Below are 56,731 nucleotides of genomic sequence, written 5' to 3'. Positions count from 1 at the left end.
ATCGAACCCGAGAACATGACTGTTGAGATCACACCCACCAAGCCAGCCGAGAGCTGAGCACCAACCAACACGAAGCCTGAGGAGGCCCAAGATGGAAACCCAACTACTCGACGCAGTCCCAGCGTGGAACCACGGAACGCAAGAGGGAGGCGCTGACCCGGGCGCAGCCTGGGAAGCGGTCGCAAAGATCCAAGACGCAGTGCAACGCATCGAAGCGGACAGCGAAGCGGATACCGGCCAATACACCTACCGCTACCTGTCGTTCGAGGCGCTCCAAACAGCGCTCCGGCCGCACTTCGAGGCGGCTGACGTGATGGTGGTGCAGTCGTCGCAGCCGTGCCCCTACCCCGGCGACATTGACGTGCGCACGAGGTTTCGCCACAAGTCGGGAGGGTGGGTTGAGTTTGGGCTCATCATGCCCCGAGGTGTTGACGGCCAGAAAGCCGGCGGGATCTTCACTTACGCCAAGCGCTACGCCCTCGGAGCGGCGCTGAACATCGCAATCGGGAAGGACGACGACGCACGAGCAGCGTCCCCTCCCCCAGCTGCAGCCCAAGACGTGCAAGCAGTCGGGAAGCGGTTCAAGGCGCTCACAGACGAGGACCTGCGCAAGAAGGCGACCGCGGCGTTTGACACGCACCAATGGCCGCCAATCACACGAGCAGGGTTCCAAGACTGGAACGCTGACCAGCTCGCTGAGGCTCAGAAGCTGGCGACGAGGTTGGAGAAGATTCAGGCGCAGCGCGACCATCTCGCAGCTGAGGAGGAAGCACCACCGCAGCAAGCGCAGATGATCGACGAGGCTAACGCTCATCTGGAGGGCAGCGAAACACGAGCGCAGCGACTCGCTCGGGAGTCCAAGGAACAGGCGGACGCCCATGCTGAGCGAGCACGCCGAGAAGCTGAGGCTGACGCTCTCTCGCAGCATGCCAACCAGGGAAACGGGGGTCGCTGAGATGGATGACCAACTCACTGCAGCGCTCGCAGAGCGAGGATGGACCGAGCCCGACAGGGGCAGCAACGGAACCAACTGGGCTTCACCGTGTGGGAGCTACTGGGCACGAAGCGATGCCTGGTCTTCTAGCGTCCGTTGGTACTTGCGGGAGGACATGTCGATCGAGGCACGCACGACCACGCTCAGCGAAGCACTTACACAGCTCGACCTGCTCACGCCAGCAGCCCCCGAGCAGCTCCCCCGAGACGGCAGCACCAAAGACCGGTACACCGCGCCGGCCCCCGGTGAGATGCAATACCGGGCCAACAAGCTGCTCGGGGAACTCATCGAGAAGATGCGGCGCCCCCCGAGGCTGAAGATGCGCCCCGCTCTGGTTGGGCATGACTTGAGCGAGCTGATCGAGTGGCTCGACTACACGATGGGCACCAACGTCTCCGACCCCGAGCCGGCCAGGCTGCTGCAGGAGTCCACGCTGCAGCCGCTCGACGAGGAGTCCGACCCGGTGCGCATCTACGACGTAGCGCGGACAGCGCTGCAGCTGCGCTACGGGGAAGGCCTCTCGTGGGCCCGAGCTATTTTCTCGGCGCTCGAGGTGGGCGGGGCTCCCGAGTTGTGCGACTCGATCGAGCCGACCGGCCGCAACGCAGCAGACGTGTGGCAGGTTGTCCAACACCTTGAGCACGGAGGCAGATCCCCCAGCACTGTCCCGCTGAGCACGTCCCCCGCTCGTGTTTTCTGCTGTGCTGCACAGTTGCAGCGGGGAACACGAGAGCGGCGCTGTAGGGCAGCTCAGAGCGGACAGCAGCGCCAACCCAACGCCCGAGGGTTACGCTCGGGCAGCAACGCAACCCAGAAGCCTGAGGAGGCCAACGAGATGAGCAGCAGACATACGCTCACCACCCGATCCACATTCCGAATCGTTCCCGACTCGCTCGTGTTCGACCCAGCGCTGAGCGCAGCAGCCAAAGAAATGTACGCCGTGTTACTCAGCTTCGCCGGCGACACGTCGCAAGCATGGCCAGGAATCCCCGGTATCAGGGAGCGGCTCATTACTCGAGGTGTCCAGTACGGGCACGGCACCCGCGACGAGGTCGAGGCGCTCATCCCAGCTGAGCGCACCATCTCCACACACCTCGGGGAGCTGGTTGACCGCGGCTGGGTGTACCGGCGCCGGCGGATGAACACGAGCAGCAAGACGCACATCTGCCAGCAGCGCGGCGAAGTCCCACCGTGGGGGTCGCTGCAGCAGTCGCTCCCCGTTCCTGCAGAATCCTGCAGCAACGATCATGCAGAAAGCTGCAGCACTGTTGCTGCCGAATCTGGCAGGAGTGTTCCTGCCGGAACCTGCATGCAAAAAGAGACCCAGTAAGAAAGAGACCCAGGGGAAAGAGAAACACATACCCTCGGCTGACGCCTCGGCGCACGATCCCAGCAGCAACGACCCGTTCGAAGCAGTTCTGGGCGGTGTACCCCAGACGCAAGGAACCCAAGGCTGCAGCCAAGGCGCTCACCAAGGCGCTCAATGACGGGGCCCAGCTCGAGGAGATTCTTGCCGGCGCTCAGCGGTACGCCAAAGAGGTCGACCAGCTCAGCACTGCAGCGCAGTTCGTTAAGTACCCAGCGACGTGGCTTAACAAAGGGTGTTGGGCTGATGAGCCCGAAAGTGTCACTGCGGTGCGCAACAATGGGGGGCCGCGGCAACTGCCGCAACGCAGCGGGCCAGGAGGGCTGATCGAGCTATGAGAACTGACTCCGACCCCATCGCAGAGCGAGCAGCTGGCACCTCTGCCCCGCTTAGGGCGCGCATCGCGGAGTTCGAGGAGCGGTTGAAGCAGCGTCGCAGCTCGAACGCTGAGCCCGAGGCTGAGCCCCTCGACGCTGGCACACTGCTCCGCCGCCGCATGCTCGACCTTGTCGAGCGGCAGCTCCCAGCTGTGTTCAAGACCGCCAAGCTGAGCGACCTGCCAAGCGAGGGACACCCGGACGCTGCTGCAGCACAGGAAGCGCGAGCGTGGGCCGACGCACCAGCGGGGCGTTCGCTCGTGCACATCGGCGGAGTAGGTGCCGGCAAGACCTACGCTGCTGCTGCTCAGATGCGCAGGATCGCCGGACGGGACGGGACGCACGTTCGCTGGCTCACAGCAGCCGACTTGTTTGATGGGTTGCGCCCCGACGGTGCTCTGCACCGGCCGTCCCTGGTGAGCGCTGGGGTGCTCGTGATCGACGACATAGCTGCGAAGCAGCTCACCAGCTGGGAACACGACACGCTTGGGTCTCTCGTGGATGCCCGGTGGTCAGCCGGCCGGCCGATCGTAACGACGAGCAACCTCAGCCCCGAGCAGCTGCGCAGCGTCTTGGACGAGATGATCTGGTCTCGGCTCATGTTGGGGCGTGAGGGGGCGCGCACAGCAGTGATCGAGTGGGTGGGCCCGGACCGCCGCCGCGGTGCCTAGCATGAGAATGCTCACCCACTTGCGCAGCGCTAACGCGTGAGTTACACTCTGTGCAGCGCAACACAGCGCCGAGCCTGAGGAGGCCCCAACATGACCGCAGCACTAGCCGGATACCTGGCGATCACCCAACTCGCACAACACCTCGACCTCACACTCCCCACCAGCATTGCTGACGGGGAACACGTCACCCTCGGTGTCCGATCGGTTCGCCCCGACGGGCGCTCTCACCATGACCGGTCGTTCCGGTGGCCGTGGCCCGGCAACTGGACCCCCCGCATTGACGCCGACGCGTCCGCCGCCGAGTGCTCTCACGGGCTCCACATCGCTTTGGGGTGGCGGGGTCTGTCCGCCACAAACCCGGTGCATGTTTGCCAGATCGTCGCTTACCGCGAGGTTGATGTGGTCCACCGTGGCTACACGAAGTTGCGGGTGTCGCAGGTGGCGGTTCTCGACGTAGTGGACGTTCACTGGCTTGCACGCGACGCCAACCTGCGCGGCGCCAACCTGCACGGCGCCAACCTGCGCGACGCCGACCTGCGCGGCGCCGACCTGCGCGGCACCGACCTGTGCAGCGCCGACCTGTACGGCGCCAACCTGTACGGCGCCGACCTGCGCGGCGCCGACCTGCGCGGCGCCAACCTGCGCGGCGCCGAACCTGTACGGCGCCAACCTGCGCGGCGCCAACCTGTCGCGCCACCTGCGCCCCTGCCGCCCCTGCGCCGACCTGCGCGGCGCCGACCTGCGCCGCGCCAACCTGCCGCGCCGACCTGCGCTCCGCCGACCTGTCCCGCGCCGACCTGCGCTCCGCCACCTGTACGACGCCGACCTGCGCGACGCCAACCTGAGCGGCGCCAACCATGACAACTGGACAACATGGCCAAGCGGGTTTACTCCACCACCCCAGTAATACACCCGCTGAGCAGCCTGAGGAGGCCCAAAATGAGCAAGAATCAGTCATGCGTGAGCTCGCAAGCATCCCGGCCAGTGAGAACGCCTACCTCGACTTTGTGGCCATGTTCCTGCCGACCCCGCTGAGCGCGGCGAGCAGGTCTCGGACAGGGTGCGCGAGAACATCAGCAGGGCCCGCGGAGTGCTCGACCGCATCTACAACGGCCCGACGTGCGACGGGAACAGGGGCAGCGCCCTCGGGCTCGTGCACGCCAGCGTCGAGTACCTCGACCACATGAGGGGCTACCGCTCGCAGACGAAGTACCTCAAGCGGACAGTCCTGCAGCCCGAGGAGTTGAAGGCCCGTGCTGTGCGACAGGCCAGAGAGGCATGCTTGGCGCTCGCGTAGCTCCCCCAAAGTCCCCCCAACAAGTGCCCCAGCTGCCTCAGCTGGGGCACTTGCTCGTTTTGGGGCGCCCCGCTTGCACTCCGCTAACGCGTGAGTTACACTCTCACCAGAGGGCGAGCGCAACGCACGTCCCCGAGCCTGAGGAGGCCCCAACATGACCGCAGCACTAGCCGGATACCTGGCGATCACCCAACTCGCACAACACCTCGACCTCACACTCCCCACCAGCATTGCTGACGGGGAACACGTCACTCTGGGAGTTCGATCAGTTCGACCCGACGGCCGGTCCAACCATGACCCGTCGTTTCGGTGGCCGTGGCCAGGCAACTGGACCCCCCGCATTGACGCAGACGCGTCCGCCGCCGAGTGCTCCCACGGGCTCCACATCGCTTTGGGGTGGCGGGGTCTGTCCGCGACTGGCCCGGTGCATGTCTGCCAGATCGTGGGCTACCGGGCGGCTGATGTGGCTCACGTCGCCGCCACCAAGCTACGGGTGTCCCAGGCTGCGGTCCTCGACGTGTGGGACGTCCATCGGATGGCCGCGACGCCAACCTGCGCGGCGCCAACCTGCGCGGCGCCAACCTGCGCGACGCGCCAACCTGTACGGCGCCGACCTGCGCGGCGCCGACCTGCGCGGCGCCAACCTGCGCGGCGCCGACCTGCGCGGCGCCGACCTGCGCGGCGCCGACCTGCGCGGCGCCAACCTGCGCGGCGCCGACCTGCGCTACGCCGACCTGCGCGGCGCCAACCTGCGCGGCGCCGACCTGAGCTACGCCAACCTGCGCGGCGCTGACCCACTGATGCGGCGCCGACCTGCGCACGCCGACCTGCGCTACGCCAACCTGCGCGGCGCCAACCTGAGCGGCGCCAACCATGACAACTGGACAACATGGCCAAGCGGGTTTACTCCACCCCAGTAACACACCCGCTGAGCAGCCTGAGGAGGCCCAAAATGAGCAAGAATCAGTCATGCGTGAACACTTGTGAGCACTATGAGGAGCGCAGCCGCCACGGTGCACGAGCGCACCACCGCGAAGGGTCCGACGTGTGCAAGCAGTGCGCAGCTGCAGCAGCCGCCGCAGGTCGCATCAGCCGGCACGGGTTCGACCCGTGGGTAGAAGCTACCGGCGCCCCCACATGGCCAGTCGAGCCGCTGCGTGAGTACGTCGCCTCTCTCCACGACTTCAACTGGCAGCTGATGCCCGAGTGGCTGGAGCGCCGTTTGTACCGCGACGAGAACATGACCGACCGCGTTGCTGACCAGTGCGCCACTTGGTTTGGTGTGCCGCCTCAGTCGGTGTGGCTCGACTGGAACGAACCAGTCAACACGAGCGACCCGACGCTCGACAGCGTTCTCGCCTCGATCGACCCTGCACTGTTCGAAGCTGCAGCCGCAGCCTGACCCCAGCCCACCAAACAGAGAGAGCATCAAGTGTCCACTTCAACCCTGTCCATTCCACAAAAGCAGCTCAAGCAGCTTCTGACCATTCCACGCTCATCCCGTAACGCTGTGCACCCGAACCCCGTGATCCGCCTCTCGGACAGCGGGATCTCGTGCTCGCACTACACCTCAGACGGGGCCACGTTCGTGACTCGCAGCTGGGGCAACCCTGTCTCTCGCAGCAAACAAGCAGTCAGCGTCACTGAGGCTGACTTGCGCGCTGTGCGCTCCCGGCTGCAGGGAGCCGAGCCCGAAGTGTGGGTCGACGGGAACGAGCTGTGCATTGAAACCATCGTCGCCAAGTGGTCGATCCGGCTGCTACCCAACGAGGAGATCCCTGCCGACTCGCCGCGGGTGCGCCAATCACATACGCACGTCTTTACAGCGACTGAATGCCAGTTGCTGAGCGGCGTGGTCGATAACGATCCGAACCGGCCGGCGCTGCAGTGGGCAGTGGCAGACCAGGAGCATGGAGTGTGGTGGACCACCGATTCGTACACCGCAGTTACGGTCACCACAGAACACCAGACGCATGTTCCGGTCAAAGTGGATGGGATGGCTGTTCCTCGCCACCACTTGCGGTACCACACCAAGCGTGGGTGCTCAGTGTCGTTCGAGTACAGCCCGACCACTAACCCCGAGTCCAACCGCCAGCAGACTGGCGTAGAGACTCGCTCACTCGACAACGAGAATCAGGTCATCACCACAGTCGCAGAGTGCAAGCGAAAGGCCTCGTCGCTGCTTCCCACCTTCCCCACCATCTTCAACATCGCTGAGGTTGGCCGGCCAGCAAAGAACGCTGAGGGTGGCGCTGCAGCGGTCAAGCGAGCCGACCTGCTCGCTGCAGCGCTCGGATGCCCAGCCGAACAGATCGGAGTGACCCCGCAGCCTCACCCCTCGCAGCCTCACCGCATCACGTTGAGTGGCATCCAGCAGATTGCTAGCACCCCGCTTTACTCAGCCGAGGTCGAGTGCGCTCCGCCGCCGACGTACTCGCTCGGGCTCTCACGCGATCGGTTCCTCGCTCTGCTGCGCCACGCTCACACCGACGAGGTTCTTCTTGGCTGGGGAGCGTCCGAATCCAAAGGACTCATCTTTGAGTCCGGGCAGCTGGTCGCTGTTCTCATGCCCATTCGGATTGCGCAATGAGACGCTCACCGATGCCACCCAGGAGAGCCCCGCTCCGAGCCCGTGCCGACCGCAAACAGTCTGCGCTGAGCAGCACAGCACCTACCGGGCAGCTACAGCGACGGACCGCTCTGCGAGCGGTGTCGCCCAAGCAGTCCGAGCACCGCAAGGCTGTCGTCGCAGCACAAGATATAGCGCTCGCCCGGGATCGCTACACCTGCCAGCTTCCCGTAATCGCCAGAGAGCTGCGCAGACACGGGCCACCAAGCGACGACGTGCTCGAGGCGCTCAGCTCAGCGCTCGCTGTCAAGTGCACGATCGGAGTTGACCCCCAGCACAAGGCCACCCAGGGGTCCCGCCGAGATCTCTCCACCGACCCCGAGAACATCATCGCTCTGTGCCGAGCCCACCACGTTTGGACTGGACACCACCCGACGTTCGGTCGGCTGCTCGGCACGTACGGCACCACCATTAAACACCCTGAGGAGAACCCACCAACATGACCACCACCTTTACCCCAACCCCCACGAACGGGGCCTACCTTTTCCCGCTGGGTGCGCTCGTGGTGATCGAACGCACCGGGAAAGTCGTTGACGGTCACGCCCGAGCTGTTGAAAGGGTGAACTGAGATGAGCGCAGCAGACGTAATGGCAGCTCAACAGTGGCGCACCAATGGCCACTTGATCGCGGAGGGAGTCGTCCCGTTCTACTTGGACCGCTCGATGCGCATCCTCGACCTCACGAATGGGAGAGGGACCTTCTGGAAGGAGTGGCAGCCAGACGAGCTAGTCAGAATGTTCAACACTGTGGGCGACCCTCGCGCACGAGGCGACGTGGCCGGAGACTTCACAGCAGCCCCGTTCCCTGACAGCTCATTCGACGTAGTGGTGTTCGATCCGCCCTACATGCCAAAGGGAACCCCGGCGGGGTGGACGATGGACGAACGCTACGGAACCGGATCACAACGGCCGGCCGCGATTGTTGAGCTGGGCATGGCCGGCATAAACGAGGCGGTGCGCATCGTCAAGCCGGGTGGGCTCGTGCTGCACAAGACGGGCAGGGGCATCGACGGCGCCAAGCTGTTTACCGGCGACGACACGGTCACAGCGTGGGCTCAGCGCCGGCACAACCTGCGAGTTGTTAACCAGTGGCGTTACCTCTCGCGCCCAAGGCCGCAGAGCCACCGGGGGCCTCAGCAAACACCACGCCAGAACTACTCGACGCTAACCCTGTTCGCAGCGCCCAAAGTTAAGCGGAGCGACGAGTTTATTTACTCGGTCGACGAGGAGCTGCCCGAGCTGCTCCGAGCGCTGCACACCTGCTACCACGTTGTCCCCGGGGAGCTGAGCATCGAACCTGATCGAGATAGCGGCAGTGGCGGATGGTTCGTCACAGCGCTCGTTGACGGGGAGCGCTAATGGCAGCCGGCGACGGGCACATTCACTTCACAGCGTTCGGTGAGGCTCGCCCCCAGGGATCAAAGGCCCCGTTCGGGAAGGGACGCGTCGAGTCAGAGTCGCTAGGAAAGCGAGGCACCCACAAGGCGTGGCGCGCAATGGTCGCAACTGAGGCGCAGCTGTGGGCCACCAAGAACGGGCTCACTCAGCCAATCGACGGTCCTGTTGAGGTGACGCTCGTGTTCTGGAAGAAGAAACCCAAGTCGTACCCGCGGTGGCGTTGGCTGTGGTGGACCACCCCCGACGCTGACAAGTTGACCCGCTCAGTGCTCGATTCAATGTCCAAGATCATTATGAGCGACGACGCTCTGGTGTCCGTGCTCCACGTCTTCAAGTACCTCAGCACCACTGGAGCTGAGGGCGTTGAAGTCACAGTCCGTCCCCTCTCTCGCATCGAGAAGGGCCTCGGGGAATGGTGGGCTGCCGGCAACCTGCCCCCCGGCAAGATCCCAGACGTTGACGATCCGCTCCCACCCAACCCCGACCGCTGAGCCACTGGGTGTGCTACTCGTGCGTTACACTCATCCACGCGTTACTTCACGAAAGGTTTGATATGAGCAGCTGGAGAGCCTCGATCATTATGAACCCCACCCCCGATCAGTGCAACTGGTCAGATCCTGACGACCCCGCCGAGGAGGACACCCAACGTGACGAGTTCCAGGTGGCGCTCAAGCATGCTGGTTGGCACGACAACGGCGTCCCCGGGTGGGTCTCTCCGGACAACAAACGTCGAGTCGATCTCAGCCCGGCGGGTGGCAAGTTCGCTGCTCTGTGGTGGGAGAAACGAAACCGGCGTCCCACCTGTCTCACAGTCGGAGTCGTCGACTCCGTGTTTTTCCTTGACGTGCTCAGCCGATCCCCCAACCACCAACCCTGAGGAGTTCCCAGAATGACCACCGACATCGCCCCAACCCCAGCAGCGAAGCCCACAGATGAGCAGATGCTCCAGGCTCACGCGCTGTACCTCGCAAAGATTGAAGCTGCAGCAGTCGCCTACGAGGAGGCGGTAGCAGCCGAGAAAGCTGCGATCGCTCTGCGAACCCAGCTGATCGGGGACGCTGTGCACGAAATGGGCATCCCGAACCGGATCATCTTGCAAGCGTGTAGCTCGCTCACCCCAATGAAGGTCACCCGCGACCTGCGCCGGTACGAGAAACAGTGTGACACCAGCGGGTGATACCTTGGCGCGCATGGCGCGCAGCATCATTACAGTCACTGGCCACTCAGCTGGACGTCCGGCTCGAGGCCGCGCGTCCGGCCGTTTGTCTGATTGGTTTACCGGCGAGGACGCCGAATCGCGGTGCCGCGAAGCGATCCAACAGGCCGAAAACCTCGGGCTGCTGTTCCGAGGGCTCAAGCTGGCCCGTGCTCGTGAGCTATGGGAAGAAGGGATCAGTCAGGGCTACGAACCGGGCCCCGACTTCTTGGCCAAGGCGTCCGATCTCGGGCTCTGCGCTGACAAGGATGGCACGATCGGTTTGCGCCGCGGCCTGTCAGAGCTGACGACGACTGTGGAGCGTCGTCGGGTGAGCGCCACCACAGGACGAGGGGTGGACCCCGCTGCTCGCGGTCTTCCCACAGTCCCAGTCAACTGGGACGAGTTAGCCGACTTTGTGGAGGCCGGCAACCCCAAAGGAGCGAGCGTCGCTGCAGGGTTCCGAGAGCGAGCCGCTGAGCAGCGGGCTGCCCCGCAGCAGCAGGGCACGTCGAGCACTGCTGGTACAGGGAGCCCGGGCGGCTCTGCTGGGCCGGCTGCGGGCGGCGACAGCGGGGGCGGGGAGTGAGCGCCCCAGCTGATCGAGCAGAAGCACGAGCGCACGGCAGCGAGGCGCTGTCTTCGCTCGTTGAGAGCCTCAACATGACCCTCCACGCTGCCGCTGAAATCCGCGGCGAGCGGGACCGCTTGATGAGGCGCCTCAACCGCTCGGGGACGTTCACTCACGCCGAACTAGCTGGGCGAACGGGGCTCTCTGGCGCAGGTGTGCGAGCTGCGATCAGCCGCGCCCCGGACGACCCGTTCTAGCTGTCCCGCACTCATCAGAGTGCTAGTGGGCTATCAGGTGTCACTGCACTAGCACTAGGGTGCTCACCATGAGCCTACGGAACTACTTCAAGCACCCACTGTTCGACGCTGTCACCCTGGTCAACACCGAAGCGGTAGACCAGCGACGCCGGGACGCACTGGCTGCAGTCGACGCGTTCAAAGCCGCGCATGCCAACCTGCTCGAGGCTGCACAGCGCGTGGCAGACGACCTTGTGTTCGGCTACCACACCTCGGACGCGACCCGCGAGGAGCTGAACGAGCAGTTCAAGGTTCCCAGTGCGATGGTCACCCGAGCAACCACTCCCGGCCGTGTCCCGACCGTGCTGCACACTGACGACGTGTTGAGTGTTTACAAGCTCGTTGCTGCGCAGAGCCTCGCCAGCACCGAAAGCGAGTGACATGAAACGCGCCGGCCAGTTCATGGTCGAGTGGGCAGCGATCACAGCAGCCCCGATCGCAGTGCTCAGGTTTACAGCCAACGGGCCCGCTGTGGCTGCGCTTGCTGGACTGTGGCTGGCGTTCTACACCGTTTGGCTGCTGCGCTTCCTTGCGATGAGACCACGCCGTGCAGCGCGCCGGTTGAGTAACACTCTCCACGGACGGTCAAGCAGCTCACGAGGTCCGATCACAGCAGAGGACCGAGAGAAGGTGATGACCAACAGGTTCGGGTCGCCTCGCCGGTGCCGTATGTGCTGGACGAAAGTAAGTGAGCACCTGCACCACGTATGGGCGTGGTCGTGGGGAGGGCCAAACAAACGCTGGAACTACCGGGCACTCTGCGCCTCGTGCAATATCAGCCTGTCAGATCGAGTCACGCGCCGAGGCCAAGCAGTCCTATTTATCCCCGGCCCCGCCGACTGGCCAGTGTGGGCGCTCTGGCCCGCTGGTGTCGCGGTAGCTGTCGTCTACGGAGGGTTCACGATCACATGAGCATTCGATCACGCCGCCGCCGGCCCCTGAGCCGCCGCATAATGCCCGCTCGCCCTGGCAAGCTGCTGCTGGCTGCGCTCGTGCGCTCCGCTTGGCTCTGGGCCACTCTCGCACTCACAGTCGCCATCGCGTACATCACACCCGAGGGGTCAGCTGTTGCAACAACAGCCGGGGTGTTCATCCTGTTTGGGGACGGCCGCTGGTGGACTCCCATTCGTGACCCCCGACTCGCGGTACCTGTCGCAGCAGCCGGGGCAGGTCTGATCTACGGGGCTGAGCCAAGCAAGCTGGGGGTGTCTGTGATTGTTGCAGCGTTCCTGGCTGTGTCAACAAAGATGCTGGGCAGCTGGGAGCGTTGGGCGTGGTGGCAGTCAAGGCTGGCGATCCGCAAGGCGTGGCCAGAAATCAACGAGCATGCTGGGTGGCCGTCAACCAAGCTGATGCAGATCCGCAAGCTGTTCTTCCCCGAGAGCAACGAGGCGCGTGGCGTGTCTCTCGCAGTGCGTTGGCCGCGTGGCGCAGTGCCACCGTTCGACGAGATCGGCATGAAGCTGTCGTCTGTGCTTGGGCGTCCACTCAACAACATCAACGTCAGGGGTGGGAAGCACGCCGGCGAGGTTGTCGTGGAGGTTGAGTCGCCCCGCGACTTCCTGAGCAAACCGATCCCTTACCCAGGGGTGCCCGAACGCCAGTCGTCAAAGCCGACGCGTATCCCGCTCGGACTCACCGACAAAGGATCAGTCTTGTACCTCGACTGGCAGCACACCCTGTTCGGTGGCATGTCAGGGTCGGGCAAGTCGTCCGGTGTCCAAGCAGTGCTAGCCCACGCTGCACCATGGATCGCCTCTGGCGATATCGAACTGTGGATCGCTGACCCCAAAGAAGGCGTCGAGCTGGGTATGTGGGCCAACGCAGCAACCGTGTTCGCTGAGCCTCCAGACATCGACGACGAGGACGAAGCAGCCGAGGCAACCGCGGAGCTGTGGGTGGAGTTCATGCGCCAAGTTCACGGTGTGATGCGTGACAGGCTGCGCCAGATTGGAAACGGGCAACGTCAGTGGACGCGTGCTGACGGTCCGATGGTGCTGGTTGTTATCGACGAAGCGCGTGACGTGTTCGCAGACCCAGCCTCAATCACGCGAGCAATCAAGGTGGCTGAGAAAGCCCGCGCCGCTGGTGTGGTGATGATGGTTGCAACACAGCACCCAGAGAAGGCGGCTGTTCCAACACAGTTGGGAAACAACATTCCGCAGAAGGTGGGCTACAAAGCAGAGAACCCAGTCCACGCGCACGTCATTACTGGTGGGTGCAGCGCTGAGGCACCGCTGCACAAACTGCCACCCGCTAAGCCTGCTACGGCGGGTCATGTGCACGCGAGAGGGTCCACTGGTTCTTGGACGCGGGCTCGCACCTACTGGCTCGACAACAAGACCGTGAACGCTGCTGCTGAACTAGCACGAGGTAACCGCCAGCCTGGTGCCAGGTTGGTGCCACCCAGCCGCCACGACGACACCTCCGAACCGCCAGAGGACCGCCACGAAGGCGCTTCTGAGCCCACCTCCTATGGGCCCCCTAGAGACGGGACCGCGCGTGGACGCATCCCGCCCGCTCGCCCCGCCCGTCTCATCAGGCCAACTAACCAACTCGCAGCTCTGGTGCAGAGCGGCGTGACTCGGGCCGGCAACGTCTGGGACGCGGTCGCAGCAGCCGGGCCCGAGGGTTTGCGACCGATGCACGGCCGGAAACATCTGGGCAACATGAGCGAGTCGCACTGGACATCAAACGTCGCAGCGCTCGAGAAGGCTGGGTTGGTGCGGCGCGGGCTGAATGGCCGACGCGTTTACGCGACACACGAGCGCGAGCACGAGCACAACGACGAGGAGCTGAGCGCGTGAACCCACTTGCACCGCACCGAGTCCGGCTGCTGTTGGGCATCCTCCTTGGCTACGTCGTCTTGGTGCTCGTGGTGAGTGGTGCTGACGTCTACGTCACTGCTCAGCGTGAGCGGCCCCGCCCCACGACTCAGGCCGACTTGGCGCTGCCCGTCAAGCTGGGGCACCCGTTGTTCCCGCAGTCGGACGTCGAGCGGCCAGGGGCTCTCTGCTTCGAGGTGCTGTGGGAGTGGACCCCAGTGCTGCAGGACGAGCCGACAGGGTGGCGTCGTGTCTTCTATGACCCCGAGCGGTACGACCCTGAGATTCCCGCTGCCGAGTTGCCGAACCCGAGCACGGCGGGGGTTCCTCTCCCTGAGCGGCTCGACGCTCCGACGAGGCCGTGCCCCCTCGGAATCTGAGCCCCCCCCTTGCGCAGCGCTAACGCGTGGGTTACACTTACTTTAGAGGGAGCGCAGCAAGCGCCCCGAGCCTGAGGAGGCCCAGAATGAGCAAGACAGCAGCCGAGGCGTTCACCAGCCAAGACGTCCGGAACCGAGTCGAACTACTCACAGACGACGAGGCACGCACCTGGCACAATGAGCTGGTCGGTCTGGTGCTGACGGTCGCCAAGCGCCGCCGAGTGGACCCCACCGCTGACGGGGTTGCTGCAGAGCTGGCGCAGGAGGTGCTAGCCGAGTTCGGGCAGTCAACCGACAAGATTGGCCACCGGGTGTTCTTGAACACGAGCGCAGCGCTGGTCCGCCTCGGGCTGGTGACGCTAACCGAGCAGGTGTCCGCTGGTTGAGCTGCCGCAACAGAGAGGAGGCCCACTCGGGCGGGGGCACCAAGTGCCCCCGCCCTTTGGGCTGCAAACCACTACCCGCTACCTGAGGAGACACACCATGCCCATCCACTCAATGAACCCCGAAGAGGCGCTCGCTCAGCTCCGCCTCGTCACAGGAGCGCTGCCCGAGCGTCTCTCTGACCTGCAAGCGTCCGCAGCGTTCATGTCCCGACTCGACGATACTGCTCGCTGGACAGTCGGGGGGCTGCACACCTTGGCGCAGCTCGCGATCTCTCCCGAGGTTGAGGCCGCTCAGCGTGAGAGTGCTCGCATCGAATACCAGAACGCCATCTTGGCCAGAGTGAGCACGAGCATGACTGGCAACCTCTCCACGGGGGAGCGAGTGCTGTGGCAGCTGGCCGTTGGCGCCCTGTTTGGCTACGGCCGAGAGCCTGGTGTGGTCACCCTCGATCTGATCTGGGAACTCGACACGTCCAACCGCGAGTTCGTGTTCTCGATCCTGGAGCGCATGAAGTGAGCGCCGACAACAACACCCAACAGCAGTTCACGACAGAGGACAGGAAAGCGTGAGCCTCTGGTCTGAGTGGACTCCGCTGCTGCTGGCAGGACCGCCGGTGCTCTGCTGGCTAGTGGGGCAGCTCGGAGGCTGGGACTGGTGCAAGCGCACCTTCCCAGCCTCTGCAGGCCACTACGCCTACACCGGGGAGCTGTTCGTCCGGTTTGCTCTGCTGCCCGACGCCAACCTCGGGAAGCCAGCAGACGGGGAACGCATCATCCGAGTTCCTCTGCGCCACCCGAGGCGAGAGCTGCGGCTCAGCACCGCTAAGCGCGGCCCGAGCGGCGCCCCAGTGCTCAGACAAGCAGCCCGCTGGCGTCGAGCGGGGACATCTCCGATCGCTGCCGAGTTCGGGCAGCGCTCCCGCCCGGTGGAGGCCTACCTGTTCGACGCCGGCCAAAGCGATGCGTCCTACGTGTTCCCCGACTCTCACTTCCCTTCTCAGGCTGCTGTGCTGCGCGACAGGTTCGGACGCCGCGTCGTGCTCAACATCCACCCATCAGGCCGGGAGCGTCGCTCGTGGACGCTCACAGCCACCGCTAGATAGATAGGAAACTCCGCCATGCTGAACCACGATCTGGCTGCCCGAGTCTCTCGGGAAACCACTCTCGCCCCAGACGAAGCTGTCCGGCTCGTTGACACTGCTCTCGCCCAGGGGCTCACAAACCAGGACGCCTACATCGTTGTGATGGCTGCATACACCCGTGCTGCAGCGTGCGGCTACCACCCAAGCGTCAACACTGTGAGGGGTATCGCCGATCTTGTTGCCAGCAAAGAGAACAACCTGCTGGACTACTTTGCGCAGCGCCCTGACCTCAACCAGCACGAGCGCAGCGTGATCGTTGGGGCGCTGGTCGACATCGTCAAGCCAGCCATCGAACGATTCGTTGATGCTTTCTACGAAGTGCAGCAGCAGATCATCGACGCGTTCGCAGCAGTAGCTGAGCAAGTCCGTCGGTTCGATGAGCAGTTCGCTGAGATGGTCAACCCTGACCACAATGAGGAAGACGAGGTGCCCGAATGATTGACCCGACCCGAGACGACATTGGCCGTCGTGTGGTGTACCGGCCGTTCCCTGGGGCTGTTTGCGAGGAGGGAACGATTACGGACATGAATACTGATTACGTGTTTGTTCGGTACGGGAACGACACGCACAGCGAAGCCACCAGGCTCGCCCATCTGGAGTGGGTGAGCCCGTGAGCGACTCGCTGTTTGACCCCGCTGAGTACCCCGCAGCTGCTGGGGTTGCTCAGCCAGGCGAGTGGCAGAACCTCTCTGCCGGCGCCAAGCGCACCGCTCGCAACAAGGCGGCGCTCGAGGCGGGCATCCACCCAGCTACGCGCTGCCCTGTTCGGCCTGAACTGGGAACGTGCAGCACCTGCGCCAACCACATCGTGCTGGCGGCGAACCGCACTTGGCACAAGTGCAAGCGAGCCGGGATCACGCACGGCCCGGGCACAGACATTCGAGTGTCCTGGCCGGCCTGCTCCCTCTACGTGGAGCGCTCGAAGTGAGCGCCGAGCCGGTTCGGCTGTGGTGGAACGACTACAGCCTCGCTGACTGCGCCGCGTGTGGCGACCCGTGCGTCCGTGAGAGCCCTGCAGTGCTCGTCCGCGGCGAGTGGGCACACCGTTGCTGCGCCAAGCTGCTGGACGACCCTGAGGCGGAGCAGGACGGCCTGTTGCGCTGCCCGAGCTGCGAGGTGTCGAAAGGGTTCTGGCGAGCGCAAGCGCGCCGGCAACAGGACGGCGTTCTTTCCTGAGCACACCCGAACTCCGACGCTGCGCTGAGGCAGCAGCCCCGAGCTAATGCGCGCTGGGGTAGCATCTCAGCCAATGGCCACTCAAGAACCCCCGGCAGCGTGGGAAGACCGAATCCTTGGGTATGAGCCTGATGTCGATCCGACTCAGCTCCTCGCCCACGAACTCAACGCCCGTCGCCATCCCGGCGCTCAACGCGACGCTTTGCGGGAATCGTTGGGTCGGGTCGGCTGGGTTGATGTGGTGAAGGTGAACCAGCGGACCGGGAAAGTCGTGGATGGTCACGCCCGGGTGGAGGAAGCAATCACCGCGGGGGTGTCGGTCCCTGTGCTGTACGTCGATCTGGACGAGGAGGAGGAACGGTTCGTGCTCGCAACGCTCGACCCGATCAGTGCCCTCGCGACCTACGACGCAGATGTTGTTGCCGACCTGACCGATGGGCTCAACCTCGAATCCGAAGCGGTCAAGGATCTGCTCGCATCGGCTCCCCCGGCTGTTGACCTGGGCGATGACTGGGACGGCCTGGGCGGGCTCGGCGGGCTGGGTGAGCCCGCTACGCACGTCTGCTCTGAGTGCGGGCACACGTTCGGGTGTGACCGTTGAACCTTCTTTGGGTGTGCACCCTCATCCTTGCAAGCGGTTAACGCGCTGGTTACACTCGGAGCAGCGGGGTGCAGCAAGCGCCCCCGAGCCTGAGGAGGCCCCCAGATGGACAAGCTGAGCGAACAGCGCCCGGTCGACTACTACACGACGAGCGAGCTGGAGACCCTTGCGGCTGCCACAGCCGGGCACGTAGCGAAGCTGCAGCAGATCCAGCAGGCTGCGCAGGGGCGCCTCGACGAGGTTGCAGCAGCGAGGCAGCGGGACATGGCTGACGCTCGCAGCAGTGAGCAACTGGACCAGGCGCAGGAGACATACGAGGTCGAGTGTCGGAAGGCCTCGCTCGTTGCCACACGTTGCGCGCCATCGAGCACGACAGGTTCGCCAACACCCGAGCTGCAGCGCTGCTCGACGCAACCCACGAGGAGGAAGCGTGAGCACCCCCTACAACTGGGAGCCCGAACCAGAACCCGACGACCTCGGCCCCGAAACGCTATGGGACGAGTTCTACGCAAACCTCGACGCAGCCCGAGACGAGGCTGTGCCCGACCCCGAGGACGACGCCCCAGTCCCGTACTGGCCCGCTCTGCAGCCGCTCACAACCGAGCAGCTCACTGCTCGCCTTGCTCGGCTCGCTGAGCAGCGCCAGAGCACGAGCGCCACAGCTCCGGTCTGCAGCCAGTTCGTGCCCGCCTCGGGGGGTGCGCATCACTGGTGCGAGGTGTGCGGCTGGCGTGCTGCGGTCCACTCGGAGCTCACACTGCTTGCGTTCTGCTAACGCATGCGTTACACTCAACCTTAGAGGGGGCGCAGCAAGCGCCCGAGCCTGAGGAGGCACCATGCCAACCATGTTCACCAAAGCCGAGTTCGCACAGCTAGAGGAGATCGCCGCTGAGGCGGTCCGCACCAGCCAGCCGATCCCGTCGAGCCCCGACTATGACGCCACCGCCGCACGGCTGCTGGCGGTCGCTGAGCAGATCGAAGACGACCCCGACAGTTTCAACATGGACGCTTGGGCAACCGACGAGCAAGGCGACGACACGTACGACGAGCCCCAGGAAATCTCGGGGGTCGCGTCCAACTTCTGTGGCACGTCGTGTTGCATCGCCGGGTGGCTCGTCTGCTTCACCCCAGCAGGTGAGGTCACCGAAACGTGGTGGGAAGAAGCAGGACGCATGGCGGCAGGGTTCCTCGACCAGTGGAGTGATCCTCTCGGCCGCGAAGTGTTCAAGCAGTTCGAGACGACCCCGGTGCAAGCTGTCCGGCGTCTCCGTGCGCTCGCCACGATCCCAGCGCCCCGCACCCTCCACGACGCCCGACAGCTCGACGGGTTCCGGCTCTGCAGCAGCAGCGACACAGAGTTCGAGCGGCGAGCAGCTCAGGCCGACAGGGACGCCGACAGGGACGCTGGGGAAGCGCTGTGAGCAACCACCGCATCTCACCAGCAGCACACCCGCCCAACTGTCGAGGCTCCGGCCAACCAGCCGCCCCCGGCGACCACGCCCAGATGACCCGCTGCCTGTACTGCTCAGCCTTCTGGGTCTACTGGGAGAACCCCAGCATGACCCCAGCTCACCCACCCCGACTCACCCAAGAGAGGATCCCAGCATGACCGAATGCTCCAACCCCGAGGACAGGCCACTCAGTGTCGTCTTCTTCGATTACACCAGGCTCGCCGGCCGGATCGTCGAGGTCGCCTGGAAACGGTTCACCCTCCATGACCTGTTTGTTGAGACCGAAACCGACACCTACGGAAAACCGCTGGTCAACCTGGAGGGGGACGGCCCGGCCATCGAGCATGCATGGCTGTTTCCCGGGTACTGGTTCGAGAGGGCCCCGTCGGCTGCCGACCTGGACACCATGCGCCAGTCGGGGGTACTCGACCGGTACCACACGGCCGTCACCGCTACCGCTGCAGAGCCGGACCCCAACCAGACAGCTGCCCCCGTCTTCCACTCGTCCGACGGGTTCGTTCGTTTGATCGGTGATCTGGTTGCCGGCTCGATGCTCGTGTCGCCGCATCCACGCCGAATGCTCAGCCACCTCAGCCAACTACCGACCTTGGAGTCCGGTCCGCAACCCCAGGACCCTGAACCCGATGCGGTCCTGGACTTGTTGTCCCTCACCCAGGCGTCCTGGTGGAGTGAACCCGCCGGCCTTGATCCGCTCGACTCGGAACAGATGATGGACCGGGCTGTCGGGTTCAGGTTTTTCAGCGACAAACAGGATGCCGACACGCCGACCGGCCGTGTCGACGAGGCCTACAGGGCCGCCTGCGGGGCGTTCACCGGGCCGGGCAGTTTCCACCAGTGGGCGCATGCTGTCATGTGCAACGCCGACCACACCCAGACCGACACGGAAGAAGCATGACCCGGCCAGCCTGTCTTCGCCCACCGTCCCACCCGCTCACCGCTCCACTGCCGAACCAGCCCACATGGCGGACGATCTTCGATCGGATAGCCGCCTATCGTGACCCACTCTCCACCCTGAAATGGACCGGCAGATGCGCCACTTCGGGTATGGGCATGCATGGCCCGAGGCTGGCCGGCACAACTACCAGCTGACCAGCTCAGCGGTAGACGTCGAGTCCAGTACTGGCCCGACTTTGACGTCGATCTGGGTGCTGTTCGGCGTGCGCCTGGCTGGCGTCGGGGCCCCTGGGAAACTCCGGCGATAGCTGCGCAAGTAGCCGAGGCCCGGTGGATGGCCGCCTGGGCTGTATCCCCGCACGCCCTCAACGACTTCCGCCAGCTTGACTACGAACAGAACGGAGTCGGTGCCAAACCTCCAGCGGAGACTTCGAAGCGCTCTGAGAGCGCCTCGAACACTCTCGCCACACTGGAGAGCCGCATCCTCGACTACATGGCCAGCCACAAGCGACCGCTCTCTGCTGGTGAGATCAGAGACGGGCTCGGCGCCAACTTCGGGGTAGTGGGAACTCAGCTCATCCAGATGGCCAACGCTGGGACGGTCGCTGTAACCAGCGAGGGCCACGGGAACGAGTACAGCCTCCCCGAGCCAGCCAACAACAGCAACACCCAGTAGCCCGCCCTGCTCTCCTCACGAGCACACGAAAGGAGGTGACACCAACCACGTCACAGGGAGCCCCCCGCAACACAGCGGGGGGCTCCCCCGCGCACACCAAGAAACTGAACAGATAACCTGAACCCCTATGGGCGCTGAACACCCCCCCGACAACCCCGCAGAGGGCGACGAGAGCGCCGAGGAGCTGAGCCAGGAACTCAGTCGCACCGCTAAGCGGGCAGCGATAGAGGACCGCCAGGCGAAGGTTGCTGAGCTGCTGCTAGCTGAGCAGCCCTACCGCACGATCGCCAGGGTGTGCGACGTGTCGCTGGGGACAGTCGCCTCCGATGTTGCAGCGATCAGGGAGCAGTGGCGCGACTCAAAAATGCCCGACCTCGAGGCCCACCGTGATCATGTGCGGTCGCAGCTAACCCGTCTGATGCGGGCGCTCAGCACTCGGGCGTTCGGCACGAAAGCGCAGGGGCCCGACGTTGAGGCAATCAGAGAGATGCGTCAGCTGTTGGCTGATGTGCGGAAGCTGGACGGGCTCGACCGGCCTGAGCAGATTCACGTCTCTGGCCGGCTATCGAACGTGGAGCCTGGGAGCCTCGACGCCATGCTGGAGATAGCTGGGCGTCATGCTGCCGGGATGGTTGCTGCTGGCCGGCGTGTGATCGACGCTGAGCTGGTCGAGTGAGCACAGCTCTGAGCGCAGAGAAAGCCGAGCGGGTTGCTGCGCTCGACAACGGGCATTGGTCGGTGTGGCTCGCTGCTTGCTTCCCTCAGGTGTTCACCAAACCTATGGCGTGGTTCCAGATTGAGGCGTGGGATCTGATCTGGCAGTGCACAGCTGGGGCTGCACCGTCGCCGCCGTCGCTCATAATGTCTGCGTTCCGCGGTAGCTCGAAGTCGGGGACAGCTGAGGCTGCGGTGGTTGCGCTGCTGGCCACTCAGCGCCGCAAGTATTGCGTCTACGTTAGTGGCACTCAGGATTCTGCCAACGACCGGGTCGGGTCGATCTCTGATCTGGCGATCGGGTCTGAGATGCTGGGGGCGTGGCACCCCGAGATGGCCTCAGCGTTCTTGGAGGACAAGGCGAGGCAGTCACGCTGGAACAGCAAGCGAATCGAGTTTGGTAACGGGACAGTGGTCGACGCTGCCGGCTTGGACACCAAAGCCCGGGGAAAGAAGTCAGGCGAGCAGCGCCCCGACCTCATCATCCTCGACGACATTGACGAGCCCTCCGACTCTGCCAGGGTGCGCAACAGAAAGCTGATGCGACTGCGCGGCATCCTCGGGGGTGGCGCCCCTGGTGGTGGAACGCTCGTGCTGTTCGTTCAGAACCGCATCTACGACGACTCGATCCAATCACAAGTCATCAACCGGCGCATCGGCATGCTGGCCGACCGGCTGGTGATTGGCCCGGTCCCCATGGTCAAGAACGCCACGTACCGGCCAGACCCAACCACTCCCGGCCGCACGCTGATTAGCGGCACCCCGTCATGGCCCGAGGTGTGGCCGCTCGAAGCGTGCCAAGCAGAGATGGACCGGCTCGACGTGATGCCATTCCGACGAGAGAACCAAGACGACCTCCACCTCGACGTGCCAGGAGCGCTCCTCAAGAGCGAGCACATCATTCACGAGCCGGTGACGCTCGCTCTGCTGTCCAAGACGATCGTGGCAGTTGACCCAGCAACCACGAGCAAACCCGGTTCCGACGAGACTGGGATCGTTGGTGTTGGCCGGCACGTTGACGGCCGGTGGGTGGTGCTGGAGGACCGCACCAAGCAGTGGCCGGTGTCTGAGTGGCCAACAGAGGTGGACGCCCTAGCTGTCGAGCTGCGCGCATCCGAGGTGATCCTGGAGGGGAACAACGGCGGCGAGTTGAACGTCGCAGCTGTCGAGGCTGCACAGCGTGAGCGGCTGCGTCCGCTCACAGACCGGCTGAAGCTCGTGCTCAGCCTCATCGGGGAAGCTGGGCTGAGCAGCGACCTCGCAGCCGAGCGGGACCGGCTGCAGGCTGAGCTGGCCGCGGCGCACCGCTACCGGGTGCGGCTCGTGCACGCGTCCGAGCCCAAGGCGGTCCGTGCCGGCCGGCCAGCAGCCCGGTATCAGACGCACGAGGTGATCCACGCCAAGCCGCTTCCCAAGCTGGAGGCCCGCTGGACTGGGTGGGTGCCGGGGGTGTCGAGGGACTCGCCCGGGGACCTGGACGCATGCGTGCACGGGCTGATCGACTTGGGTTGCATTCCGAGGGCGCCGGCCGCAACAGCGTTCTCGACGGTGGGCGCGGACCGCACGTTCTGAGCTGCCAGTCGGGTTGCGGCTCTGCGGGGAGCTGCCACTTGCACCCCGCTAACGCGTGGGTTACACTCAACACATGAGGGCGCAGCAAGCGCCCGAGCCTGAGGAGGACATCATGAGCACCGACCACACCGCACTGGCCACCGAAGCCCTCACCCACGAGGGTGCCGACGCCTACCACGGCGCTAACGTCGACCAGCTGGCCACGTTCCTGCGGAACAACCCCATGCTGTGGACCTGCGACGAGGACGGCTGGACCACTCAGCCGGAGTTCGACGCCGCCCTGCGCTCATGGCTGGTGCTGTGATGGGCGCTGAGGAATGGGACGGCGACTGCGGACGCACCTGGCGCAACGTTGAGACGCTCGACGGGAAACCGATCAGCTGCAGCGAGGCAGTCGAGCTGCTCGGGGGCGTCGAAGTGATCGAGCAGGCTAAGCCGTGGGTGGGCTGGCGTCCTGAGTTCGACTACCAGCTGGCCGGCGGGTACCGGTCGGTTAAGCAGCGTGCCCGGGATGGGCTCGTGCTCACCGAGGAATGGGACGACAAAGCTGAGACGTGCGGGCACTGGGTGCGCCCCGGGCCGTACGTGCGCCGAGCAGAGCCACCGACCGCAGCTGAGGCCCGAGCAGCAGGAGTGGAGCTGTGACGGCGCTGCACGTCGACGTCGACACGACGACCGTCGAGATCACCGACAGTATCGAGAGGTTCACGCGAGCGACGCGCCGGAACCGGTCGAGCCCCGGGCCCGGTGGGGGGGGGCTTGGGCTGGCCTGCGCCCCCGCCCCACCGGTCGCGCCGCGGGGGGGCACCCCCCCCCCCCCCCGAGGCGCTCATCCGAGGCCAGCGGCGTCCGGGTGTCCCGTCGCTGGTGCTGCCCGGTGACCCTGACGGGTGCGGTTGGTTCGCTATCGGTGGGGGCGAGTATGTGCCGTTCCCGTCGCCACCCACCGGACACCCAGCGCGGGAGCGGCGCACCGTCCGCTACGTGGGCCGCCCGACCCGCTGGGGCAACCCCTACCGGGTGGTCAAAGGACGGTCCGGTCTGCTCGGTGTCATCACCCCGGACGAGCAGGTGGTGAACCTCCGCACCGACTGCACTGGCTCCGAGGCGGCACGGGTTGCGGTGCGAGGCTTTCAGCACCACCTCGACCATCTCGACAGGTCGAAGCCTCCCGCTGTTCTCGCCCGCCATCTCGCCCCTCTGGTGACCGCTGACGTGCTCTCCTGCTGGTGCCCGCTCGATGCCCCGTGCCACGCCGACACGCTGTGTGATCTGGTGGGCCGCCTCCGGTCCGGTGACCTGGTGCCCGGTCTGGTGGCCACGCCGGGCGCCTGCGGCGGTGCGCTACGCATCGACGGCACAGAGTGGGCTGTCGCAGAGATCGCGAGCAACGTGAGCAGCTGGCTGGACGCTGGCATGTGTCGCAACGACATGGTGCTCCAGACGGCTGCCACCTACAGCCTCGACCCTGATCTGGTGCGTCTCGCAGCACAGGTCGGAGGTGCGCTGTGAGCGGCGACGAGTGCACGATCTGCGAGGGCGGCGGCGGGTGGTGGCAACTTGAGCCCGACGCCGACACGTGGCGGCTAGTGGAGTGCGAGCATTGCGACCGTACCGGCATCGAGCCGGACCCGGGGCCGATCGAGGACGCCGCCGAGGGAGGTGCATGATGTTCCGGACGTGGGATTACGCGTTCGTCGTCGCACGCAAGGATCACCGTTGCGACGGCTGCGGCGCCAAGATTGACCGGGGCGCCCGCCACGAGACGTGGCGGTGCTCGACGGACCACGCGCCGGTGACGATGCGCATGCACTATCTGTGCTGGCGCTATTCGATCGGTTATGCGGAGTGCAGTATCCACGACGACATCGACCCGCACCGCGGCGCCGACCGGCTCCGCGAGTACAGCCCGGCGTTGGGCGCCGCGGCACCCGGCCTGTACGACTGGGTGCGCAGCTTGCCCCCGATCGAGTGGCAGCCGTGAGGGGCGACGACGTGGTAGCTCGTGCTGCTGCTGCGCTCCTCGCTCATCTGAGCGACAGCGTTGAGGAGGAGCAGGCGGAGCGAGTGGCTCTCGCACAGCGAAAGCGTAACCTCCAGGCTCGTGCTCGTGCTCGGGCTCGCAGTGCAGTCCCACAAGTCGAGCACTGCCCTGATCTCGTTGTGCTCAACGACATCGACGAGCCCTCCGACCCTGAGACGCCCGAGCGTCCCGGCTTGGCTGCCCTGCTGCGTCGAGCTGTGCAGAGTGCTGCAGCTGTGGCCGGCATTTCGAGCAGCTCGGAGACGGGCGCTGAGCGGACTGCTGGGGTGTGCGAGTTGTGCAGGGGCCGGGTGGTCGGCTTGGCCTACTGCCCCCAGTGCAGAGGTTCGGGCTCCGCACCGCTTGCACCCCGCTAACGCGTGGGTTACACTCAACCCAAGAGGGCGAGCACAAAGCGAGCCCCGAAGCCTGAGGAGGCACAGAATGCCCAACTACAACTCCAACCGCATTAAGGCTATGGCTGTGCAGAACGAGGGCGATGAGTTGACCGCAGCGTTCTGGTTCTCCGGCGAGAACGAGGGTTGGCTGCGGTTCTCGACCACCAGCACTGAGGTGGACGCCTACTCGATCGACAACCTGCGGCAGGTGCTCGTGATGGCGTCCAGAGGCTGCAGCTTCTACGCAGACGCTCAGCTAAAGCTGCTCCCCGCTGAGATTGAGCGCAGCATCGAAGATGCTGTGGACGCTGGGACACTCCAGTTCAGCAACGAGATCCCCGAGATGCTGGGCGCAGCTAGCGCCCCAGAAGCCTGAGGAGGCACAACATGAGCAACAACAAGACCGCTACCGTTCCGGTCACGAGCCGAGCGACTGGTATCACTCGGACTCTCTCGGTCGTGTGGGACCCAGAGGGATGGGAGCACTGCAGCACTCAGCGCCTCTCCGACTGGGACGACGCCCCTGTTTGGGAGTCCGATTCGTATGGGGGGTGGGACATCGTGACGCACCAGTGCGGTGGCTGCGGGCAGAACGCTGCCCCTCGGTACGTGCGAGTGGTTGATGGCGGAACGACCTCGTACTACGGGCAGAGCAAGTGAGCGTCGAGGAGCGACGCCGACAGGTAGCTGAGGCTGAGGCTGACCTCGCTGCAGCCACCACCAAAGCTGAGGCAGCAACCAAACGGGCCCGAGGTGTGCTCGGGGACGACCCTGCGGTCGTGTCTGGCATTACTCGAGGCAGCAGCTCTCGGATGGACGCTCGCCGCGACAACGCCTACCGGGCTGAGCACGAGCAGATCGCTGCTCGCCAAACAGCTGAGCGCCGGCTGGCTGTAGCCCAGCGCCACCTCGCTCAAGCGGAGGCCGACAGTGCAGCAGCAGCCAACTTTGAGACGCTCGCCCCTGGGGATCTTGTGCGCCAGGCTGGGTCGTCATCGTGGCACGTTGTGCTCCGAGTGAACGCCAAGACCGTCTCGGTCACTTCGGGCTACTCGTGGGCGGTCAGAGTGCCACGTGACCGGATAGCTGAGACCCGCAAGCAGCAACCGACCGCCGAGTTGGCTGCACAGGTCAGAGGTGCACTGTGAGCGACGTCATCCCAACACCTGAGGAAGCGGCCTACCTTGTGGAGTATGTGGACCGCCTCGACCGCGACGATCCGATCCCGAACCCCGAGCAGAGGAGCAACCATGACCGCTGAACTTGTCACACCAGAAGAACTAGCTCAGATTTACCGGCTTGACGTAGGTGACTGGGTTATTTTTCCCACGGCAGCGGGCCGGATTCGTTGGGTGCTCAGCGCTGACGGATACCAGGCAGCCGGACTGCCATTGCTGCTACGCATCGAACCATTCTTGGGTCTCTGTTGGAACTACGAACGCGACGGTGATTGTATATCCGGTCGAGCGTCGGCTGCCCTGGTTGCGGCGGTTCTTGCGAGTACCTCGCTCAGTAGCTGAGCGGTAGTTCTATGCTGTGAGGGATGCCAGCACCGATCCTTCTCTACTCCGGTCCCGCCATAGCCCCGCAGCTGGCACGCGTGTCGCTCTGGGGCACCACACCACACCACAACCTCGTGCTCTACGACGAGAACGCTGGCATGGTGCTCGGAGCTGTGCCAACCGACCTGCTCGCTGTGCACCAAGACGGGACTCTCACCGTAGGGGAGTGGCAGCTGGGCCCCGAAGTTGTGATCGACGATCTTGCTTCGCAACCATTCAAACCGTTTGGGCAGAGCGAACTGTCGAGCAACCTCGGGACCAAGGTGCGGGTGCTCCGAACAACCACCAGGCTCGTGCTCATCCCCCGAGCCCCCGGCAACCCGGCAGACGCCGTGACGCTTCCCCTCGGCCGGCTCCGAGCTATCGGCCAGGAACGCATCGTGCTGACGTGGTGGGGTGAGCGGTTCGGGTTTGTTGGCGGCTCAGGGTGCGGGCCGTGCGAACGGGCAGCAGCCAAACTGGCAGGGGTGGGACTGTGAGCCCTATCGCAGCACTGTGGCAGCGGGCATGGCTCGATGTGAGCCTCCTGGCCAACAAGCAGCTCGGCCAAGAGATGCGCCGCCGGTGGGCTGGCAGAGCCATCGGAGCCGGGTTGGCTGCTCTGCTAGTGGCGCTCGTGTGGGTTGCGGCGGCACGGGGTGACCCTGCAGCGGTGCCCGTGGTTGTGTGGGTGCTGCTCGTCCCTGCCTACGCCCGAGGGGTGCAGCTCGTCGCAGCGGACAAACTGCTCGACTCGGTGCGCACCCGCTTCGCTCACTGGGCCGGGTTCACCGAAGACGAGGAGCTGACAGCGTTGGCGTATCTCGCCGGGTGCCCGTGGTGCTTGTCGGTCTGGGTTGCTGCTGTGCTGAGCTGTGTCGTGCTCGCTGCCCCGTCTGGGCTGGCTGTGATGCTCGTGCTCACTCTGGCCGGCTCCGAGCTGGCTGTGATCTTTGACCGGCTCGTGGACCGAGTGACGCCCGACCCGCCCGAGGAGTACACCCCGCCGGCTCCTTCGGGTGTGGTCAGCGCTCTGTACTCCATGACAGATGAGGACCAGATCTGATGGCAGGACGAGGAACCACCTTTGCTCTCCAGGCCTCGGTCGTTAGGCCGGTAAAGGCCCCGCAGCTTGGCGACCCTGCACCCCCGGCCGGCGCTGCTCAGCGTGAGATGAGCGAAGCAATCGAGGAAGCGTGGCGGTACTCGCGCTACGGGGAAATCCATCAGGCCGTCAAGGGCAAGGCGTCAGTCGTGTCGTCGGCTGCGTTCGGGCCCGGGTACATCGACCAGCGCTCTAACAAGATCCTGCCCGTCTTTGACCCTGACGGGAAGATCACCGAAGGCGCCACGGTTGCTCTGGGATCGGACCTGGTGCTGGCGTTCGCTGACGTGCTCTCGCAGTTGGCTGCCGGCCCGGGCGGGTTCGCTCGGCTCATCTTCGAACTGTCAGTCTGCTACGACGTGGAGGGCGGAGCGGTCCTGGTTGGCGGGTGGGTAGACGAGATGCACCGGCCAATCCCCGCACCAGCTGAGGGCTCCAGCGCACCTGAGGGCGCCCGAGAGATGTGGCGGTTTGTTGGCACCCAGCGGATCAGCTACAAGGCTGACCTCAAGACCGGCGAGAACAGGCCAGCGCTCGACGGGCTAGTTCTGCCAGAGGACGCCATCGTTCAGCGGTGCATGGTTCCTTGGCCCGACTCGGCTGAGCACGGGGTGGCGTGGGTGCTCGCGGCGCTTGAACCTATCCGAGACCTGCTCGTGTTCACTGCTGCTCAGCGCAGCATCGGCCGTTCGAACGTGCCGGCCGACTTGACGTTGGTGCCAGACGAGGCCAACCCGAACCCGATGGACACCCCTTCTCAGTGGGCTGATCACGTGTCCACAGCGATCGGTGAGGCAGCAACGAAAGCGCTCGGCCGGTCAAACGCTGGCGGTCAAGTGGTCGGGCCAGTCCTATCGGTCAAGGCTGACTACGTCGAGAAGTTCAAGCGAATGAACCTCTCGAAGCCTGTGACGGTGGTGTTCAAGGAGCTGATCGACCAGGCCCGACAGCGGATCAACGAGATCGCAGACGAGGCAGTCGAGAACGTGGCTGGCCTCGGAGCCACGAACAGGTGGAACGCTGAGAAGATCTCGGACCAGTCGTGGCGCAGGTGGTATGGGCCGATGGTCCGCGAGATCGCATCTACGTTGATGCAATCTGCTGCGGCGCCTCTGCTCGAGGCGGATGGGTTCACTCGGGCTGACATGGAGCTGTGCGCGATCTGGGTTGATCCGTCAGCGATCGTTGGGAAGCCCGACCAGGCTGGTGCTGCTGACAACGGGCTCCGGTTTGGTGCGATCGGCCATTCGGCGTGGCGTGATGCGCGTGGGTTCGAACCAGAGGACGCACCCACTCCCGAGGAGTTGGAGCTGATCGAGCGGCTCACGCGCAAGCAGACAGAGAAGAACGACACTGGCGGGGACAGCGAAGTGAACGACCTCGCAGGCGCAGCGCTCGTGCTGCCCGCTGAGCGACCCGCTCCTGCGTCTCCCAGCGTGCAGGCTGCAGCTGCCGCGCCCACCAACCAGATCGACGTGGGACGGGCTGTAGCGGACGCAGAGCGCCGGTTCATGGACCGCGTGATGAGCGCAGCGGCACCAGCCGCTCTCGCCGGGTGGGAACGGCTGCAGGGCAGAGCACGGAACGAAGCCCGGTCCCTCGGTGTCGAGGTGAAGGGGCCGCACGTATTCGCAGCGCTCGCGGCTGAGAGCGGCTCGACGCTTACTCAGGTGGTCAGCTCGCACACCCTCCAAGCAGCTGATGCCCCGGGCGCAGCAGTGCAAGGGCTCGACGAGGAAACCGAGGACGCCTCGCAGGAATGGTGGCTCGCCTTGCTCGCTCTGCCTCTCATCGCCGGCGGGACACGCCCAACACGAGGACAGGTGGATGAGTGGTCAGCGAACGCAGGGGCTGTGGCAGCCGACCGGCTGCGCTCGTGGCTGCTCGGTCAAGCCGCAGCAGGAGCAGAGACACCAGGGGCGCTCGACGACACTCCTGGGGTCGTGCCTACCGCTATCGCTCGACGTGCTGAGTCTGCAGCTGTGGGATTGCCGGCGCCGGAGGGACTCGACTTTGATCCGGCCTCGGCGGCTGGTCCGGCTGTGGCCGACCCGCTCGTGGCCATGTTCGGGCTCCCAGTGGCATGCGTTTGGCGTTACGGTCCCGACCGGCGCACCCACCCGTTCCGCTACCACGTCGACCAGGACGGCAAACCGATCCCCATCGACGGCCGCATTGTTGACACCGCCTCGCCCTGGGGGTTCTGGTCGCCAGGCGACCACAAGGGGTGCAAGTGCCAGTCTGTGCCCGAGTACGACTACCTGCAGATCTAAGGAGCAGCACCATGAGAATCATTACCCGTATGTGCCAGGACGGCATGACCTTGCCGGCACCGGACCGGCGAGAGTTCGGCACGTTCTCAACGCGTCCGCTGCCGTTCGCTCTGTCGTCAATCAACCACGCCCGCCAGCCCGACGTGGTTGCTCGCATCGACGAGGTGGCCAAGGACGCCGACGGCGTCTACTGGGGGCGCGGAGAAACTGCTTCGACCGCTGAGGGCACCAAGGCAGCGACTCTGATCCGAGAGGACATGGTGACCACCGTTTCGGTTGATGCTGGCGCGTTCGAGATGGTCGAGAAGTTTGTTGACCCAGACAACGGAGAGTCGATCGTTATCGACGACGCCGAGAGCTGGGAAGCGATCGACGAATGGCTGAATGCTCATCCCGACTCGGTGTACGTCGTTGCTTTCCCGACGTATGAGATCGGAGAGCTGTCCCTCACCACCATCTCAGGGTGGCCCGAGGCGCGCATCTGGGACGCAGACGCCCCCGACGCTCCTGCATGGCCGGAAGGCGACCTCCAAGCATCAGCGGCAGCGCCACGCGTCCGCGAGTTCGACCCTGCCTGGTTTGAGCAGCAGGACTACGCAGCACCAACGCCGCTCACGATCGACAGGGACGGCCGAGTAACGGGCCACGTCTGTCTCTGGGACACCTGCCACCGCGGGTTCGCTGAGCTGGGAAAGTGCATCACCCCACCCCGGGAGGCGTCACTCGCAGACTTCCACGGGGGAGTCACCCCCCTCACTGATGGCAGCATGCTCCGTACCGGGCTGCTCACGTTCTCGGACCTGCACACTGCTACCGGGCAGCTCACCCGCGAGGAAATCATGCGCGCTGTTGAGGACACTGGCACTCAGCTCGGCCCTGTCCGTGCGTTCAAAGACGAGTTCGGCATTCAGGTGGCTGGGGGTCTCCACGACGACGTGACCCCAACTGAGGCTGGCCGCGCAATGGCGGGAACCCCCTCGGGTGACTGGCGGGGGGAAGCCCTGTATGGCATCCACGTCGTGAACTGTGGTGCGTTCCCCGTGCTCGATGGTGACCTCACCCCAGACGACGAGTACCGTCTCGTGCTCGCTTCGGCTCTGCCCCCAGCGTTGCAGGCGTCAGCGTGCGGCTGCGGTGGCACTGGGCCGGCGTCGTGCTCGTGTGCTGAGGCGGGCGCAGTAGCTGCGTCCCGTGTGATCGGTGCCAGAGTTCGTGCGGCTGACATGCGAGCTGCCCGAGGCGGGCTCAGCTCGATCACAGTGGAAGCTGAGCCAACAATGGGCGCCCGTGTTGCTGCAGCAATCGAGCGAGCCAATCAGATGCGTGCACACTGACCGGCAGTGTGTTTAGACTGACGCCAAGAGTTCACCCCAACCCAGCGAAGCTGACCAAGGGCAAGTTCTCCCACATACTCGGATCACAGAACGCATAGCGGCAAGATCCACCCCCTCATCCCGTAGCCCCATTCCCGGGGCCCACTACCGGAGGCACCTGCCGCTATGAAGACCCTCAAGGAACTGCTCGATCTCGTCGCCGCTGGTGACACCAACGATCTGACCGCTGAGAATCGGTCGTTGCTCCTCGCCCACTTCGAGGCCCGCCGAGAAGCTGCTGGCGACTCTCCGACCGCTGAGGACGCCGACTTGCTCGACCAGATCCTCGACGCGGTGGAGGCCATCAACACCCAGCTGAGCAACGACGAGAGCGCCGCCGCAGAGAGCGACGAGAGCGCCGACGGTGGGGAGCAGGACAGCTCCACGGAGACCGACGACAGCGACGAGCAGGACGGCGACGAGGGCGACGAGCCCGCCGGCGAGCAGGACAGCACCTCCGAGCCCGACTCTGAGGGCGAGCAGGACAGCACCTCGAGCGACGAGCCCGCCAGCGACGAGCCCGCCAGCGACAGCGCCGAGGAGGGCAACCCGCCCGAGCTGGGAGACCTCGCAGACGTGGACGACCGAGCCGCCGACCTGGTTGCTGCAGCCGCCAAGCAGACGGACCGCACCGACGCCCGCCGTCGTGCCCGCCTCACCCGCACCCGCTCCAATGGCGCCGCACCCACTGCCACCACGCCCACCGCTCTGCCCCCGTTCGTGTCGCTCGGCGTCTCCACGGTGGCCCCCGCCGGCTCCCCCGTTGACGCCGAGCAGGCCGGCCAGCTGATGCGAGACGCCGTGATGGCATCCCGAGCGCAGCCCGCCGGCACCCGCACCCCCGTTCTCCGGCTCGACCTTGGCGACAAGCTTGCGGTGGCACCCAAGAACGGGTCGGAGGAGTCCTACGCTGAGGCGCTGCAGGCGTCCCTCGGGATTGCCACCAAGCAGTTCAGCGAGCAGGCCACCCTCCAGGCCTCCGGCGGGCCGTGCGCTCCGCCCGAGCTGGACTACACCCGCACCCTCATTGGCGGCGGAGACGCCGGCCAGTTTGCTGCCAGCCACCCGGGCGTGATGACCCGCCGGCCCCGTGCGTTCTACCGGCCAGAGATCGTCGACGTGTCCGCAGCTGGGCTCCCCAAGCCTGGTGTTGGCATCGTGACCGCATCCCAGGACGAGGCCGGCTACGGCGACCCCGACGCCGACCCCACCTCGACTGTCCCCGTGGGTGGTGTGCCGTTCAAGTCGCCCGTGATCGTGGACTGCCCGCCCGAGCCCGTCTCCTGCGAGATGAGCGAGATCTACCAGGCCGTCCAGTCCGGCCGGTTCATTGACCTCAGCTTCCCCGAGCAGGTCGCCCACGTTCGCAAGAAGACTGCCATCTACCACGCGTTCGCTCGTGACCGGGCGTTCTCTGACGCCTACATCGCGGCTGGCACGAACCTCAACGGTGGCGCTGCCCTGTTCGGTGTGTCCCGGGACACGCTCTCCAAGATCCGCTACTTGATCGCCAGTGTGCGATCGAACCGCGGCGACCAGAGCCTCCCCTTCCACGTCTGGGGGCCGGCATGGTTCAAGAACCCCGTGGCGACCGATATCGCCAAGTCGTTCACTGGGGCGACGGACCTGGGGCCCAACACCAGCGCTGCGATCGGCCGTCTCGCTCAGGACGAGGGCATCCAGATCGACACGTACTCGCACAACATTGGCGCCACGATCAACGGGTCTCCCTCGGTGCTCCCGAACGCTGCGCTGCTCGCCGACAACTCGGCGCTTCCCACCTGGCCCACCCAGGCCAGGCTCATCATCGCCCCGGTTGGTGCGATCACGCGGAACACGGCCGGCGAGCTGTCGTTCGGTGTCGAGTCCCTCGGAATGGCGACCAACGACTCGCTCACGTTCGGAGCGATCTTCGAGGCGCCCTGCGTCGTTGATCCTTCCGCCATCTTCACGCTGGACGTTCCCGTGGCCGAGCTGGGCGGCACCGGAGCGATGGTTGACGCCTCGTGATCGACGCTGCTCCCATCATTGAGGGCGCCGACCCTGTCCCCTACTCGGGTGGCTTCGCTGCTGTAGCTGAGCGACGCCCCCGAGCAGGCGACGACGCTGCTGCGGGGCTGCTGCGCTCCACAGGGCGGTTCCTGTGGCCAGTGCAGTCCCCCCAGGCTGCTGTCGTTGCGACGTGCACGGGCGCCCCGCTGTTTGTGGCACCGGACAGCGTTCCGCCTCAGAACGGCCTCTACGAGACTGGCCCCATCCGGCCGGCCGTTACGGTCACCACGACTGTCGCGTGCTCGCTCATGTCGCACCTCGACGAATCCAAGTGGGAGCAAGCGGCCCGCGCTCAGCATGCCCGAGTGTTCCCCCGCAAGCTGGGGCAGCTCGTGACCGACCCCAACATGGTGCACACCGACCAGGACGGGAACGTGTCACAGTCGCTCACCGGGTCAGCGACTCGAAACGTGGCCAACGACTTCGGGGCGGTCACCTCAACTGGGTTTGATGGGACCAGCGAAGCGCTCCTCAAGCTGGGCGTCTATGCGCGCACCGTCGCGGCCCGCTCCGACCTCGGAGTGTTCTGGTTCCCGGCGGGCCTGTCCAACATGGCCGTCAAGCATCTCAACATGGTCGCTGGTGGTCTCCCCACCGTCGGGGTTGACCGGGTGCCTCTGATCGACGAGCCGGCCTACTCGCCGTTGGCGATTGGTGCCGGCGCTCCAGCTGGGACGTTCCGTGTTGCTTGGACACCTCAGCCGTCGCTACGACTCGGCCCGGTAACGGTCACACGTCCCGACCCGCTCGTGGCCACCAACGACGCACAGCTCACCGTGTCGCAGGCTGCGATCTGGGATTGGCCGGAAGTCGCTCCCGGGGTTGACGTGGCAGCAATCGACGCCCCACCGTTGGGCACCTGGACCTGATCGTGGCGCCCGTGTCCGCTCCTGGCTTCGTGTGGGAACCCTGCACGATTCCCGCTCAGGAATGCCCCACCCCCTCGGGTGTGGACCCTGACGTGTGGGCCCGCGTGCGCGCTGTTGCTGCGTTCCGGCTGTGGGAGGCAACCGGGGCCCGGTTTGGGCAGTGCCCTCACTCGGCTGATGTGTGCTCGGCGTCCCACCTTGTTTGTGGCCGGAACCTCACGGGCTCGATGCAAGGCTGCTCGTGCCGACACGACCACCGTTACAGCGTGGCGCTTCCCCCCGACGCGACCACTGTGGACGAAGTGACCGATCCGAGCACGGGCAACCCGATCGTCGGCTGGCGAGTGGACTGGAACACTAAGCGGCTCGTGTCGGCTGACCCGTTCCCCGAACTGGTCGAGATCGACTATCTCACCGGCCGGCCTTGGCCGATCGACGCAGCGAACGCCATCGACGAATACGCGGCGCAGCTCGCCAAGACGTGGTGCAACACGGCAGGAACCGAGTGCGATCTGCCAGCAGGCGTCAAGGTCGTCTCTCGGGACGGCGTCGAGTACATGATCGAAGCGTCCGAGTCGCGCCAACGGATCAAGGGTGCCACTGGGATCGCAGCGGTAGATGACTGGCTGCGCTCAGCGGGGACTGGCTACCGGCCCCGTATCTGGACGCAGGACACCCCGACCTCAGAAGTGATGGTGACTCAATGAGACCCAAGACTCGCACTACCACAACGATGCTGGTGGTCACTCGCTCTGGGCTGCGCAACTCCGCAGCTGGCGTGCCCCTCGACACCCCAGTGGCGCCCGTGCTCGAGGCGCAGCCTGCACCCCAGTTCGACGCCGACCTGCTCCCCGACGCTGCAGCTGAGCTGGCCGGCAAGACGATCGACGAGATCGTCGAGTGGGTTGGCTCCGACCCGGTGAGAGCAGCAGCAGCGCTCGAGGCCAACGCAGCGTCGGACAACTCCCGCAAGACCCTTCCCAGCCGGCTCGCGCCGGTCACCGATTCCCTCACCAAGGAGAACTGACATGGCCAACAACTGCCACCTAGAGAACGCCCCATGCCTCATGGCTGCGGTCGAGCTGAACGCGTCGTGCCAAATCGTCGCGGCGGCGCCCGTCTACACGTCGGAGGGCATGATCACGTTCACGCCTGAGATCGAGTCCGAGGACGGCGTGGACTACTCGCGGCTGAACTGGGCGGGCAAGCGGATCGGGCCCGCCACAACCGGCGAGCGTGCCGAGAAGTGGTGGAACCTCACCGGCGAGATCGCCACCAAAGACTGGGCTCTGTTCGGGATGCTCACCGGGAACCCGGTGGTCTTGGACGGCGACGGCAACGTGGTCGGCTACGAACGGCCGATCCAGCGCGGCGGGGTGGGCTGTGGCACTGAGCGGAAGCCCCGTGCTGCGCTCGTGATCGTCACTGCTGCTGGCATCTCCGACGCCGGGTGCACTGTTCCCGAGTCTGGCGCCACTGAGTGCGTCGGCCAGTTCTGGCCGCTCACCACGTCATGGAACATCGATCTGGCAGAGAAGTCGGCAGACGCTCCGACGATCAAGTTCGACGCCAAGGCGTTCGGTTCCCCCAACCAGAACGCTGGTGTGCTGAACCTGTGGCCGTCTGACGCTGTCCCGGCGTTCATTTCGGCCAACTCGGCGGTCTCTGAGGCGTTTGTGACCTGCTCAGCCCTGCCAGCGATCGACTGCGACGCGACCCTCGCTCATCCGGCGCCCCGGGTGCCCGCCCCGTAGTCTGGGGTTCATGGTCGAATCTGGTGATGGGAACAACGAGACGCACGGGCATTGCTTGTGCGTCTCGTTGGCGTTCTGATGAGGGTGTTGCTAGCTGGGGTGTTGCTGGCTGGGTTGACGTCGTGCATTCCGGCGCTACCCCCGGCGTACACCGAGGCCCGAGCGTTCCCTAGTTGCGTGGTGCCGCTGTCGATCGACAGCAATGTGCCGAACGGGGCGTGGGTCCGTGCGGCGTTCGACGACATCGGCAAGCACACCGGCTACCGGTTCTCCCGGGGGACCCGGCAGCAGGCCGCCGACAGGGGGGTCCGTGTGGTCTGGGCTGGCCCGTCGTCGCGGCCAGGTTGGGCGTCTGATGTGACCACCCCCACTATCCGGCGGTCTGGTGGCAGGACGTGGTCTGCGTGGGTGATCCGCATTACAGGGACGCCGTCATGGGGGCTGGCGTTGCACAGCGGCGGGCACACCATGGGGTTACCTCATTGGTTGTCGGGCCCGAAGGACAACGCTATGCAGGTGCCGGTTCAGCCTGGGGCCTATTGGGTGTCGGGCCAGAGGTCGCAGATGCGGTCGCTGGGCCGAATGAGCGGCTGCTGATGAGCAACAGCACGACGATCCACCCGGTGCAGGCCGCACAGGCTCGGGCGCTCAGGGCCGAGTCGGCACGGCTGAACCCTGGGGGGTGCCGCTAATGGCCGCTGACGAATCCCGTGCCGGCCGTCGGCGCCGGCGCGGCCCGGTGGCCCGGCACCCCCCGCGGGTGCTGGCGCCCGACCACCTGGGCCCGCGCCCCACGATGACGGCACCGCGCGATGGGAACCCGGCGGGCGGCTGCGGCGGCCGGTCGGCAGCCGTTCCACCTCCCCGCTCTGCTCGTCGCCCCGGTCGGCACCGCTCGGTGGCGGGGCCCCGACCCGCTGACCCACGCGGCGCCGGGGGGCCGGGTGACGTTCGTCGGCGGCCGCTGCCCCGCAGCCCTGGGCGTTCACCGAACCGGCGCACAACGCGCACGCCACCCCCACACCCGGGAGCCACGCTCGTCCGCCGACGGGGCCACGGTGAACGGCGACGGGTCGCCGCGATCCCCCCCGACACCCCCGCCGACCTACGAGGGCGCCACGCTGACGCTCCGGGCGCTGGGCCGGGTCCGTCCAGCGGGCCGCGTACCCGACGACGGGTGCCACCGACCCCACCGCCGACGATCACCAAGCTGATCCCCACGTCTGGCCCCGACACGGGCGGCACGCTCGTCGATATCATCGGCACCGACCTGACCGGCGCTACCGCCGTGGACTTCGGCGGCACGGCAGGCACCGGGCTGACCGTGGACCCGTCCGGCAGCCTCGCCACGGTCACCAGCCCGGCACACACCGCAGGCCCCGCCCCCGTCACGATCACCACCCCCGCAGGCACCAGCGCCGCTGAGACGTTCACGTTCGAGGCGCCGCCGGTTGTCACCGTGCCGGTCATTTACGGAGCGTACCCGTTATACCTCTGTGCCGACGCCGCCGACAGCCAGCAGGTGCTGATCCCCGTCATCTTCCCGATCACTGACGTGGTTAGCGCCGAGGTAGGCGGAGTGGACGTCGGGGTCGTTGGGGTGCTCGACGTCGGCGGAGTTGGCTTCGTGGTTATGGGTGCGCCAGTCCTGCCGCCCGGCACCTACGACCTGGTCCTCACGAACAGCGCCGGGTCGTCTGACCCGTACCCGATCGAATACCTCGACTGCGAGGGCTGCCCGCCCGACCCGACCGTCGTCGCAGTGTTCCCCGGCGCCGCCCGCCCCGGTGCCACCATCCAGATCGTCGGCACCAACCTGACCGGCGCCACCGTCACCATGTGCGGCGATCCTGTCGCCATCGTCAGCAACGACGGCAACATCATCACCGTTGTCGTACCTCCCGGCTGCCCCGACGGGCCAGCCACTATCACGGTCACCACACCAGACGGCGAGACGACCGTCGAGTTCACGGTGTTGCCCCCTGAGCCCGTCCCGCCAGCTGACGTGTCACCACGCTCGTGGCAGATTGCCCAAGCGCTCCTCGACGCTGCGTTCCTGTGCGGCGCAGAGTGCGCCCGTGCGTTCGTTACCACAGACGCCACGCCTGAAGGGCCACCGCCCGGGGGGTGCCCGTGCCAGCTCACAGCCACCATCGTCAAAGACGGCTACAAGACTGCGGACGGTCGGCGGCTCGTGCGCTCAGCAACCATTAAGCTGTCGCTCCACCAGTGCACCCCCATCCCCCAAGCAGACGAGATCCCCGACCCTGACACCGAATCGGATTACGCGCTCCGCCAAGCCGAGACTCGGGATCAGATGCTGCGAGGCCTCGCCACAGCGCGCCGGCAGCCGTCGTCGGTGCTTGGCCGGTGCCAAACCAAACAGGCGTCCGAGGGGTGGGTTCACGTTTCCACGACGGGCGGGATGAGTCTCTACACCATGGAAGTCACCGTAGACTGACGAGCTAATCAAACCAGGGAGCAGCAATGACCGCACGCCGCAAGACGACCGCCAAGAAGCAGCCCGAGCCCGAGACGCGCACCTACCGCGCCCGGCAAGCTGCAGCCGGTCTGAGAGCCGGGGAGCTGTTTGCCGGCGACGAGACGCACCCGGTCGTTCGTGCGGGGCTCGCAGAGGTCGTGCAGGCGGAGGAGGACCCCTCGCGAGCTGAGGCGCCCCCCGAGGTTGCCGGTCTGCTCGAGGTGGGCACCCCTGAGCCCGCCAGTGAGGCTGAGGGCAATGAAGGTCTACCCGCAAGCTGACAAGATCGCAGAGCGAGCAGCGCTGCCCGGGCTGATCGCCAACGCCAAAGCCATCCAGATGATCGCTCGAATGAACGTGCTGCGCTCGGCTGTGATGCCCGACCGGCGGCTCGCACCAGGCATCCACGTCAAAGTGGACGCTGTGCGCAATCAGGTACGCGTCGTGTCGGAGCACCCAACCCCGAACGTGCCGAAATGGCAGCACGACGGGACTGGTATTTACGGGCCGAGACGGGCCCCGATCCGACCGAAGAACGCCAGGATGCTTGCGTGGCGAAACCCTCGCGGTGGGGGGTGGGTGTTCGCGAAGAAAGTCAAGGGGTCACCTCCGCGCAAGTACTTGTCAAAGGCGGCTGCTACCGTGGCGCGCAACCACCGAGGCGTCTCCTACCGGGAGCGCTGAGCACCAAGGAGCAACACCGCATGGCAGACGATCGGCACACTGAGGACGAGGACTACCCCAACGACGCCAAGCGGCTGACCGTTGACGACCTCGACGTGGTTGACCCGCTGTTCGACCTCGACGCCGACGTGGTCGACAAGGAGCCCAAGCGGTCCCCCGGCTCGTTCCGGCTGTTCGGTCGCAGCTGGGACATGGCGCCGGCCCCGTACATCGACACGAACCTTCCCGACGGCAACCAGAACCCGGCGGGTTTCGTGCTCGGCCAGCTGTGCGGTCTCGTGCAGGCCGACCAGCGCGACCAGTTCGCTGAGACAGCGTTCGAAGCCTACGAAGCGGAGGAAGTGAGCCTCCCGTCGCTGCAGAAGATCACAACCAAACTGGCAGCAGTGTTCGAGAACCGCGAGCAGCGTCGCACCGCCAAGCGAGCTGGGCGCCCTACTGGGGCGCGGTAGGCGCCCAACACATCGCCACAGCAATGGCCGATGACGTGCTCGGTGTGCTGATTGCTGGCGGCCAGAATCCTGCCAGTCTGAGTCTGCGCGAATGGTGCGCAGTGACGTGGCGGATTGTGACCGAGCACGCAGAGCCCGAAGATCGAGCGCTCTACTCAGCCGTGTTCAACGCCACGTCGCGAGAAAGCCTCGACAAGGCGATGAGCGAACTGCTGCGCAAGCATGGCGCCAAGGGATCCAACGGGGCCCCCAGGGTGCGGACGCGTGACGCCAAAGAAGTTGAGGCTGCTGTGGCGGCGTCACCATGGAGAACAGCAACTGGAGGATAGGCTGGCCTCCTCATGGCCACTGACACCGCAGGCGCAGTAGACGTAACCGTCCTCCCTGATGGGAAGGGTTTCTCGCCGGCGCTGCGCACCCTGCTGACCAAAGCTGAGCAAACCCACAAAGCTGAGATTCAGATTGAGCCTGAGTTGGCACGGGGGTTCAAGTCTCGGCTCGGGAAGATGGTCGCAGCTCAGAACTCGCTCGTTGATGCTGAGGTGACATTCTCACCGGAGCTAGCGAAGCGGTCGGCGCAGATGCTCACGGCTGACGCTAAAGCGCTGAATGCTCGGATCAAACCTGTCCTGACGTTTGATGTGGAGCTGCAGCGTGGCGCATCTCAGGAACTCAAGTCGGCCGGGATGCTCGCCGGCCAGAAAGCGAAACCGTCGCTGACGTTTGATGTTGACTTGCAGGCAGGCGCAGCTCAGGAACTTAAAACCGCAGCCGTTCTGGCGAGCAAGAAGTCAAAGCCGTCGCTGGCGTTCGACGTTGATCTGCAGACCGGGTCAGCAGCTGAGCTGAAAGCTGAGGCTCGGGCGTTATCTCAGCGGCTCTCTGGATCGGTGCCAATCAAGTTTGATGTGGCGCTCGTGTCCGGTGCGGCCACTCAGCTGAAGACGCAGGTGAAAGCGCTCGCCACCCGGCTGTCCGGTGATACTGCGGTCAAGTTCGATGTTGGGATCGCGTCGGGTTCGGTTGCCCCGCTTCGTGCTGAGGCGAAAGCGTTCGCTGCCCGAGTGAACCCGGTAGGGAAGCTGTTCTTCGTTCCCACCCTGCAGCCCGGGTCAGCCGGGCAGCTGCGCGCTAAAGCGGTTGCGCTAGGGCAGCAAGTGGACGTGCCTCTCGGCGCTGAGATGCGCACTGGGGCGGTCCCGCTAGCGAAAGCCAAAGCGCAAGCAGCAGCGCGGGCAGGGAAAGCGGTCGATGTTCCGCTCGACGCTGACTCGCCGGCGCTGGCCGTGAAACTCAAGACCATCGCTGCGTCGCTCTCCAACAAGTTCAGCATCGACATGAATCTGCGAGCTGACACGACGCAGCTCGCAGCGAGCATGGGCGCAGCGTCTGCGGGTGGTAGTGGCGGGCTGATGATGGGGGCGCTGGCCGGGGGTGCAGCTGTTGGGCTCCCAGCGATCGCGTCAGCGGGGCTGTTTGGTGCGAGCGCCAAGAAGTCCGCAGACTTCACTGAGGCTCTCGCAGACTTGAAGGGAACCGCCGGAGCCACCGACGCCCAAATGAAACTCCTCGAGGCGCAGGCCCTCGACTTGGGCGCCTCAACAGCGTTCTCAGCGTCTGAGGTGGTCACTGCTCAAATCGAGCTGATCAAGGCTGGTGTGGGGCTCGGAGATGTGCTCGGCGGTGCGGTGCCGGGGGCGCTCGGGTTGGCCGGCGCTGGGGCGTTGGACTTGGGCGTCGCTGCGGAGATCACCTCCAACCAGTTGAACGCGTTCGGGTTGAAAGGCAAGGACGCCACGTTCGCAGCTGACGTGCTCGCTGCTGGCGCAAACAAGTCGTCCACCGACGTTGAAGGCCTTGGTCTCGGCCTTTCCCAGTCGGCGCTAGGGGCGAACTCGTTTGGCATCTCGATGGAGGAAACAGTTGGCGCCCTGTCCATGTTCTCCCAGCAGAGCCTCGAAGGTTCAGACGCTGGCACTTCGTTTAAGACGATGCTGCAGCGCCTCGTTCCCGCCACACGCAAGCAGGGCGAGCAAGCAGAGCGGCTAGGTCTCTCGTTCTTCGACTCGAAGGGCGAGTTCATCGGTTTGGCCGAGTCTGCGCAGGCGATGCAAGACGCTTTCGGTGACCTAACGCCCGAGATGCGAGCAGCGGAGATGCAGGCCTGGTTTGGCACCGACGCTATCCGCGCAGCAAACATCCTCTACAACGAAGGCGCGGAGGGCGTCAACAAGTGGACCGACGCTGTTGCTGATTCTGGGTACGCGACAGAGCTAGCCAAAACCAAGCTGGACAACATCAAGGGTGACCTTGAGCAGCTCGGCGGCGAGTTCGAGACCGCTGCGCTTATCGCCGGCGGAGCAGCCATGCCCGAGCTCCGAGGCGAGCATTAAAGAGATCCAGTCGATGGTGGGGAGCTGGGACCAGAGTTCGGCAAGGTTGTGGGCCCGTTCGCGACGCTGCTTGGCACTGTTGCCACAGTCGGCGGGGGTGTGCTGAAAGAACTGATGGGCCCTCTGGGCACGTTCACGAAGTCGTTGGCCGTCGGGTTTGAGGCGGCGGGCCCGGGGGTCACAGCGATTGCCGGCGCTGCGGGGAGCTGCTCGTGGCGTTCTCGCCGTTGCTCGAGGTGGGCGGCGAGATCGTTGGGATGCTCGGGGAGGCGCTCGCTCCTGCCATATCAGCGTTTGCTGAGCCTCGCATGGTGAAAGCGATTGGCGACCTGGCGTTGGCGTTCGCTGACATTCTGGTGTCGTTGCTGCCGATCCTCCCGCCGATGATCTCACTGGCAACTCACGCTGCTTCGCTTGTAGCGACGTTGCTCACGTTCAAGCCGGTGGTGATGGTGCTAACCGGGTTGTTCGCTGCGTGGCTGCTCACCACTGTTCCCCTGGCCGGGTCGCTGATGGCTATTTCGTGGCCTGTCACAGCAGTCGTGCTCGCTGTTGTCGCTTTGGGTGGAGCTGTCGGATGTACGCCTACAAGAACTTCGAGCCGTTCCGCTCTGCTGTGGACGCTGTCGGCCGGTTCTTGCTGGGACTCTGGGACACGGTCAAGAAGGTGGCCACCGTTATCGGTGGGGCGTTCATGGACGCATGGGCCAAGGTTTGGCCGGTCATCAAGAAGGTCGGCACGATCATCGGGAAGATTTACCTGACGCCGATCATCACTGCAGCCAAGGTGCTCGCCAAGGTGTTCACCGGTGACTTTGCCGGCGCTTGGGAGGCAATCAAGAACGGGTTCGCGACCCTGAAGAACCTCTACGGGGAACTCGGCACGATCCTGGGTGAGCTGCTCAGCAAGCTGGGCACATGGTTCACGTCGACTGCTGTTCCGTTTATCGTCGAGAAAGGAGGCATACTCCTCACAGCGGCTATCGGGTGGGTCTCTGAGTACGCCCCCTAAGGCGATTGTGTGGCTCGGGGAAGCGCTGCTAGCGATCGGCGTTTGGATCGTGGGAACAGCTGTCCCGTGGATGGCAGAGAAAGCGCTCCAGCTCGGTGGGGCGATTGTTGGGTGGGCTATTGAGTTCGCACCGAAGGCGATCGTGTGGCTCGGAGAAGCGCTGATTCAGCTCGGTGTCTGGTTTGTGACGACTGCGATCCCGTGGCTTGTTACCCAGTCGATTGCTCTGGGTGGGGCCATCCTCGGGTGGGTTGTCGAGTTCGCACCGAAGGCGATCATGTGGCTCGGCCAGGCGCTGATTGCTCTGGGCGCTTGGTTCGTAACGACAGCAATCCCGTGGATGGTCACAAAGGCAGCTTCGCTGCTGGGTGCGATCGTTGGGTGGGCTGTCGAGTTTGCACCGAAGGCGATCGCGTTCTTGGGTCAGGCGCTCGTGTCACTGGCTAGCTGGTTTGTTGGAACCGCGATCCCGTGGGCCCTAGAGAAAGGGTTCTGGCTTGTCGTCAACCTGGTCAAGGGGTTGGTGTCTCTGCCCATCAAGTTGCTCGAGGCGCTGACTGCAGCGTTCGAGTGGCTGGTCCCCAAGATGGGGGAGATAGCTCTGGGCGTGATCGAGTGGTTCAAGGGGCTGCCCGGCAGGCTGGTGGGCGCAGCGATAGCGCTGAAGGATCAGTTGGTGAGTTGGGCCGGCACCGCTCTTTCTTGGCTTGTCACGAACCTTCCCCGACTTGTGGGAGCGGTGCTCGATTGGTTCAAGGGTCTCCCCGGCTGGCTGATCGAGAAGGTGGGCGGCTTCAAGGAACAGCTCGTGTTGTGGATGGCGCACGCGTGGATCTGGCTGCGCGAGAAGATTCCGGAGTTGGCAGCTGGAGTGATGAACTGGTTCAGAGATCTGCCAGGGAAGATCGTCGAAACGATCGGCAACGTCGGGAAGTTCCTGTTCAACAAAGGGAAGGACCTGATTGGTGGGCTCCTCAACGGGATCGGCTCAGCGTTCACTGGGCTGAAAGACCTCGCCGGTGGTGCGTTCAACTGGATCGCGAAGATCTGGAACAACACGGTCGGTGAACTGTCGTTCACAGTGCCCGACATCATTGGGGTGCCCGGGCGAGGCGAGACGTATTCGATGCCGAAGCTGCCGACCTACGAGTCGTTTCACACTGGAGGTGTCGTTCCAGGCCGGCGGGACCAGGAGCGCACAGTAACGGTTCTTGGTCAGGAGACGGTGTTCACCCGCGACCAGACACGGGCGCTCGGGATAGCGGTGAGGAGCGTCGGGGCAGGAGCGCCGGGGCTCGGCGTGAGCCCCTCAGCAGCATCTCCAGCGCAGCAACGTGACGCTACGCTCCGAATGTCAGCGCTAGCACCCCCTGTCAGCCACAGAGCGGCGTCGCCTACCATCACAAGGGGAGCGCTCGAAGAGCTGCGACGAATTGTGAACAGGGCCTCTCCCGAGGCTCCAGCGAGCAGAGCGCAAACCGGTGGTGAAGGCGACGAGATGCGCACGGTCAAACACATCATCGAACTGGTCGTGTCAGGGGACAAGGCGACCCTCTCCAAGCTGGACCGCCGCGAGTTGATGGCGATGCTCCGCGAAGTGTTCCGGACAGCGGAAGGCCGTCGTGTTGCCGCCGAAGCGATGGCGAACGCCGGGTAGGTTGGAGGTCTGATGGGATGCGAACACGACAAGCCAGCGGTGCACGTCGGATGGTTGACCGCTGACGTTGCGGAGCCGACCACGTTCACCGCGACTACCCCAACCGAGGGTCCACGTTTCAGCTGTCCGGTGTGATCGTCCCGTGTGTTGAACACGGGCAGGCAGCGGTGGACGTTCGAGCGTTGGGTTGGGCGACGTTGACCGAAGGGATGATCGTCCCGGTGTGGTCGGACGTGCGCCCGTCGATCGACGGCATCTACCAAGTGGTGTCCGCCGGGGAGGCGACCGGCGCGGCGTGGCCCGCCATGGCGTCGAGGGGCGACATCGACTCCGGTCAGCAAGTACCCCAAGAACGGTCGGTGTCGGTCGGGTTGCGACGGTTGACCCAGGAGACAGCCAAGGTGACGACCAGCCTGTTCGGCAACTCGTATGCGGTGTCGTCACCGGTCCAGTTCTCCTCGGCGTTCCCGCGGGCCGGGACGCGTACTCCGACAACCCGTTGGAGGGAGGCTGACCCGTGTCGCGTTCCCACAGTTGACCTCGTTGTCGTTGACGACGTACGCGTGCCCGCCAATTCCTGGCCGGGTCACCTCGTGTCGAGGTGTTCGCTGCCGGTGTGTGGTGGCCGATGCACGGTCAGCCCACCGCCGGGTATCCGGTCCGGTTGCGGAACGGGAAAGCGGGGATCGAGTTGCCGTTCGCTGCACGTCCGGCGGTCGGCAACTCGCCTGCAACTCCGATGACCGAACATCGGCTGTTGCAGTTCGATCAGGCGACCGGTGAACTCAAGGCGTCCCCTGCCCTGACGATCTCACAGTTCCTGACCGGGATGGCGAACCCTTCGACTCTGACGGTGATCTACGCTGACTCGGAGACGTTGCGGGTAACGTGGATGGCCGACCGTGACGCCCCGTTCGCTGGTGGTATCCAGACGACGGTGACCCGCTGGGAAGCCGAGTTGCGTCGCGGTGAGGACGGGTTCAGCTTCTGGGCGTCCCTCCGTGGAACGATGAGTATCGCTGCGACCCACAACTCTGACGTGAACGACGGGAACGGGCACATCATCGGAGTGCGGGCGGTCAACTCGACCGGGATCACCCTGGTTGGTCAGCGCGAGGTGTCGTTGGGGACAAGCGTCGGTGCTGGGACCGCACAGGTCAACGACATGGGGCAACGGTTCAGGGTCGAAGTCGACGGGGCTTCCTACCGGACCCGGAACTACACCCGGCAGCGGGTCGTCGTCGGACCGGCATCGTGATCCCCCAGGCGATCATGAACCCGTCCGCTGAGATGGGGACGATCCAGCTGGAAGGTGTACCTACCGGGTTGGCGGCACGGCTGGCGAACATCGACCGGTCGTTGGCGTCGTGGGTGATGACAACCAAGGGGAGGTTCCCCCTCGGTGAGGCGGAGGCGGCAGGACGGGACACGATCGCGAGGGCGTCGTCGGGGATCGGCCTGCTGACCAACGGCACCCGCGAGCGCTGGGTGACAACGCTGACGACCCGCCCGCTGTCGTGGTATCTCGCCGCGGATGACGGACTGACCCAAAACCGGTGTTTCCCGGCCTGTACTACGGGCAAACCAACCTGACGATCGAGGACTGCGTTGGTCTGGTCGCCGGTGACACGTTCCTTTCCATCGTGAGGAGAGGCCCCAAGGTGGCGTCCGGGCCTGACGGGCCAACATTCGGTGTCGTCAACCTGGACGACACCTGGCACGACCCGTTGGAGCTCACCCAGTGGACCGCATGCGCCTGACGCAGCTTGGGAAGTCCTCCTCACCGAACGCGAAGGGATACCGTGGCCGTCGCTCAACATCGCGCCCGCCGCTACGTTGTGGGGCTCCGAAGCGTCCACCGACATTGTGGTGTCGCCAGTCCTCGACCAGGCGCTGGTGCCACGCCCCGGAAGCAAGTTCGGCACCAACGCACCACGAATCCTGAAAGCCGACATCGCCCAGACCGTGGACGGCGAAGGCAAAGTGTCCAAGGTGTGGGCAACGTCGTCGGAGGGGAACAGCTGGACGGCATCACCGTACGGGACCGCGTCGAAGGACTTCGTTGGCCCCTCAACACCCGAACGGTCTTGGCCCGCTCGGCCGTGACACCGTGTCACCCACCCGCGTTGAAGACACCAGCGCCGCCCAGCTGACCTCGACCGCCCGATCGATGCTGACCCGCAACAACCTGGCCACCCTGTCGTGGACCGTCGAAATGACCAACAACTCTGACGCCGAGATTCTTCCGCTGGGTGCCCCGGTCGCCGTGTTCGACCCTGATGTGGGTGTCGCATCGGACGGGTCGGACAACCTCGACTCCGGGGTGCAAGGCGCTGACCCGTTGCGCGGGTTCCGGGTGTCAGAGCGGACCCCACCATTCGACCCTGAGCACCACGGCCTCTACATCGTGTGGTCGGACGCCTGGGGTGACGTGACCGATCTGACACCTTACGCCCGGAAGACGGAAGGGAGCGCGACGATCAGGTTGGGAACCCAGGTTGGGTTCTCGGCTCGCGCGTCGTTGCGTCGTGCCCGCAAGGCGTGACCTACGGGTAGGTGCAGATCAGGGGTGACACGTAGTTGGCCAGTTTGGTGTGCCCGCTGGCGTTGAGGTGCACGTCGTCGGAGGAGTCGCCGTCGGGGAGCGCGGCAGGAAAGCACCTCGGGCGTCCACCGCGTAGGGGGTCGCCAAGATCGCTTGGTTCCACAGTTCGGTTCGGGCGATCCGTTCGGGCGACGAGGTTGCGCGAACGGGTGGGATCGTCATCCACCTCACCGATTGTGCGGCATGGTCGCGGACCATCCGGTGTGCCATCCGGTTGAGGGCGTATGTGATCTGCGGGGCGGTTGTCATCCCTTGGAACCCGGCGGTCGGGGTCACGTCGTTGGTGCCGAGCATGACGACGATCCGTCGGCCGGGTGTTGGCCCGACGATTTCGGCCATGTTCAGGTCGAGGGATTGGTTGGCGAGGTAGATCGCCTTCGCCCAGACCCCGAGGCCGCCCCATGCCCACTTGGTGGGGGTGCACGCCAGTTGGTGCGCCCACGAGCTACCTGATTGGGTGTTGGAGTCACCCAAGATTCTGGTGACCGGCCCGGACGGTTCGGGTAGTGGTGGGGTGACGATCGTGTTGCCGTCGAGTGTCGGCAGAGCCGAGCAGTCAACGAACGCCTCGCTGACGGCCATCCCGCGGGGTATCCCTGGCGGGTTGGCGGTTGCTGGCCACAGGTTGAGTACCCCGCCGGTCGGGTGGAGCGCTCCGAAGGCCTTCGCTGTGAAAGGGATGGTCGGCGCTGTCGCCGATTTCTCTGGGAGGTCAACATTCCAGTCGGTCGTGAGCGGCCAGAACTGGCCGACACACGGTGTCTGGCCGCTGGCTGGGGTGGCGCACCCGTAGGACTCGTCAGGGGTTGACCCGGTGACGATGACGATGGCGGCGCTAGGCTTGGTGTTGCCGACCCCGCCGTGTTGGAGTGGCCGGTGGAACCCGACGACATCATCGGCCACGTTGCGGACTGCTGGCTGAGCGGTCAGCGCTTCGAACAGCGCCCAGTCTTTGGTGGCGATTTCGCCGGTCAGGTTCCACCACTTCTCGGCGCGGTGGCCAGCGAGGGTGTTCGCTGTCCAACCTGTCCGGGTCAGGTCGGTGCCGTTCTCGCTCTCGACCTCAGGGCGAAACGTGATGATCCCCTCGGTCGCGTAGACCGGTGCGCCGTCAACGATGAACCCGTCCTCGTCGAGGACGACCGCCGCCAGGTAGCACGGTGCGTTCTCCAGGTGACAGTTGTTGGCCATGGTGGTCAGGCTAGACCGGGTGTCGGGCTGTCGCGGTGTCTCAGCCGCACAGGTTGGTGTTGACGGCCATGTGGTAGCCGAGGGTGGCGTGACCGTTCTGGTTGAGGTGGAGGGAGTCGGCTGCCATGTTCGGGGGGAGGGTCGCCGCGCCACCGAATGCGCCGCTGCTGTCCAGGTGATTGGCGGTCTGGGTGATGCGGGTGTTCAGGGTGTCGCGTCGTGCCCTGGTCGTAGCCGACACGTCAGCGCGGAGAGGTGGGATGGTGATCCACCGGACCGATGCTGCACCGGTGGCGATGATCCGGTCGGTGAGCGTGTTGAGTTGGGCGACGGTCGGAAGGCTGGTGCGTCCAAGGGCGTCGTTGGTGCCCAGCATGACGGCTACGTGGTCACCGGTACGTCCGTTCATGATGGTGTCGAGGTCGGCGGTCAGGGTGATTGGTCCGCCGCCGGTGTACCCGGATCGGGTGATCCCGGTGCCGCCCCATGCCCACACGTCGGGGGAGCAGGAGAGCTGCTCTGCCCACGATGCTGGCCGGCCCCATGCTGTCCCGATCGTGTTGCTGTCCCCAATGATGAGCGTTGCGGGGCCGGTGGGCGCTGGTAGGCACCCAGGAGCGATGAGGAGGACTGTGATGGCTGTGAAGAGTAGGGCTGTGCGTCTCATGCGAGCACACTAAGCGACGAGCCTCACAGCGGGCGGCGCCGCACCAGTTGCGCTGCTGTTGCGCGGTCGTTACTGTGAATGGCGTCCCCCCCCAGATGGGGCGACCCGAAGCCTGAGGAGGCACCGAATGGAAACCATCGACGAAGCCCGTGAGTACGTCAACAGTCAGTCATGGGGGGGCGACGAACTGCAGAACGCTGTCACTGATTGGCGGCAAGGAAAGCTGGTGCTCCCTGACGGCCAGTTCGCTCAGGTGGCCCGCTGGGCGGAACAGTTCGCTGCTCGGCTTCCCGAAGGGGCGACACCGTTGACGGTCGCTCTGGTGTTGAAGTCCGCTCACCGGCCAGTTTCGGTCAATCGAAATATGCGCTGGGACTGGTCATGCAAGTGTTGCCCCCCGGGATTGACGAGACGGACGTGGGCGCTGATGAACTGGCCGACGTACTCGATGCGGTGCATCTCGCTTCGGGGATGAACTTCGAGCTGCTGCGACCGCTAACGCTCGCTGCTGCGATTGTGGCCACCCCTGACGACGCTGAGACGAGCGGATAATGGCTGGTCCCCGTTCGCTCCAGACGAGCCCGGCCGGATCGAGCTGGGGACCGGCAGGTGGCTGCCCGACGTGCCAAGCGCCTTGGCACACAGTCTTAGCGACGACTCATTCGGAGTGGTCTGGGAGCACTACCGTTCCGAGCTAGACAAGGCGCCTCAGAGCGCTGCAGCGAGCGACCCGCTAGAGACGCTCGTAATGCGCATCGCCACAGTAATCGGCGTGGTGTGCTTCATTGCGCTGCTAGTTACCGTCACGGTGCTCATGGTCCAGCGAATGGCGGGCTCGTGATCGCAGCGTGGCGAGCGGTGTCGGTTCGTACCCGCTTAGCGGTCGTTGCTGCGGGGTGTGTGGTGCTGCTGCTCGTGGCGCTCGTGTTGCTTGACGTGGAGCCGCCAGCAGAGCCCGCACGGCCCGAGCCCACAGAAGCGCCCGTGCTGGCCCCTCCCCCGCCGCCGGCGACTGTGCCAGTGCCCGAGCCGGTTACGCGGCTGGTGTAGCGGCCTGCGAAGACAGTGTGGGGCAATTCCGGGCGCCCGCCTGGTGGTAGATTGCGTGGATGAGCCAACCAAGAGAGTCCCTGTCCGGCCTTGTGCGAGGTGAGCCTGTCGCAGCGATCATCTCGGGGTGCTTCGCTCTCGTCAACGCCCTGACTGTTCTCGTCACTGCGTTCCGGGGCGACGCTCACTGTGGATCAAACGAAGGCGGTGTATCCGTCGCCAACGCGATCGGCGCGCTGGTTGGCATTGTGCTCGCCCGTCGGAAAGTGAAGCCGTGGCCCCCAGCTCGTGGAGACCCTGACGTTGAAACTGTTGCTGCCAACCTGCCCGGTCTGCGTCCTTTGCTTTCGTCGAGCCCCCTGTCGGTAACGCTGTTGGACTCTCACCCCGGCGTCATGGCAACGCTAATGGGAACCAATGTTGACCCTGTCGTTGATCACCCAGACTTTGTGGAGCCCTCCCGCCCTCGAGCGATCCCCACCCTGAGGACACCGACGCTGACGACGATGAGCTGCGCCCACCGGGTGACCTGGTTGAGCTGTTCGAGGTGCTGGCGTGGGAAGATGCAGTCAAGAGGAGCGAGCCGTGACCAGCTCTGTTGTCTCTCTCGGTCTCAAGTTCAAAGCCTTGTCGAGCAACATCACAGACGAGGGCATTACCGCTCACTACGGCGGGGACTCGCCGTGGGGCAAGGGCGGAGGAACTGTTCCGACCATAATCGGTGTCCCACCATTGTCAGGGCGTGGCACGACTACCACCTGTCGAAAGGGTGGAGCGGTCTCGCGTATTCGGCGGTCGTATGCCCCCACGGGATCATCTACCAAGGCCGGTGGGCCAACCGGCGCACTGCAGCCAACGGGACCAACGCTGGCAACCAGCGGTCATACGCTGTTTGCTACCTCGCCGGCGGCGACGACGCGGTAACCACGGAAGCCAAGCGGGCGTTCCACCTTTCTGCTGCACTGCTGCGCTCCTCTCTCAGATGGCGGCACAGCGACTGGAAATCCACGTCGTGCCCTGGCAAACCGATCCGCAAGTGGTCGCAAGCAGGATGGCCGTTGCCACCAGGACCCAACCCACTACCCCCAACCCGCCCCACCCCACCGAGGAGTATTTCGTGACCCCCGAAGACGAACGCAAGTTTGAAGCAATGCTTGACCGGAAGCTGGAGACCCAAACGAACGGAATCTTGGAGTTCATCTTCGCCGGGCTGGAAGGAGTGTTCGGCCAGCAGTTCAACAAGCTGGCCGAGTGGACCGCTCTGATGCGAACGGACCCGAAGGACGTGGCGTTGCTCAAGTCGCAGTCGGCCCAGCAGCTGGCAGCGCTCAAAGAGATCAGCGCTGCCATCAAAAAGAAGTAGCAGGCTGAGGGGTGGGCGATCACAGCAACGCTCGCACTGTTGACTGGCTGTTGCGCGGTTACTTCGCTGTTGCTGCTGTTCGATCGTTGGGTCTCGTGCTCACCCACGCCACAGACGCTGCAGACCCGTCTAGTCCTGGGTACACAGTTGTGGCGTGGGTTGCGCCCATTCACGTGTGGGCTGCGCTCCTCGCTGGGATTGGGTTGCTGCTCGTCGGGGCTGCTTGGCGCCCTGGCCGGTTCTACGGTCGCGCTGTGCTCGTCCTGTCGTTCGCTCTCAACTTTGTGCTCGGCTTGATGATTGCGTTCACGTGGGAGTGGGTGCCGATGTTCGTGATGTTCATTGTTGCTGCTGTGCTCGACGCGATGTTCGCTGTGATCCCCTACGTGCCGACGACAGTTATCACGTCGATCCGGCGAGGCCGGCTGCCGCTCCCATGAACTCCCCAGCTGTGGTGGTGGTCGCAGCGCTGAGCCCACACATTGTGGCGCTGCTCGCTGCTGTTCCGACAGCGATCGCGCGGAGCACGGTGGGCTACTACTCCTATCTCGGGCAGCTCGCCACTAAGGCTGTGACGCTCAGGCAAACCCAGATCGAAGCTGACCGGCAAGAAGTCGAAGAAGACCGCGCTGACGTAGAGAAGAACGCTGCGGTCGTTGCTGGTTCGAGTCGTTGCTTGCTCAGCTCCAGGCCCAGAACACAGCGATGAGCGAACAGCTGACTGTGTCTCGGCAGCTGCTGCGCCAAGCCTACGACGAGGCCGATGAGTGTTCTGTGGTGCTGAGCGCACTACGCCGCGAGGTTGGCAACCTGCGCGAGCTGATCGCTGCGGCTGGGATTGAGATCGACTCCTGACAGCCTGGGGGCTATCTGTTGTCAACGTGGCGTGTTACGTTGTGAGTTCCTTAGCGCTCCGGTTCGGCCCTCGCAGCTTCAAGCTGCGGGGCCGTTCCGTGCCCGGGGTTGCACCCCCGCTAACGCGTGAGTTACACTCTGTGCAGCGCAACACAGCGCACCCGAAGCCTGAGGAGGCACAGAATGCCCGAAGACAAGCCCGTACTCGACTTGCCGTTAACCCTGCCGGTCGTTGGCGACGACCCCGTGGACGACGCCGATATTGCCAACCTGCTGCAGCTCGGAGCAGAGCGCGCAGATATCTCAGACGAACAGATCGAGGGGTCCTGGCGCCCGAGGACGAAGGTCGAGGCCGACAAGGCCGGTCGCCGGTGGGCTGCGCCGACTAGCAACTGCGCCAGCACGACACTGAGCTGGCAAGATGTTCGACCAGATCGACGAAGCGGCCGCCGCTCAGCGTGCGATCGCTCTGGGTTGGCACGAGCGGTGACTGCCTAGCCCGAGCGTCGCAAGTGGTTCTATGAACGAACCCTCAAGGTGTACATCGAGCGGATCCGCGAGGACTCGGGCGACGAGATCAAGTCGAAGAAGCTGCCCGCTGTGGTCGTGTCGTCAACTCGGACTGCTGCCTACGCCAAGAAGGTGGCCGGCAAGGAAGGCGAGGCGAAGCTGGTCGCGGGCTCAAGCTAGGTGCCCCTGCCACTGAGGCACTCAAGGTTGTTCCTGCCAAGCAGGTGCCGGTCATGGACAAAGTGAAGCGGCTCGTGGAGGTCAAGGACGGGGCGATCATTTACCCCTCCACAGGCGAGGTTGTCCCGGGTCTCTACATTGAACCCGAGAACATGACCGTTGAGATCACACCCACCCAAGCCAGCCGAGAGCTGAGCACCAACCCAACACGAAGCCTGAGGAGGCCCAAGATGGAAACCTCAACTACTGACGCAGTCCCAGCGTGGAACCACGGAACGCAAGAGGGAGGCGCTGACCCGGGCGCAGCCTGGGAAGCGGTCGCAAAGATCCAAGACGCAGTGCAACGCATCGAAGCGGACAGCGAAGCGGATACCGGCCAATAGACCTACCGCTACCTGTCGTTCGAGAGGCGCTCCAAACAGCGCTCCGGCCGCACTTCGAGGCGGCTGACGTGATGGTGGTGCAGTCGTCGCAGCCGTGCCCCTACCCCGGCGACATTGACGTGCGCACGAGGTTTCGCCACAAGTCGGGAGGGTGGGTTGAGTTTGGGCTCATCATGCCCCGAGGTGTTGACGGCCAGAAAGCCGGCGGGATCTTCACTTACGCCAAGCGCTACGCCCGGAGCGGCGCTGAACATCGCAATCGGGAAGGTTGACGACGCACGAGCAGCGTCCTCCCCAGCTGCAGCCCAAGACGCAAGCAGTCGGGAAGCGGTTCAAAGCGCTCACAGACGAGGACCTGCGCAAGAAGGCGACCGCGGCGTTTGACACGCACCAATGGCCGCCAATCACACGAGCAGGGTTCCAAGACTGGAACGCTGACCAGCTCGCTGAGGCTCAGAAGCTGGCGACGAGGTTGGAGAAGATTCAGGCGCAGCGCACCATCTCGCAGCTGAGGAGGAAGCACTACCGCAGCAAGCGCAGATGATCGACGAGGCTAACGCTCATCTGGAGGGCAGCGGAACACGAGCGCAGCGACTCGCTCGGGAGTCCAGGAACAGGCGGACGCCCATGCTGAGCGAGCACGCCGAGAAGCTGGAGGCTGACGCTCTCTCGCAGCATGCCAACCAGGGAGTGAAACAGGGGTCGCTGGGAGATGGATGACCAACTCATTGCAGCGCTCGCAGAGCTTAGGATGGACCGAGCCCGAATGGGGCAGCAACGGGACCGACTGGGTTTCGTCGTGTGGGAGCTACTGGGCACGAAGCGATGCCTGGTCTTCTAGCGTCAGTTGGTACTTGTGGGAGGACATGTCGATTGAGGCACGCACGGCCACGCTCAGCGAAGCACTTACACAGCTCGACCTGCTCACACCAGCGACGCTAATCCAGGTGGCTGAGCGCCAGCCGGCAGACAAGCGAGCGGCGCCAGCTCCCGGCGAAATGCAATACCGGGCCAACAAGCTGCTCGGGGAACTCATCGAGCAGATGCTTGGCCCAAGACGTGAGCCCCACCTGCAGGAACTCATCGAGTGGCTCGACTACACGATGGGAACCAACGTGTCCGACCCCGAGCCGGCCAGGGCTGCTGCAGGAGTCCACGCTGCAGCCGCTCGACGAGGAGTCCGACCCGGTGCGCATCCACGACGTAGCACAGACAGCGCTGCAGCTGCGCTACGGGGAAGGCCTCTCGTGGGCCCGAGCTATTTTCTCGGCGCTCGAGGTGGGAGGTGGAACCCGTGAGCTGTGCGACCCGATCGAGCCGACCGGCCGCAACGCAGCAGACGTGTGGCAGGTTGTCCAACACCTTGAGCACGGAGGAAGATCCCCAGCACTGTCCCGCTGAGCACGTCCCCCGCTCGTGTTTTCTGCTGTGCTGCACAGTTGCAGCGGGGAACACGAGAGCGGCGCTGTAGGGCAGCTCAGAGCGGACAGCAGCGCCCAACCCAACGCCGAGGGTTACGCTCGGGCAGCACCGCAACCTGAGCCTGTGGAGGCCAACGAGATGAGCAGCAGACATACGCTCCTACCCGATCCACACTTCAGAATCGTTCCCGACTCGCTCGTGTTCAAATGACCCAGCGCCGAGCGCAGCAGCCATAAATGTACGCCGTGTTACTCAGCTTCGCCGGCGACACGTCGCAAGCATGGCCAATCCCCGGTATCAGGGAGCGCTCATTACTCGAGGTGTCCAGTACGGGCACGGCACCCGCGACGAGGTCGAGGCGCTCATCCCAGCTGAGCGCACCATTTCCGGCCACCTCGCTGAACTGGTCGAGCGTGGCTGGGTGTACCGGCGCCGACGCATGAACACGAGCAGCAAGACGCACATCTGCCAGGAGCGCGGGGAGGTCCCACCCTGGGGGTCGCTGCAGCAGTCGCTCCCCGTTCCTGCAGAATCCTGCAGCAACGATCATGCAGAAAGCTGCAGCACTGTTCCTGCAGAAAGCTGCAGGAGTGTTCATGCAGGAACCTGCAGCAAAAAGAGACCCAGTAAGAAAGAGACCCAGGGGAAAGAGAAACATACCGGCTGACGCCTCGGCGCACGATCACAGCAGCAACGACCCGTTCGAAGCGTTCTGGGAGCGCTACCCAAGACGCAAGGAACCCAAGGCTGCAGCCAAAGCGCTCACCAAGGCGCTCAAGGACGGAGCGCACCTCGACGAGATCCTCGCCGGCGCTGAGCGGTACGCCGCAGAGGTTGAGCGAGGAGGCTTCGCACCGCAGTTCGTTAAGTACCCAGCGACGTGGCTTAACAAAGGGTGTTGGGCTGATGAGCCCGAAAGTGTCACTGCGGTGCGCAACAATGGGGGGCCGCGGCAACTGCCGCAACGCAGCGGGCCAGGAGGCTGATCGAGCTGTGAGACTCGACTCCGACCCATCGCAGAGCGAGAGCAGCGGCACCTCTGCCCCGCTTAGGCGCGCGCACCGCGGAGTTCGAGGAGCGGTTGGACGCAGCGTCGCAGCTCGAACGCTTAGCCAGAGGCTGAGCCCCTCGACGCTGGCACACTGCCCGCCGCCGCATGCCGACCTTACATCGAGCGGCGGCTCCCAGCTGTGTTCAAGACCGCCAAGCTGAGCGACCTGCCAAGCGAGGACACCCGGACGCTGCTGCAGCACAGGAAGCGCGGGCGTGAACCGACGCACCAGCGGGCGTTCGCTCGTGCACATCGGCGGAGTAGGTGCCGGCAAGACCTACGCTGCTGCTGCTCAGATGCGCAGGATCGCCGGACGGGACGGGACGCACGTTCGCTGGCTCACAGCAGCCGACTTGGTTTGATGGGTTGCGCCCCGACGGTGCTCTGCACCGGCCGTCCCTGGTGAGCGCTGGGGTGCTCGTGATCGACGAGACATAGCTGCGCGCTTTTCAGCTCACCAACTGGGAACACGACACGCTTGGGTCTCTCGTGGATGCCCGGTGGTCAGCCAGCCGGCCGATCGTAACGACGAGCAACCTCAGCTGAGCAGCTGCGCAGCGTCTTGGACGAGATGATCTGGTCTGCTCATGTTGCGAGCGCGAGGGCGCACAGCAGTGATCGAGTGGGTGGGCCCGATTGCCGCAGGGTGCCTGGCATGAGAATGCTCACCCATTCGCGCAGCGCTAACGCGTGAGTTACACTTTGCTGCGCAACACAGCGCCGAGCCTGACGGAGGCCCCAACATGACCGCAGCA

The 56,731-nt window shown here is 65.0% G+C and carries 64 protein-coding genes and 1 pseudogene (1 of these 65 cut by a window edge); 63 read left to right on the top strand and 2 right to left on the bottom strand.

Going from position 1 to position 56,731, the window contains the following annotated elements; genetic code table 11:
* From IPN02_07960 to IPN02_07685, 56 genes and pseudogenes are all read left to right on the top strand, one after another.
* On the top strand, positions 1 to 26 hold the 3' portion of the coding sequence (locus tag IPN02_07960) for a hypothetical protein (protein ID MBK9296764.1). It extends 649 nt beyond the left edge of the window; 26 of the gene's 675 nt are visible here — the last part of the coding sequence; its start codon lies off the left edge, out of view; it ends in the stop codon at positions 24 to 26.
* A gap of 65 nt (positions 27 to 91) precedes the next feature.
* Entirely contained in the window at positions 92 to 955 is an 864-nt protein-coding gene (locus IPN02_07955) for an ERF family protein (GenBank protein ID MBK9296763.1), read from the top strand.
* Between the two features lie 154 nt (positions 956 to 1,109).
* Entirely contained in the window at positions 1,110 to 2,324 is a 1,215-nt protein-coding gene (locus tag IPN02_07950; protein ID MBK9296762.1) for a hypothetical protein, read from the top strand.
* 370 nt (positions 2,325 to 2,694) lie between these two features.
* A complete protein-coding gene (locus tag IPN02_07945) occupies positions 2,695 to 3,408 on the top strand; it encodes an ATP-binding protein (protein ID MBK9296761.1) in 714 nt (237 codons plus the stop codon).
* 90 nt (positions 3,409 to 3,498) lie between these two features.
* A complete protein-coding gene (locus IPN02_07940) occupies positions 3,499 to 4,269 on the top strand; it encodes a pentapeptide repeat-containing protein (protein ID MBK9296760.1) in 771 nt (256 codons plus the stop codon).
* Positions 4,270 to 4,468: 199 nt separating this feature from the next.
* Positions 4,469 to 4,705 (top strand): hypothetical protein, encoded by a 237-nt coding sequence (locus IPN02_07935; protein ID MBK9296759.1) that lies wholly within the window; start codon positions 4,469 to 4,471, stop codon positions 4,703 to 4,705.
* Positions 4,706 to 5,224: 519 nt separating this feature from the next.
* Positions 5,225 to 5,625, top strand: a pseudogene (locus IPN02_07930) (pentapeptide repeat-containing protein).
* A 32-nt stretch (positions 5,626 to 5,657) separates the two neighbouring features.
* Positions 5,658 to 6,107 (top strand): hypothetical protein, encoded by a 450-nt coding sequence (locus IPN02_07925; GenBank protein ID MBK9296758.1) that lies wholly within the window; start codon positions 5,658 to 5,660, stop codon positions 6,105 to 6,107.
* A 30-nt stretch (positions 6,108 to 6,137) separates the two neighbouring features.
* The gene (locus IPN02_07920; GenBank protein MBK9296757.1) at positions 6,138 to 7,295 is read left to right on the top strand and encodes a hypothetical protein; all 1,158 of its coding nucleotides are present in this window, start codon (positions 6,138 to 6,140) and stop codon (positions 7,293 to 7,295) included.
* A gap of 119 nt (positions 7,296 to 7,414) precedes the next feature.
* Complete coding sequence (locus IPN02_07915) at positions 7,415 to 7,777, top strand: hypothetical protein (GenBank protein MBK9296756.1); 363 nt, start codon at positions 7,415 to 7,417, stop codon at positions 7,775 to 7,777.
* Between the two features lie 126 nt (positions 7,778 to 7,903).
* Positions 7,904 to 8,692, top strand: a complete 789-nt coding sequence (locus tag IPN02_07910; protein ID MBK9296755.1) for a hypothetical protein — start codon at positions 7,904 to 7,906, stop codon at positions 8,690 to 8,692.
* Positions 8,692 to 9,222, top strand: coding sequence for a RusA family crossover junction endodeoxyribonuclease (locus tag IPN02_07905; protein MBK9296754.1), 531 nt, complete (start codon positions 8,692 to 8,694; stop codon positions 9,220 to 9,222). Before IPN02_07910 ends, IPN02_07905 begins: the two co-directional genes overlap by 1 nt.
* 62 nt (positions 9,223 to 9,284) lie before the next feature.
* Positions 9,285 to 9,608 (top strand): hypothetical protein, encoded by a 324-nt coding sequence (locus IPN02_07900; GenBank protein MBK9296753.1) that lies wholly within the window; start codon positions 9,285 to 9,287, stop codon positions 9,606 to 9,608.
* A gap of 12 nt (positions 9,609 to 9,620) precedes the next feature.
* Entirely contained in the window at positions 9,621 to 9,908 is a 288-nt protein-coding gene (locus tag IPN02_07895; GenBank protein ID MBK9296752.1) for a hypothetical protein, read from the top strand.
* A gap of 905 nt (positions 9,909 to 10,813) precedes the next feature.
* Positions 10,814 to 11,173: a hypothetical protein gene (locus IPN02_07890; protein ID MBK9296751.1), complete on the top strand. Its 360-nt coding sequence runs from the start codon at positions 10,814 to 10,816 to the stop codon at positions 11,171 to 11,173.
* Positions 11,174 to 11,426: 253 nt separating this feature from the next.
* Positions 11,427 to 11,705 (top strand): HNH endonuclease, encoded by a 279-nt coding sequence (locus IPN02_07885; protein MBK9296750.1) that lies wholly within the window; start codon positions 11,427 to 11,429, stop codon positions 11,703 to 11,705.
* A 173-nt stretch (positions 11,706 to 11,878) separates the two neighbouring features.
* Entirely contained in the window at positions 11,879 to 13,600 is a 1,722-nt protein-coding gene (locus tag IPN02_07880) for a hypothetical protein (protein ID MBK9296749.1), read from the top strand.
* On the top strand, positions 13,597 to 13,998 hold the full coding sequence (locus IPN02_07875) for a hypothetical protein (GenBank protein MBK9296748.1): 402 nt from the start codon (positions 13,597 to 13,599) through the stop codon (positions 13,996 to 13,998). Before IPN02_07880 ends, IPN02_07875 begins: the two co-directional genes overlap by 4 nt.
* 86 nt (positions 13,999 to 14,084) lie before the next feature.
* A complete protein-coding gene (locus IPN02_07870; GenBank protein ID MBK9296747.1) occupies positions 14,085 to 14,384 on the top strand; it encodes a hypothetical protein in 300 nt (99 codons plus the stop codon).
* Positions 14,385 to 14,481: 97 nt separating this feature from the next.
* Positions 14,482 to 14,901, top strand: a complete 420-nt coding sequence (locus IPN02_07865; GenBank protein ID MBK9296746.1) for a hypothetical protein — start codon at positions 14,482 to 14,484, stop codon at positions 14,899 to 14,901.
* Positions 14,902 to 14,950: 49 nt separating this feature from the next.
* Positions 14,951 to 15,487: a hypothetical protein gene (locus IPN02_07860; protein ID MBK9296745.1), complete on the top strand. Its 537-nt coding sequence runs from the start codon at positions 14,951 to 14,953 to the stop codon at positions 15,485 to 15,487.
* 15 nt (positions 15,488 to 15,502) lie between these two features.
* Complete coding sequence (locus IPN02_07855; GenBank protein MBK9296744.1) at positions 15,503 to 15,964, top strand: hypothetical protein; 462 nt, start codon at positions 15,503 to 15,505, stop codon at positions 15,962 to 15,964.
* 811 nt (positions 15,965 to 16,775) lie between these two features.
* Complete coding sequence (locus IPN02_07850; protein ID MBK9296743.1) at positions 16,776 to 17,303, top strand: hypothetical protein; 528 nt, start codon at positions 16,776 to 16,778, stop codon at positions 17,301 to 17,303.
* Between the two features lie 430 nt (positions 17,304 to 17,733).
* Positions 17,734 to 18,078, top strand: a complete 345-nt coding sequence (locus IPN02_07845; GenBank protein MBK9296742.1) for a hypothetical protein — start codon at positions 17,734 to 17,736, stop codon at positions 18,076 to 18,078.
* 70 nt (positions 18,079 to 18,148) lie between these two features.
* The gene (locus tag IPN02_07840) at positions 18,149 to 18,724 is read left to right on the top strand and encodes a hypothetical protein (GenBank protein ID MBK9296741.1); all 576 of its coding nucleotides are present in this window, start codon (positions 18,149 to 18,151) and stop codon (positions 18,722 to 18,724) included.
* Between the two features lie 184 nt (positions 18,725 to 18,908).
* Positions 18,909 to 19,670 carry a hypothetical protein gene (locus tag IPN02_07835; GenBank protein MBK9296740.1) on the top strand — a complete coding sequence of 254 codons (762 nt, stop codon included), beginning with the start codon at positions 18,909 to 18,911 and terminating at the stop codon, positions 19,668 to 19,670.
* A 333-nt stretch (positions 19,671 to 20,003) separates the two neighbouring features.
* On the top strand, positions 20,004 to 20,345 hold the full coding sequence (locus tag IPN02_07830) for a hypothetical protein (protein ID MBK9296739.1): 342 nt from the start codon (positions 20,004 to 20,006) through the stop codon (positions 20,343 to 20,345).
* Between the two features lie 127 nt (positions 20,346 to 20,472).
* Positions 20,473 to 21,021, top strand: coding sequence for a hypothetical protein (locus tag IPN02_07825; protein ID MBK9296738.1), 549 nt, complete (start codon positions 20,473 to 20,475; stop codon positions 21,019 to 21,021).
* Between the two features lie 233 nt (positions 21,022 to 21,254).
* Positions 21,255 to 22,631, top strand: a complete 1,377-nt coding sequence (locus IPN02_07820) for a hypothetical protein (GenBank protein MBK9296737.1) — start codon at positions 21,255 to 21,257, stop codon at positions 22,629 to 22,631.
* Positions 22,632 to 22,704: 73 nt separating this feature from the next.
* On the top strand, positions 22,705 to 22,935 hold the full coding sequence (locus tag IPN02_07815; protein MBK9296736.1) for a hypothetical protein: 231 nt from the start codon (positions 22,705 to 22,707) through the stop codon (positions 22,933 to 22,935).
* Positions 22,935 to 23,276: a hypothetical protein gene (locus IPN02_07810; protein MBK9296735.1), complete on the top strand. Its 342-nt coding sequence runs from the start codon at positions 22,935 to 22,937 to the stop codon at positions 23,274 to 23,276. The genes IPN02_07815 and IPN02_07810 overlap by 1 nt, the downstream gene beginning before the upstream one ends.
* Positions 23,277 to 23,615: 339 nt before the next feature.
* Positions 23,616 to 24,143, top strand: coding sequence for a DUF4326 domain-containing protein (locus IPN02_07805; protein ID MBK9296734.1), 528 nt, complete (start codon positions 23,616 to 23,618; stop codon positions 24,141 to 24,143).
* A complete protein-coding gene (locus IPN02_07800) occupies positions 24,140 to 24,301 on the top strand; it encodes a hypothetical protein (protein MBK9296733.1) in 162 nt (53 codons plus the stop codon). Before IPN02_07805 ends, IPN02_07800 begins: the two co-directional genes overlap by 4 nt.
* Positions 24,301 to 24,615: a hypothetical protein gene (locus IPN02_07795; GenBank protein ID MBK9296732.1), complete on the top strand. Its 315-nt coding sequence runs from the start codon at positions 24,301 to 24,303 to the stop codon at positions 24,613 to 24,615. The genes IPN02_07800 and IPN02_07795 overlap by 1 nt, the downstream gene beginning before the upstream one ends.
* 483 nt (positions 24,616 to 25,098) lie before the next feature.
* Positions 25,099 to 25,428: a hypothetical protein gene (locus IPN02_07790; protein MBK9296731.1), complete on the top strand. Its 330-nt coding sequence runs from the start codon at positions 25,099 to 25,101 to the stop codon at positions 25,426 to 25,428.
* 1,167 nt (positions 25,429 to 26,595) lie between these two features.
* Positions 26,596 to 27,093 carry a hypothetical protein gene (locus IPN02_07785; protein MBK9296730.1) on the top strand — a complete coding sequence of 166 codons (498 nt, stop codon included), beginning with the start codon at positions 26,596 to 26,598 and terminating at the stop codon, positions 27,091 to 27,093.
* Positions 27,090 to 27,659 (top strand): DUF1360 domain-containing protein, encoded by a 570-nt coding sequence (locus IPN02_07780; protein ID MBK9296729.1) that lies wholly within the window; start codon positions 27,090 to 27,092, stop codon positions 27,657 to 27,659. The genes IPN02_07785 and IPN02_07780 overlap by 4 nt, the downstream gene beginning before the upstream one ends.
* A 107-nt stretch (positions 27,660 to 27,766) precedes the next feature.
* The gene (locus IPN02_07775; GenBank protein ID MBK9296728.1) at positions 27,767 to 29,971 is read left to right on the top strand and encodes a hypothetical protein; all 2,205 of its coding nucleotides are present in this window, start codon (positions 27,767 to 27,769) and stop codon (positions 29,969 to 29,971) included.
* 164 nt (positions 29,972 to 30,135) lie between these two features.
* Entirely contained in the window at positions 30,136 to 31,305 is a 1,170-nt protein-coding gene (locus tag IPN02_07770; GenBank protein ID MBK9296727.1) for a hypothetical protein, read from the top strand.
* 165 nt (positions 31,306 to 31,470) lie between these two features.
* The gene (locus tag IPN02_07765; GenBank protein MBK9296726.1) at positions 31,471 to 33,354 is read left to right on the top strand and encodes a major capsid protein; all 1,884 of its coding nucleotides are present in this window, start codon (positions 31,471 to 31,473) and stop codon (positions 33,352 to 33,354) included.
* Between the two features lie 290 nt (positions 33,355 to 33,644).
* On the top strand, positions 33,645 to 34,265 hold the full coding sequence (locus IPN02_07760) for a hypothetical protein (protein ID MBK9296725.1): 621 nt from the start codon (positions 33,645 to 33,647) through the stop codon (positions 34,263 to 34,265).
* Positions 34,266 to 34,531: 266 nt separating this feature from the next.
* A complete protein-coding gene (locus IPN02_07755; GenBank protein ID MBK9296724.1) occupies positions 34,532 to 34,972 on the top strand; it encodes a hypothetical protein in 441 nt (146 codons plus the stop codon).
* Positions 34,969 to 35,292: a hypothetical protein gene (locus IPN02_07750; protein ID MBK9296723.1), complete on the top strand. Its 324-nt coding sequence runs from the start codon at positions 34,969 to 34,971 to the stop codon at positions 35,290 to 35,292. The genes IPN02_07755 and IPN02_07750 overlap by 4 nt, the downstream gene beginning before the upstream one ends.
* A gap of 1 nt (position 35,293) precedes the next feature.
* Positions 35,294 to 36,019 carry a hypothetical protein gene (locus IPN02_07745; protein MBK9296722.1) on the top strand — a complete coding sequence of 242 codons (726 nt, stop codon included), beginning with the start codon at positions 35,294 to 35,296 and terminating at the stop codon, positions 36,017 to 36,019.
* 1,177 nt (positions 36,020 to 37,196) lie between these two features.
* Positions 37,197 to 38,480, top strand: a complete 1,284-nt coding sequence (locus IPN02_07740; protein ID MBK9296721.1) for an IPT/TIG domain-containing protein — start codon at positions 37,197 to 37,199, stop codon at positions 38,478 to 38,480.
* Positions 38,481 to 38,506: 26 nt separating this feature from the next.
* Positions 38,507 to 38,782 carry a hypothetical protein gene (locus IPN02_07735; GenBank protein ID MBK9296720.1) on the top strand — a complete coding sequence of 92 codons (276 nt, stop codon included), beginning with the start codon at positions 38,507 to 38,509 and terminating at the stop codon, positions 38,780 to 38,782.
* Entirely contained in the window at positions 38,760 to 39,185 is a 426-nt protein-coding gene (locus IPN02_07730; GenBank protein MBK9296719.1) for a hypothetical protein, read from the top strand. Before IPN02_07735 ends, IPN02_07730 begins: the two co-directional genes overlap by 23 nt.
* Positions 39,186 to 39,205: 20 nt before the next feature.
* Positions 39,206 to 39,637, top strand: coding sequence for a hypothetical protein (locus tag IPN02_07725; GenBank protein ID MBK9296718.1), 432 nt, complete (start codon positions 39,206 to 39,208; stop codon positions 39,635 to 39,637).
* A 23-nt stretch (positions 39,638 to 39,660) separates the two neighbouring features.
* Positions 39,661 to 39,966 (top strand): hypothetical protein, encoded by a 306-nt coding sequence (locus tag IPN02_07720; protein ID MBK9296717.1) that lies wholly within the window; start codon positions 39,661 to 39,663, stop codon positions 39,964 to 39,966.
* A 12-nt stretch (positions 39,967 to 39,978) separates the two neighbouring features.
* A complete protein-coding gene (locus IPN02_07715; GenBank protein ID MBK9296716.1) occupies positions 39,979 to 42,030 on the top strand; it encodes a phage tail tape measure protein in 2,052 nt (683 codons plus the stop codon).
* Positions 42,031 to 42,607: 577 nt separating this feature from the next.
* Positions 42,608 to 43,042: a hypothetical protein gene (locus IPN02_07710; protein ID MBK9296715.1), complete on the top strand. Its 435-nt coding sequence runs from the start codon at positions 42,608 to 42,610 to the stop codon at positions 43,040 to 43,042.
* Positions 43,043 to 43,112: 70 nt separating this feature from the next.
* The gene (locus IPN02_07705) at positions 43,113 to 44,699 is read left to right on the top strand and encodes a hypothetical protein (protein MBK9296714.1); all 1,587 of its coding nucleotides are present in this window, start codon (positions 43,113 to 43,115) and stop codon (positions 44,697 to 44,699) included.
* A gap of 739 nt (positions 44,700 to 45,438) precedes the next feature.
* On the top strand, positions 45,439 to 45,957 hold the full coding sequence (locus IPN02_07700) for a hypothetical protein (protein ID MBK9296713.1): 519 nt from the start codon (positions 45,439 to 45,441) through the stop codon (positions 45,955 to 45,957).
* A gap of 14 nt (positions 45,958 to 45,971) precedes the next feature.
* Positions 45,972 to 46,292, top strand: a complete 321-nt coding sequence (locus IPN02_07695; GenBank protein MBK9296712.1) for a hypothetical protein — start codon at positions 45,972 to 45,974, stop codon at positions 46,290 to 46,292.
* Positions 46,256 to 46,459 (top strand): hypothetical protein, encoded by a 204-nt coding sequence (locus IPN02_07690; protein ID MBK9296711.1) that lies wholly within the window; start codon positions 46,256 to 46,258, stop codon positions 46,457 to 46,459. The genes IPN02_07695 and IPN02_07690 overlap by 37 nt, the downstream gene beginning before the upstream one ends.
* A 350-nt stretch (positions 46,460 to 46,809) precedes the next feature.
* Entirely contained in the window at positions 46,810 to 47,244 is a 435-nt protein-coding gene (locus IPN02_07685; protein ID MBK9296710.1) for a hypothetical protein, read from the top strand.
* An 18-nt stretch (positions 47,245 to 47,262) separates the two neighbouring features.
* On the opposite strand, the gene IPN02_07680 is transcribed toward IPN02_07685, so the two are convergent.
* The gene (locus IPN02_07680) at positions 47,263 to 48,495 is read right to left on the bottom strand and encodes a hypothetical protein (protein ID MBK9296709.1); all 1,233 of its coding nucleotides are present in this window, start codon (positions 48,493 to 48,495) and stop codon (positions 47,263 to 47,265) included.
* Between the two features lie 40 nt (positions 48,496 to 48,535).
* Complete coding sequence (locus tag IPN02_07675; GenBank protein ID MBK9296708.1) at positions 48,536 to 49,162, bottom strand: SGNH/GDSL hydrolase family protein; 627 nt, start codon at positions 49,160 to 49,162, stop codon at positions 48,536 to 48,538.
* A gap of 2,167 nt (positions 49,163 to 51,329) precedes the next feature.
* Between IPN02_07675 and IPN02_07670 the strand changes: the two genes are divergently transcribed.
* The 7 genes from IPN02_07670 to IPN02_07640 all read left to right on the top strand — a co-directional run bounded on the left by IPN02_07670 (position 51,330) and on the right by IPN02_07640 (position 55,911).
* The gene (locus IPN02_07670; GenBank protein MBK9296707.1) at positions 51,330 to 51,575 is read left to right on the top strand and encodes a hypothetical protein; all 246 of its coding nucleotides are present in this window, start codon (positions 51,330 to 51,332) and stop codon (positions 51,573 to 51,575) included.
* A gap of 254 nt (positions 51,576 to 51,829) precedes the next feature.
* Positions 51,830 to 52,015, top strand: coding sequence for a hypothetical protein (locus IPN02_07665; GenBank protein ID MBK9296706.1), 186 nt, complete (start codon positions 51,830 to 51,832; stop codon positions 52,013 to 52,015).
* Between the two features lie 265 nt (positions 52,016 to 52,280).
* Complete coding sequence (locus IPN02_07660) at positions 52,281 to 52,430, top strand: hypothetical protein (GenBank protein MBK9296705.1); 150 nt, start codon at positions 52,281 to 52,283, stop codon at positions 52,428 to 52,430.
* 537 nt (positions 52,431 to 52,967) lie between these two features.
* The gene (locus IPN02_07655) at positions 52,968 to 53,120 is read left to right on the top strand and encodes a hypothetical protein (protein ID MBK9296704.1); all 153 of its coding nucleotides are present in this window, start codon (positions 52,968 to 52,970) and stop codon (positions 53,118 to 53,120) included.
* 53 nt (positions 53,121 to 53,173) lie between these two features.
* On the top strand, positions 53,174 to 53,503 hold the full coding sequence (locus tag IPN02_07650) for a hypothetical protein (protein ID MBK9296703.1): 330 nt from the start codon (positions 53,174 to 53,176) through the stop codon (positions 53,501 to 53,503).
* A gap of 1,188 nt (positions 53,504 to 54,691) precedes the next feature.
* Positions 54,692 to 54,904, top strand: a complete 213-nt coding sequence (locus tag IPN02_07645; protein MBK9296702.1) for a hypothetical protein — start codon at positions 54,692 to 54,694, stop codon at positions 54,902 to 54,904.
* A gap of 569 nt (positions 54,905 to 55,473) precedes the next feature.
* Entirely contained in the window at positions 55,474 to 55,911 is a 438-nt protein-coding gene (locus tag IPN02_07640) for a hypothetical protein (GenBank protein MBK9296701.1), read from the top strand.
* The last annotated feature ends 820 nt before the right edge of the window (positions 55,912 to 56,731 follow it).

It is taken from the genome of Candidatus Microthrix subdominans (genome assembly GCA_016719385.1).
Lineage (GTDB): Bacteria > Actinomycetota > Acidimicrobiia > Acidimicrobiales > Microtrichaceae > Microthrix > Microthrix subdominans.
The sequence above is the reverse complement of the archived record's forward strand: the minus strand, read 5'-3'. Positions and strand labels throughout refer to the sequence as shown.

Bases quoted from the DNA above. Each gene is read 5' to 3' on its own strand.
- IPN02_07885 (MBK9296750.1), top strand. From the start codon at position 11,427: ATGACCAACAGGTTCGGGTCGCCTCGCCGGTGCCGTATGTGCTGGACG.
- IPN02_07720 (MBK9296717.1), top strand. From the start codon at position 39,661: ATGGCCGATGACGTGCTCGGTGTGCTGATTGCTGGCGGCCAGAATCCT.
- IPN02_07865 (MBK9296746.1), top strand. From the start codon at position 14,482: ATGCCCATCCACTCAATGAACCCCGAAGAGGCGCTCGCTCAGCTCCGC.
- IPN02_07825 (MBK9296738.1), top strand. From the start codon at position 20,473: ATGGGCGCTGAACACCCCCCCGACAACCCCGCAGAGGGCGACGAGAGC.
- IPN02_07765 (MBK9296726.1), top strand. From the start codon at position 31,471: ATGAAGACCCTCAAGGAACTGCTCGATCTCGTCGCCGCTGGTGACACC.
- IPN02_07850 (MBK9296743.1), top strand. From the start codon at position 16,776: ATGGCCACTCAAGAACCCCCGGCAGCGTGGGAAGACCGAATCCTTGGG.
- IPN02_07725 (MBK9296718.1), top strand. From the start codon at position 39,206: ATGGCAGACGATCGGCACACTGAGGACGAGGACTACCCCAACGACGCC.
- IPN02_07660 (MBK9296705.1), top strand. From the start codon at position 52,281: ATGAGCGAACAGCTGACTGTGTCTCGGCAGCTGCTGCGCCAAGCCTAC.
- IPN02_07910 (MBK9296755.1), top strand. From the start codon at position 7,904: ATGAGCGCAGCAGACGTAATGGCAGCTCAACAGTGGCGCACCAATGGC.
- IPN02_07900 (MBK9296753.1), top strand. From the start codon at position 9,285: ATGAGCAGCTGGAGAGCCTCGATCATTATGAACCCCACCCCCGATCAG.
- IPN02_07775 (MBK9296728.1), top strand. From the start codon at position 27,767: ATGAGCGAAGCAATCGAGGAAGCGTGGCGGTACTCGCGCTACGGGGAA.
- IPN02_07945 (MBK9296761.1), top strand. From the start codon at position 2,695: ATGAGAACTGACTCCGACCCCATCGCAGAGCGAGCAGCTGGCACCTCT.
- IPN02_07760 (MBK9296725.1), top strand. From the start codon at position 33,645: ATGTCGCACCTCGACGAATCCAAGTGGGAGCAAGCGGCCCGCGCTCAG.
- IPN02_07675 (MBK9296708.1), bottom strand. From the start codon at position 49,162: ATGAGACGCACAGCCCTACTCTTCACAGCCATCACAGTCCTCCTCATC.
- IPN02_07895 (MBK9296752.1), top strand. From the start codon at position 9,621: ATGACCACCGACATCGCCCCAACCCCAGCAGCGAAGCCCACAGATGAG.
- IPN02_07940 (MBK9296760.1), top strand. From the start codon at position 3,499: ATGACCGCAGCACTAGCCGGATACCTGGCGATCACCCAACTCGCACAA.
- IPN02_07925 (MBK9296758.1), top strand. From the start codon at position 5,658: ATGAGCAAGAATCAGTCATGCGTGAACACTTGTGAGCACTATGAGGAG.
- IPN02_07815 (MBK9296736.1), top strand. From the start codon at position 22,705: ATGAGGGCGCAGCAAGCGCCCGAGCCTGAGGAGGACATCATGAGCACC.
- IPN02_07705 (MBK9296714.1), top strand. From the start codon at position 43,113: ATGGCAGAGAAAGCGCTCCAGCTCGGTGGGGCGATTGTTGGGTGGGCT.
- IPN02_07695 (MBK9296712.1), top strand. From the start codon at position 45,972: ATGAACCCGTCCGCTGAGATGGGGACGATCCAGCTGGAAGGTGTACCT.
- IPN02_07950 (MBK9296762.1), top strand. From the start codon at position 1,110: ATGTCGATCGAGGCACGCACGACCACGCTCAGCGAAGCACTTACACAG.
- IPN02_07745 (MBK9296722.1), top strand. From the start codon at position 35,294: ATGGCCAACAACTGCCACCTAGAGAACGCCCCATGCCTCATGGCTGCG.
- IPN02_07955 (MBK9296763.1), top strand. From the start codon at position 92: ATGGAAACCCAACTACTCGACGCAGTCCCAGCGTGGAACCACGGAACG.
- IPN02_07840 (MBK9296741.1), top strand. From the start codon at position 18,149: ATGTTCACCAAAGCCGAGTTCGCACAGCTAGAGGAGATCGCCGCTGAG.
- IPN02_07905 (MBK9296754.1), top strand. From the start codon at position 8,692: ATGGCAGCCGGCGACGGGCACATTCACTTCACAGCGTTCGGTGAGGCT.
- IPN02_07790 (MBK9296731.1), top strand. From the start codon at position 25,099: ATGCCCAACTACAACTCCAACCGCATTAAGGCTATGGCTGTGCAGAAC.
- IPN02_07710 (MBK9296715.1), top strand. From the start codon at position 42,608: ATGTACGCCTACAAGAACTTCGAGCCGTTCCGCTCTGCTGTGGACGCT.
- IPN02_07785 (MBK9296730.1), top strand. From the start codon at position 26,596: ATGCCAGCACCGATCCTTCTCTACTCCGGTCCCGCCATAGCCCCGCAG.
- IPN02_07795 (MBK9296732.1), top strand. From the start codon at position 24,301: ATGTTCCGGACGTGGGATTACGCGTTCGTCGTCGCACGCAAGGATCAC.
- IPN02_07750 (MBK9296723.1), top strand. From the start codon at position 34,969: ATGAGACCCAAGACTCGCACTACCACAACGATGCTGGTGGTCACTCGC.
- IPN02_07855 (MBK9296744.1), top strand. From the start codon at position 15,503: ATGCTGAACCACGATCTGGCTGCCCGAGTCTCTCGGGAAACCACTCTC.
- IPN02_07730 (MBK9296719.1), top strand. From the start codon at position 38,760: ATGAAGGTCTACCCGCAAGCTGACAAGATCGCAGAGCGAGCAGCGCTG.
- IPN02_07810 (MBK9296735.1), top strand. From the start codon at position 22,935: ATGGGCGCTGAGGAATGGGACGGCGACTGCGGACGCACCTGGCGCAAC.
- IPN02_07650 (MBK9296703.1), top strand. From the start codon at position 53,174: ATGGACAAAGTGAAGCGGCTCGTGGAGGTCAAGGACGGGGCGATCATT.
- IPN02_07835 (MBK9296740.1), top strand. From the start codon at position 18,909: ATGACCGAATGCTCCAACCCCGAGGACAGGCCACTCAGTGTCGTCTTC.
- IPN02_07830 (MBK9296739.1), top strand. From the start codon at position 20,004: ATGGCCGCCTGGGCTGTATCCCCGCACGCCCTCAACGACTTCCGCCAG.
- IPN02_07680 (MBK9296709.1), bottom strand. From the start codon at position 48,495: ATGGCCAACAACTGTCACCTGGAGAACGCACCGTGCTACCTGGCGGCG.
- IPN02_07715 (MBK9296716.1), top strand. From the start codon at position 39,979: ATGGCCACTGACACCGCAGGCGCAGTAGACGTAACCGTCCTCCCTGAT.
- IPN02_07735 (MBK9296720.1), top strand. From the start codon at position 38,507: ATGACCGCACGCCGCAAGACGACCGCCAAGAAGCAGCCCGAGCCCGAG.
- IPN02_07870 (MBK9296747.1), top strand. From the start codon at position 14,085: ATGAGCAAGACAGCAGCCGAGGCGTTCACCAGCCAAGACGTCCGGAAC.
- IPN02_07640 (MBK9296701.1), top strand. From the start codon at position 55,474: ATGCAGAAAGCTGCAGCACTGTTCCTGCAGAAAGCTGCAGGAGTGTTC.
- IPN02_07700 (MBK9296713.1), top strand. From the start codon at position 45,439: ATGACCGAACATCGGCTGTTGCAGTTCGATCAGGCGACCGGTGAACTC.